We start from the raw sequence: 46,937 nt of genomic DNA, 5'->3' as shown, positions 1-46,937 counted from the left end.
TGGGATATATCGCAATGCTATTGGCAATGCGAATGCTTACATCATTAGCCTAAATGGGAGCAGTACTACCACGCTCAAAGTGCAAACGATTACAGGCGTTCCTGACCGTTGCTATGGTAAGACGACTTTGGACTGTGTGGGTTATGGAGCGAATGAGAAGGAACACGAGTTTATTTATGTCCCAATAAAAGGTCCCGATGGTAGGGTTTGGTTCAGTAATAATTTAGGTGCAGAATATGCAAAAGTAGGTTCGCCTTGGTTTACCCCAGCTTATCAGGCGGGGGCTTTGCTTTATTTGCATACCACTTCCGCAACGCCTCTTTCTAACCCAACTGCCGACCAGATTAAAAAAGACTGGCGTGCGTATGGTTCGTTGTTCCAATGGCAGCGTAACCCAGACGGGCACGAACTCATAAATTGGTCTAATACTACAAGTAGTACGCCTAAATATGGCACCACCACTACTTTATCCAACTCTTGGACGAACCCTAATACGAATGTATTTATAATTGGTAATGCTAGTTCAAGTTATTATTCGTGGGTAAATGGTTTGTTGGATAGTTCAGGACCTTATAATTTATGGCAGTCAGGACAATCTAATAATCCTTGTCCTGTGGGTTATCATGTGCCTACTCACACCGAGCAGATGGCTTTGCATAATGCGATTTTAGGTTATGATACAGGTACTTCATCTACAAGTTCTAATAATATGTGGAATGAAACTGGACTCCGCCTGTCTGCTAGTGGTTACCGCAGCGCCACCATTGCCATGCTCAGCGGTCAGAGCACCAACAGCTCCTTGTGGAGCAGCGAGCTAAGCAGTAGTAACAACTACTACTCGTGGCACCTATGGTTCGTTAGTGGCAATAGCAATGCCGCGAGCGGCAGCACTCGTGCGAACAGCTATAATGTTCGATGTATTAAGGATTAACTAGGTGTTCTCGGCGGTTTCACCTCTTAAATATCTGCTGTCTATAAGCCCTAAACCTTACCTCTCCCCCATTGCACAACAAAATGCAGTGGAGGATTTTTGTTTTATTACTCTAGATAAATAATATTTAAAAAAGGTTTTTATACTTTTGTCGCCTAAAAAAAATAATATATAATGAAAAAAACATTTCTAATGGCGTTGGCTGTTGTGGGTGCGGTAGCATCAGCACAAGAAACGGTGTCAGATAGTACCAAACATTGGTCTATTGTGGGGCAAAATACGCTTATGCTTAACCAAGCAGCTTTTTCTAACTGGGTAGGTGGTGGAGCCAATAATGTGGGTTGGCTAGCAGGTACTAACTACAATATGACCTATGAAAATGGTAAAAATCTTTGGGAGAACATAGTGGTATTAGGCTATGGGCAAAATAATACTAAAGGTACAGGGAGCAGAAAGACTCAAGATATCATTAACCTTTCTTCTAACTACGGCAGAAAAATTTCTCACAATTGGTATGCGTCTGGCGGAGTTAGCCTGCAAACTCAATTTGCTCCCGGCTATGAGAATGGTAATGACCCTTCTGCCAAAAAAATATCTAATTTTATGGCTCCTGGCTATCTAATGGCTGGTGCAGGTTTTACTTATAGACCTCACGAAGACCTTACAATTACCTTAAGACCTGCTAATGCAAGATGGACTTTGGTGCTAGATAAAGACTTACAAAAAGCTGGAAATTTTGGTTTAAAAAATGATGGGGATTCTTCTTTATTTCAATTTGGTTTTTTGGGGACGGCTATTTATAAGGTACAACTGATGGAGAATATATCACTCGTTAATACAGCCTCTGTATTGTCCGATTATCTTAATCACCCCGAAAGATTGGTGTTGGGCTACAATGGGGTGCTTAATATGAAGATTAACAAGTATGTTTCTTCTGTAATTACTCTTGATTTATTATACGACCATAACCAAATCAGAAAAACCCAATTAAAACAAACTCTAGGTGTAGGGTTTGCCTATAAAATAAATAAAGGAATTAAAAAATCTGATATTAAAGAACATAGAAATTGGAGATAGTTATTACATTATACAAAAAAAAGGATGTATTAATTTAATACATCCTTTTTTGTAATAAAAATAGTAGTATATCTATTTTACTAATTTCATTTCTTGTATTAAGTTTTTAGCACCTGCGTACTTGTCTATCACCCAAAGTACAAATCTTACATCTACATTTATAGTTTTCTGTAATTTAGGTTCAAATACGATGTCCCCACTTAGAGCTTCGCTATTTCCATCAAAGGCAATACCTATTAAATGTCCATTAGCATCTATCACTGGAGAACCAGAATTTCCTCCTGTAATATCATTATCGGATAAAAAGTTTACAGGCATATATCCAGCCTTATCTGCATAGATACCATAGTCTTTGTTTTTGTATAGTTTTAATACTCTTTGTGGTAAATCAAATTCCTCATCTCCCTTTTTATACTTAGCGATAAGACCTTCCATATTAGTGTAGTAGTTACTAGTAACGCCGTGATAAAGTCTATCTGAACGGAACGGAAGTGTATCTACTTTACCATAAGTTAAACGCATCGTAGAGTTAGCATCTGGGTAATATTTTTTCTCTGGAAGAGCTTTTCTAAGACCGTCTAAGAATAGTCTAGTATTCTTATCAAAAGCCTCCTCTACTTTTACATAAGTTTCTGCTTGAAGTCTTTGGTCTGTAACATAAGCATTAGCCCATTGGTAGAGTTTATCTCCATCAATTTTAAGTCTATCTGGGTTGTTAAGGAATTGAGTGGCAGATTGCTTATTAGCAAATATAGAAGCATAAGCTAGATTAGCAAGTTCAGAAGCATTAGCATCAGCTAAAGTTTTAGCTTGAGCCTCTTTTTTCACTCTTACTTGATATAGGCTTACGAGCTTACTAAGCATCTCTCCTTCTAGCTGAACATTAAAATGCTCGTAGTAACTATTTATTGCTTTTTCAAGCTCTGGTTTCATTTTGTCTTGTCCAGCTTTGTCTTGATCTGCATAAGTTTTAAATAAGCTTCCTAAGCGGTAAGCTACTCCTATATACTTTGCATTTCTTTGTAAAATAGCATTATAGTTTTTCTCTACATTTCTGTCAGATACTTGGTTATAGTAAGCCTTTATTTCATTGAGTACATTACCATAAGTAGCATCATTTTCTGGCTGTACTGCCCATTGTAGATATTTGTTTTCTAAATTTTGCTTTTCTCCGATAGTGCCATTTTTATTAACAGCTTCTATAGTCCCAGCTCTGTTTTTCCAATAGTTAGCCACAGAAGCGTATTGAGAAGCATAGCCTAGTCTTGTAGCATCATCTTTATCCATATATTTTTTCATAACGTCCATAGCGGCTTTGGAGCCATCTACCCACGCTGGATAATCTTTATTCACAAGTTGAGAAATACCGTAAGAAGTTAAATATCTATTAGTTCTCCCTGGGTAACCCATTATCATCGCAAAATCTCCTGGCTTTACTCCTTTTAAAGAAATAGGAAGAAAATGTTTTGGCTTAAGAGGAACATTATTCACGTTGTATTCAGATGGATTTCCGTTTTTGTCTGCATACACACGGAAGATACTAAAATCTGCTGTATGTCTAGGCCACTCCCAGTTATCAGTATCACCACCATATTTACCCAAAGATGCAGGAGGTGTACCTACCAAACGAACATCGGTATAATCTCTGTACACGAAGTAATAGAACTCGTTACCATTAAAGAAATCCTTAACAACAACGGTATATTTACCATTTTCAGAGTTTTCTTTTTTGATAGCTTCGTATTCAGCTTTTATGATAGCTTCTCTTTCAGAAGCAGTCATATTATTATTAAGCTTAGAGTTAATGCGTTCTGTGGCATCACCCATTCTTTCTAAGAATCTCACATAAAGCCCTTTAGCATTAAGCTCTTCAGACTTTTTCATTGCCCAAAAACCATTGGTTAAGTGGTCTTTTTTAGGTGTAGAAAGTGCTGCTATAGCACCATATCCACAGTGGTGATTGGTAAAAATCATACCTTCTGGAGATACAATTTCACCTGTACAAAAACCGCCAAAACTTACAATAGCATCTTTAAGGCTGGAGTTATTAACAGAGTAAATTTCTTCGGGTGTTAAACGAAGCCCTTGCTTCTGCATATCCACACCATTTAATCTTTTAACTAGCATCAGAAGCCACATACCTTCGTCTGCTTTCGCTTGTAGGAAACTCAACAAAAATGTGAGTCCAAGAAACAATCTTTTCATGTTAGATTTATAATTTTAAATATTTAAAAAGTTCAATGGGCTAAATTAAGCATTTCAAAATAAAACAACAAATTGAGGAACTATGGTCATCAATTTAGTTTTAAACTTTTAAAATATGCTTTAAGCACCTCTTCCGAAGAAGCATTTTTAGTATAAATTTCCAATATTTTAGGTTTACTATCTGGAGAGAAGAAATGAGGCAAACTCCGTTCTACAGTTACTAAGTCTTCTGCTCTGAAATACGAAAACCCAAAATGCTTGGCAATAGTTTCGGCATTTTTAGAGTGTTTAGTAGCTATAAACTCGTCTATTGCATTGGTAGTATCAGGCCCTGGTATGATACGGAAAATATTGCCTTCTCCATTATTGAGTATGATAATCCTAGTGTAAGGCGGGATATACGGATTCCAAAGTCCATTGATGTCATAGAAAAAACTAATATCTCCTGTGATAAGGAGCGTAGGTTTTTCGTTAGCAATAGCAAAGCCCATAGCCGTAGAAGTGCAACCATCTATACCGCTTGTACCTCTGTTACAATAGATTGTATTTTGGTATTGGAAATCAAATAGCTGAGCATACCTTATAGCTGAACTATTAGAAATGTGGATATTATACTCCTTTGGTGTGTTTTGGGTAATAATTTCAAAGCATTTAAAATCGGAAAACGGTGCTAAAGAAACGTATTCTTCATGCTTAGCATCTAGTTTATTTTTAAGGCTATCCCAAAGGTTAAAATAGGCTCTTGGCTCTAAATTGATACCTTGTATAAGCTTTTTAAAGAAAACATCAGCTTTGGTTTTAATTTTTCTATTAAGCACAAAATAGGTATCTGGGTGCCAGTGTTCATCTATATGCCAATGGTTTTTGATTTGAGATTTTCTAAGAAAATGTTTTATCTTTTTAGAAACTACATTTTGTCCAATAGTAATAAGCAAATCTGGAGCGTAGTTTGGAAAATCTTTCTCCTCTAAATTAAAAATATAACGGTCTATATGACCGAAAAACTTCTCGTTATGAAGGTTAGAATTAACCTCCGTTAAAACCACTGCTGTATGATTTTTAACTAACTGAGAAAGATAGGTTTCTAATTCTGGATTTTTATCCAAAGTACCCGTAAGAATCATTATTTTTTTTGAGGTGTTCCATTCTGCTACTAAAGTGCTGTCTAACTCAAAATTATTGTTTTTGCTTTCTTTTTCTACGGTAGGCATTACAGGAATTTCGGATACCAAATTGTACAAAGGTTCCTCTAAAGGAATGTTGATATGCACAGGACCTTGCTTCTCTAAGCAAAGTTCTATAGCTGTTTTAATGGTTTTAAAATTGTGTTCATCGGCTTCTTCGTGGCTATCTTCCAAAAGTTGAAAATCACCATAAGAATGCTGCTGAAAAATCTGATTTTGTCTAATGGTTTGTCCATCAAAAATATCAGTATAATCAGAAGGTCTATCGGCGGTTAGCAATAATAAAGGAACATTTTGATAAAAAGCTTCTACCACTGCAGGGTAATAATTAGCCACCGCAGAACCACTGGTACAAGACAAAGCCACAGGCTTCTTCTGACTCTTTGCCATACCTAATGCTACAAATCCTGCACTTCTTTCATCCACTATGCTATAGGCATTAAATTCTTCAAACTCTGTAAAATGTATCGCCATTGGAGCATTTCTAGAGCCAGGAGAAATTACAATGTTACTAATGCCATATTGAGATAGCAAATGTGCTAAAATTTGTATACTGCGTTTAGAGGTATATTGCTTCATATAAAATCTTAAAAAACTTTATGCAAAGGTAAGGTATTTTTGAGGTAAGGAAGAATGTAGTGCCATGTAAATATTATATTTATAATATTTTTTTTAACTTTATCAAAAAATTTAATCAAATGAAAAAACTAAGTTTGTTATTAGGAAGTGTTTTAGCTCTAACCTCTTGTGTTACAAGCAAAACCTACACCATACAATCTAAAAGTAATACCAATACAAAAGGTACAGCTACTTTTACCCAAAAAGCTAAAACAGTTACTTTGAATATAGATGTTCATAATCTAACGCCTGGTAAACACGCCATTCATATTCACGAGTTTGGAGATTGTTCAGCTAAAGATGGTTCTACTGCTGGTGGGCACTGGAATCCTACGGGGCATCATCACGGAAAATGGGAAGCTGAACATTTCCACAGAGGAGATATAGGAAATCTCAATGCTGATAAAAACGGATATGCGAAGCTTACATTTAGCACAGACAAATGGTGTTTGGGGTGTAAAGACGAAACTAAAAATCTCTACAATAAGACTATCATCATCCACGCTGGAGAAGATGATTACCGTACTCAACCCACAGGTAATGCAGGTGGAAGGGTAGGCTGTGTAGAGATAAAGGAATAATTAGAATACAATATTTTTAGGCGAAGTGATGACAAGGGGTGCTTCGCCTTTTATTTATAGCAGATAATGTTTACAGACGAATACTTTATGCGAATAGCCTTTCAGGAGGCTTTAAATGCGTTTGAAAAAGACGAAGTACCTGTGGGCTGTGTAATTGTACACAATGAGAGAGTAATTGCCAGAGGATACAATCTTACAGAAACTCTAAATGATGTTACTGCTCATGCAGAGATGCAGTCCATAACTTCTGCGGCTAACGCTCTAGGAGGCAAATACCTTAAAGACTGTACTATGTATGTTACATTAGAACCTTGTACTATGTGTGCAGGAGCTTTATTTTGGTCTCAGATTTCTAGAGTGGTTATAGGCGCTAGAGACGAGCATAGAGGCTTTCTAAAGCAAAATATCAACCTTCATCCTAAAACCCAAATTTCCATTGGAACTATGGAAGATGATTGCCGCAATCTAGTAAAAGAGTTTTTTAAATCTAAAAGGTGAGAAATTAGTGTACAAGTTCTTTCAAAAGGGCTATTATATCATCTTTTTCTTTTATTCTAGCTTCGTAAGATTCTATCAACTTTTGGGTAGCTTCCTTATTTTCTATATGTAAATTTTGAACATACCCGTTACCATAAGAGCCTTCATAGTTATTTTGAGTTTGAATGCTCAATCTGTTTTCGTTGAAGAACTCTGTAATATCCGTTTCTAATATTTCTGCTATTTTGGATAATCTTTCCACAGTTACCTTAGTATTTTCATTTTCTAATCTCGCATAAGACGCTTGACTTATGTTGAGTTCTTGTGCTACATACTCTTGAGAAAACCCTTTTCTCTCTCTCAACCTTCTTATATTAACTCCTATTTTATTCATATTATGTATTTTTATATCCAAAAAGCGTATACAAATATACAATTTTAAAAATTTCAGCCAAATATTTTTTTTGACCTTTGTAGAAAACAATTTCTAAAGCAATGTTATGAAAACTAAACATTTATCCTTTTTATTATTTCCTTTGGTAGTATCTTCTTGCAGTTCATGGGTAAGAATAGGAGATTTAACATCTGTAAGTAACAGAAATATAGATGACAGCAAAACTTATGTACTATTAAGTAGAGAGGTTGAGAGTATTGCCGATTCTGGCTCAGACGCATTGGAACAAGCAGTAGATAATCTCACTAGAAAATATGAGGGAGAATTTTTAAGAAACGCTAAAATCTTCGTAAAAGATGATGGTAAAAAAGTGAAAGTGATTGGAGATGTTTGGGGAATTCAAAATACAAATGTTTTAGTAAATGTTTCTGCTAAGTCTGAGGTTAATCTGGAGCTAGGCGACACAGTGGCTTTTAAATTGAAAGGAAAAATAATTGAAGGAAAAATAATAGGCATTAGCACCAACCATTGCATTGTAGAGTATAATGGAGGTAAAAAAATAGAGTTGGCTTATGATAAAGTTACAAAAACAAGTAAATAGTAATAAAATGAGTAGATATTTATTATTAGTATGTTCTGTATTGTGGTTAGTTTCTTGTACTAGGACAGAGAATGTATTGGAAGAGTCCTCATCTTCATCAAAGACAGAAATAAAAACTTCCACAGCTGTAAAAATAAATGTGATTAACAGTAATAACGAACCTCAAAGTGGCATTGTAGTTATGATGTTTAAATCAAAAGTTAAAGCCGATGCTCTTCTACCTACAGTTGAAAAGGAGGTTGTTTCAGATACAAATGGTATTGCAAATTTTGATTTATCCTCTTATATACAAGAAGATACAGAGCAAATTTATTATTTTGAAGCATTTAGAAAACAGGGAAACAAATATCTGTGGGTAAGCACTACTCACCCTGAATTTAAAATCAAGAAAAATACTATAAAAACCACAGCAATTATTATTAAACAATAATTTCGAGGAATAAATTTTGAATTTATTTTCTGATAAAAAGAAAAATGTTAGACTGTTTTATAGTCTAACATTTTTCATATTGCAGAGCGACATTCTTATTTTATTCCTCCTCTGGAACAAAATCTAAACTTATAGAGTTCATACAATAGCGTATGCCTGTGGGCGGAGGACCATCATTAAATACGTGTCCTAAATGAGCTTCGCATCTTTTGCATAAAACTTCGGTACGCTCCATACCGTGAGAAGAATCTCTTTTGTAGATAACCCCTTCTTTGTTCACTTCAAAGAAACTTGGCCAGCCGCAGGAGGAGGCAAACTTATAGTCTGACTTAAACAAATGGTTGCCACAAGCTGCACAATAGTAGTTTCCCTTTTTATCAAAGTCGTTATATATACCTGTAAAAGGTCTTTCTGTTGCAGCTTCTCTAGCAATAGAATAAAGCTCTGGCGAAAGTACCTTATGCCATTCTTCATTGGACAACTTTACTGGAGTAGAGTCTGTACGAGAATAGTAAGGATTATGCTTTATAGATTGTGGCTTTTCCATATTAGAGTTTTTGGTAAACATTGTAGTAAAGAAAAAATCCCTACTAATGAGATAATTATTGATTTCATCATCACAAAAGTAGAGATTTTTAGTAATATATCACATCTTTATAAGCCAAACTTCTGCATAAGGTAAGTATTGACTTGCTGGACTTCCTCATCGCTTAGCTGTCGGTCGTAGATGAGCACTTCTCCGATTTCACCTTGCCAAACCCGCTTGGTGTCGTTGCGGTCTTTGGAGACTTTACTCACTTTGGCGGCGGGTTTTCCATTCGCCACCCTAAGGGTATAAAGGGTGAGTTGGGAGGTATTGAAATTGGTAGAGAAGTAGCTGGCTGGCTGGTTGTTAATCATGGTAAGTCCATCATCAAGTGGAAAAAACAATTCACTATCTCTCATAAAGGAAGAAGATAATATGGGACCTAATCTTCCGCCACTATGAAAATCGGTGGCATCGCTTCCCAAAATAAAGCTAAAGTTGCTTTTGGTATCCGCATGGAGCTTGGAAACCACAAAAAAGGTTTTGCCTTCATAGGTGGTGTTAAGCTGAATATGCGCATCGCTATAATTTGGTTTTATGTTGATTATCTTTTGGTTATTGTTCCCCGAAGTTTTGATTTCAAAAGCGGCGGGATTGATGATATCATAAGCCGATTTTGCAGCATAGTCCAATACGACTTTATTGTTAAGGTCTGCTCCGTCGGCATTTATGCGGGCAATGAGCCCTGGTATGGAAGACGGAAGGTCTTGGACCTCGGTATTCAAGGCATACTTGGTCATAAGATAATCGTTCACTTGTGCCATTTCCTCATCGGTAAGGGATTTATCGAAAACAATCACCTCGGCGACTTCGCCTCTCCAAGTACGGTCGGAAAATCCTCGGTCTTTGGAAATGTATCTTACCCTTGCTCCGGTTTTGCCATCGGCCACACGCATAGCGTACACGGAGAGCTTATCCGTATAAAAATTGGTGTTGAAAAAATTTCGGTTAATCCCGTTGATTTGGGTTCTTCCGTTATTAGCAGAATTGAACCGCTGTCTGTCGGACATATAGGCTGAACTAAAGATGCTGCCCAATCGTCCATTGCTATGAAAATCGGCGCTTCCATTATCCCCTAATAGGAAGTTGAAAGCATTATTGGCATTCGGGTTGAGCTTGGAAACCACAAAAAAGGTTTTGCCCTCATAGGTTTTCCCTAAATCGATATAGCTGTTATTGGCTTTAAAACTTAGTACCGGCTTTCCGTTGTGGAGGTCAGGTGTTTTTTCCAAACTCATTCCGGCGGTATTGACGAGGCTATACACTTCGCCCGTTATCCGGTCGGTTACGGTTTGGTTTTGCATATTGGTTCTATCGGCATCTACCCATACGGATATATTGCCAATAAGCTCCTTCATCACATTTGGAGCATCACAAGCACAGTAAGGGTACACCGTGAAAAAATCGGGGAAGGTCTGGGTATAGTTTTGCCCTTCGCTATCGGTTAAAGTTAGTTTTACGCCAAACTTTCCGTATTTATTATAGACCACGGAAGGCTTATCGGTTTCGGCATTGTTTACCTGTGCTGCTCCGGGGAATTCCCACTGGCGGCTCACAATCGTTTTACCGTAATACAGTGAAATATTATTTGGTTCAAAAACAAAATCTTTAACCACGGTGGTTTTCTTCGGCGATTCGATGTTGATTTTAACCACGTTCATTTTAGCTAAAACATCATCAGGGAGTTTTCTGGTCCAAATCCCGCTTCCGCTGGTCGCCATAAAAAACTCGCCCGTACGGTATTGGATTTTGGGTTCCAAGATGTTGAGGTTAAAAGGCAAATCCTCACTGTATTCTTTCCAAGTACCATCAATATAATAATGCACTTTGGACTGGTTATTTCCGAAAAGAAAAATCACATCGGTTCCCCTTACATTTAGGATATGCTTGTAATTACGGTTAGTATTGGGGTTATCAATATTTTGAAAGGTGCTTCCGCCATCATTACTCACTTTTAAAACATTGTTTCCTGTAGTGTAGGTTCTCAACACATAAATGGTTTTGGGGTCGTTATCCACAATCGCCAAACTCATATTATTGGCAAAAGGCGTTGTTTTTTCTTCCCAATTTTTTCCTCCGTCGGTAGAAGCATACAACTTGTTATTCACTATTAAATACTGATACAAAGGATTAGAGAAAGACACCATATACTGCTGTGGGGCAGTGTCTTTCGAGGTAGTCATTTCCTTTAACAGATACACTTTATTATCCTTATAATTGTAAACTTGTAAGTTGAATTTACCCAAAACCTTTTCTTCTTTGGTCTGCGTAAAATAATACATATTCCCGTTGTGATCTCTTTGGGTATAGTAAGGGAGCCCTCTTCCCGCATAGGGTTCCGAAGGGATTGGGTCTAACTTATACGCTGGAGAGTAAGAGGTATTAACTTCGGGCGAAGCAATGATGCCCGAGAAATCCGAAAAGAAGAAATGCCTTTCGTCATTACCCGGAAGAACATACCCCGTAGAACTTTCGCCACCGCCTAAGTGCTTGAATACGCCTTTGCCGTAGGTAGACACATGATAGCTGTCGCCGTTGTGGTACATACCGCCTCCCATATTGGTATTATACTCTCCAAGGTCAAAGCCCCAATAGTCGCCTCCCAGTCCGAAAGTTCGGACTTCGTCCATTGTTTCAAAGAAATCGTTGGAGTAGTTGATGCCTCCATCGGTAGTGAGCCAAGTATCCACGCTACCATCGGCGTTGGTCTGCTGATAAAAGGTCTGCATATCGGGGTGCAACGACTTAGGTCCCCAATAGCCTCCGAAATATTTAAACGTTTGCCCACCATCTCTCGAAATATAGGCATTAAGCCCTCCCACGATAATGGTATTGGCATTAGTTGGTGAGGCAATGATGGCACAGTTGTAAAACCCTTGCGTGTAGCTTCCCGTAGGCTGGAAAGGGAAAGTGGCTAAGTTGATATTGTTGGAGTTGTTGTAGCCTCTTGTTCCTGCTCCGGGACCGTTAGGGTTAGGGAGCGTCCAATTTTCCCCTGCATCATTGCTTCGGTACACGCCCCAATACCCATTATCTCTTGAGGTTTGGTTGGCAATAATGTACGCATACACCACTTGGTCATCAGCGGGGGTTATGGCAAGTCTTGCACCCCAAACATTAGCCATTTTTGTAGCAGGTTCGTACCAACCTTTTCCTTCGGTGCCTTTTTTCACCCAAGTTTCTCCGCCGTCGGTGGACTTGTAGAAATACATAAAATTGGTGGCAGCATCATAGGCTACGGCATAAAACTCATTATCGGAGTTAGGGCGTTTAACAATATCCGTAACACAAAGCGGAAGTTTTACTTCGTACTGGTAGCTTACCGACGAGCCGCTTCCCGTTTGTTTTAGTTTTACAATCCCTCGGTTGGTTGCCATTAGGACATTGTCATTTATGGCGTTACCATCGGTAGCAACACTAATGATTTTAGACACATTATTCCCTATGCCTGCATATCGGGTTAGAGTATTAAAGTTGGTAAGAATAGTCCAAGTAACGCCGCCGTCCCGTGAGATATAGAGCCCGTGAGCCCCTCCTACAAAAATGACCTTCTCGTCCGAAGCCGAAAAACTTAGGGCACTAACCTCCTTAATATCGTAGCCTTTGGTGGCTAAGTGCCACATTTTGCCCTTGTTGTGAGAAATATAGACCGTGCCACTTTCTACCGCACACACAGTATGGTTAGGATTGGTGGGCGATTGGGCAAAGGCTCTTACATTGGCTTGGCTGACCACATTGTTCTGCCCCGTATTAGAAAGCAACTGAACGGGACCATAGTAGTGCCACCCCGAAAAAGTGGCGTGGTAAGGCGTTTCGGGGCTGTCATAAATAGAAGAGGAAGCCTCGCCCGAAGCTATGCCTAAACTCCTTAAAACCCTTTTTAGAAAAGGTGTTTTGGGTCTTTGGGAAAAAGTTTGGTTACGCTCTTGGGCGGAGGGATAGTCTATATAGCCCTCTTCGTTGATGTAGGGTTGTATTTCTCTTCGCCATTCGAGGTATTTTTTTTCGTATTCGCTGCGGAACTCTTTTTTGATGGGGCTGTTTTCTTGTCGTGCATTAGACAGCCAAGGCGACTTTTCCGCTCTGTTCGGGTTAGACGCCTTCATCTTCTTAATCTCTTCCAAAGTTGCCGCATCAAAGTCTAAAGAGGTATTTGCTCTGTAAATATCGTATAGAGAATCTACAACAAACACATTAGGTCTGTTCTTCTGCATTTCTTTATAGAAAGCAGGGACATCACCTGTCTGTGCTTTTAGTGTACCTACCAAAAGCAGAAAAAGGGCAAATAAGTATCTTAACATTGTTTTTATCTTTTATTTGTACTGAACTAATAGGCTTACGGGCGTATCGCTACCACCCACTTCATAAGTAAAATTAAAATTGCAACAAGTATTATAGGTGGCTATAATCTCGGCTTTATAACTTCCAGCAGGGAGTTGTTTTATGGCTAATAACTGCATATTGCCGTAGTAGTCTGTAATACCATCGGATAAGAAGGTATTAGAGGCTTTGTCAATAATTTCCGAAGTGCTGTCCGCAGTGTTGGTAAGTTTCAGTATAAATAGTGGGGCAAAAGCCGAGCTTCTCCCTTTGAAATTTACGGTGGCACTAAACTGAACATTTGTTTGGGCGTTTAGCGTGAACTCAACGGCGGTGTTGGGAATAAGGCTCTCGCTGGAGTTTTGGTTTACCGTAATGGCACTGGCACTTCGGGTATCTGTAAAGTAAGCGTGGTTTTGAGCCGCAGGGCTGGCTGATGTGCCTCCTTGGCTTATCGGAACCCAAGACGCACCGTCCCAAAAGAGAAAGTTGTTTTCGGTGGTATTAAAAATAAGTTGCCCTTTTTCGTTGCCTTTTTCTGGATTTTTGGACACTCCAGGGATTAGAATACCAGCTGAAGAGTCTGGATTATCAGAATCTTTGGGAACAATATGTAGAGTGGCTCTAGGGTCATTGGTGTTAATGCCCACTTGAGAATAGGCTGATAGGGAAACCGATGATAAAAGAATGGAAAATAAGGTTTGTTTCATACTATTTATAATTGCAAAAGTGCAAAGTTACAACAAATAGGATTAACCCGTTTAGTAGAAAGAAATTGACCCTTGATGCAACAAAAAAAATATTAAACACTTGCATACTTCCGCAAAAGGTGATATGTTTGCCCCAGTTTATGACACACGATACCAGCTACATACAAACAAGTGAAAAAAAGTTGCAAAATTATTTGGCTATCTCAAATAATTTTGTAAACACACACACAGAAGAGTAGTTGCGTGCGTACGCGTATTATACCACTTTTTATCTAAATTTTTATCATCAATCATAAATAATTTTCCTCTAGCTTCCGTTAGGGGCATTTGGCGTTTGGTATACGCTAAGTTTTGTTTTCATAAATACCTGCTAGAAGTCCGTCTTTTTCATAAGTTAAATTGGTTGTTTGGGTTTAGGGCTTCTAGCGTGCAGAGAGGATACCCTATTCTCTCTGTCTTAGCCTTCCTCCTTGTTTTGTGTGTGTTTAGAGGAGGGAGGCGTTTTCTTATTAGTTCAAGAGTTCAAGGTTTAAAGTTCAAATATTCAAGGTTGAATAAGCGTACCTATCCCTTAAACCTTAAACATAGAACCTTGAACAGCTTCAGCTCTTTAAACTTTTTTACAACTTCACCATTAGCAATTTTACAATTTCACAACCAACAACTAGCAATTAACAACTTCACAATTTCACAACTTAACATCTATAAACTTTAACATTATGAAAAAAACTTTGTTATGTGCGGTGTTTCTGCCTTTGGTGCTGAACGCCCAAGATTACAGCGGCAGAGTGGGCATCAATACCAAAGAGCCCCAAGCCACCTTAGATATTTCTAAGAAAGAACTCAATACGCTCCCAAGTGGGCACACGCAGGGCGTATTGTTTCCAGAGTTTAGCACTACCGAGCGTTCCACCTTTACCAACCCTAAAAAAGGCACGATGATTTACAATACCGACAAAGAGTGTATTGAGATTTATAGAGGCATTTCGGGCGGCGTACGCCAATGGTCTTGTTTGCCCGATGTAGGGAGTAGCAAAGCCCAAAGCGTGGCGGTAACAGCCGCAGGTTTTGAGGGGGCTTATATTGGGGGAGTTCCCTTCAATAACAACAGCCAAAAGGTTAAATTTAAGTTAGAGAACAACTCGTTCAATAGTGTTAATTCTTCGTTTGCCAATGCGGTAAGCATTCAGAATGGCAGTGCCAGTATTAGCATTACGGGTTGTACTTGGACGCTACTGCCTTCGGGTACTGGGGGCGGTAATTGCTCAGAAAGTAATACCATCAATTTAGCTTCGGGGCAGGTGGCATTATTAACTTACACAATGGGTGGCACGCCCGAAACAGGCACTTTGACGGCTAACTTTAGCAAACTCGGAGCGCAAGCCGACCAATCCACCACCGTTGGCTTAGGCTCTGCCACCATCACCAGCCCTAAGACGGGGTATGTGGTGTCTTTAACTTACAACGGCTCCAATATACAAGGTAAAATCAACAATGGCACTAATAAGCTCACCGTTAAAATACCTTATACTTCAGGTATAGGCTCTTACCAAGCGGTGCAATCGGCAGTAATTCCTGCCGCTCCCGGAGAGGGTGGAGATAACAATGGGCTAAGCCTCTCAATCCCCGCTGGCAATTTCGGCGTAAGTGGCGACCTATCCGCTACTATTGTGGTAGATGGAGATGGAGAATATTTGGTAAAAAAGTTAGCACCAGGGCAAGAATACATTATTGCTACTATTCCTTACACGCTTAATGGTAATAATTACGAAGTGGTGCTTAAAGGTATTGGGGGTGTTCCAGATAAGAAGTTTAATGTCCTAACCAACGGAAAATTAGAGCATCAGTTTGTTTATATTCCTATAACGGGGAGTGATGGTAGAACTTGGCTCAATAATAACCTTGGGGCGGACTATGCTAACCTCAATTCTCCTGTTTTTAACCCTTTACAGCAAGCCACTAGTATAAAAGATAAAAACGCTTATGGTTCTTACTTCCAGTGGGGGCGTGATGCTGATGGGCACGAGCTGGTAACTTATCCAACGGCAACCACAGGAAATAGAGTGTATCCTAATATTCCGTTGTATGATGAGGTCCAGTTGTGGACTTATACTAATAATCCTTGCCCTGATGGTTATCGTATGCCTACCACAACCGAATGGAATGCATATAGGGCTTTACTTCCTTCACCAGCCAATGCCCCTGTTTGGTTTAACGACCCATTAAAACTGACAGTTACTGGTATGGCAGACTACCCTGGGGGATGGATGCAAACTCCAGGTAACTATGAATTGTGGGGTAGGTATGGCTCATCAACTGTGAGAGAGAATAAGTTTTGGCAATCTTTGACTATATTTTACCAAACCTCATATGCTGACTATGATGTGGCGAGTACTTATTATTTAAAGTACCCACGAACAATCCGCTACGTTAAGGATTAGCCAATCTTATAAATTAGACTTTATTATAAAAAATGTTCAACCTTTAAAAATAAATATGTTATGAATACTTTAAAAGCGTGGTTGCGTCCCAACCTATTAACGAAAGATGACCCTAACGATTTTGTAGCCGTGCCTCTTCTAGGCGGTAGCCTCGGCATTACAGAAATCATAGAAGCCCTCAAAAAAGAGGGTATGGAGATACAAACCGAAACAGCAGTGGATATTATCACTCGTTTTAATCGCAAAGCCTCGGAGTTGGTACTCAACGGGTATAGTGTAAATACAGGGCTGGTGTATATGCGTCCTGCCATTAAAGGCGTATTTTACGACAAGACTTGGGATAAAGAGAAACACTCCGTATATGTAAATGTGAACCAAGGCACCGACCTAAGAAAAGCCGCCAACGATACCAAAATAGAAATCCTCGGCGAACAATCTAGCCCAATGAGTGTGTTCAGCATCACCGATAAAGCTACTGGTAAAGCAGATGGCACGCTTACCAAAGGTAAGAATGCGGAAATCAAAGGCACTTATATTAAAATAGACGGCGACAACCCTAAGAACGGCATCGTCTTTAAAAACTTAGACACTCAAAATGAGGTTAAGTTGGCTAAAGATAGTATCGTAATCAACGAGCCATCAAGGTTACTCATACTGGTTCCTACAGATTTAGAAGCGGGTAACTATGAGCTAAGCCTCACCACGCAGTACAGCAACAGTAAAAGTTTACTGAAAGAACCCCGCACCGAAACGCTAAGCACACCTATTACTATTGTGTAGTGTGTTTTTAGCACTTCTAATAAAGACTGTCCTTCCTTATTATTAAGGAAGGGCAGTCGCTTTATAAGGGGAAGGGACCTCACTGCCTAAGGCGAAGACGCTTCTCTCGGTAAGGTGAAGTTGGTTCCCTCGTATGAGGGAACCAACTTCGCCTTCTAATAAAGTAGAAAAATAATCTTTCAAAGTATGGGGTTGCAATGGGGGCTAAATATAAGTCGCCCTCTGCTCGTACGAGCAGAGGGCGACTGTAGCTTCGGGCAGAGAGGCTCTGCCTTACCGAGCAGAGGGGTTCTGCTGGGATATTTATTTAATAACCAATTTACCTCTTTGTATATAGCTGTAAGTAGAATATTGGAAAAGGTAAACGCCTTTCGGTAATCCGTGCGTTGGAACCGTAATTTCCTTAGAAGCGTTGGTCTCTATTTCTACTGTTTTCACCAAAGTACCGTTGGCATTATAAATCTTGAATTGGGCTTTCTCTCTCGGTTCGCCTAATTTAACGCGAAGCTCCTCACCTTGGTTCAATAAGGTAGGATACACTGTGATTTTCTTAGGGTTGCTTGCTTCTTGCGTTTCGTTAGTACCAAGAACCCCATTGTTTACCACAATCATTTTTTTAATCGTTTTGCTATCCGTCCCTTGAGGTGTAGTTACTTTTAAGGTAACGTCGTACTCGCCGTTGTATTTGAAAATCACTTTAGGGTTTCTGGCATTTTTATCACTCACATAATGAGGTTGAGGATTAAACGACCACTCCCAAGTAGCTCCATTTTGGTTCACAATGGAATAAGATTCAAACTCTACCGTCATATCGGCATTAGGCAATCTTGCTTCACTGATGTTGGTGGCTAATGGTTGCGCAATAGGTTTAAATTTATCCCTGTATAGAGGGATTTCCCATATCCCATGATTAGTAGCTGCTCTTAGTTTTCCTTCTTTAAAGAAAGGTACTAAGCGGGTAAGCCTTGCTGCAGGAGGTAAACCATTGGAATAATCAATCCATTCCGTCATAGTGTCATCTTTATAGTAAACATAAGAGCCATTTTCGGTACCTAAATAGACTCCATTGTGTTCATCACCTGCCAATACTATCCATCGGAAGGCTATATTTTTCATTGTAGAATTGTTTTCTAAAACATTCTGCCAAGTTTTTCCTCCGTCTGTGCTGCATATTACTCCACCGGACTTGAAAGGTTGGGTTAGCCATATTTTATTCTCATCTTTAGGATCTACGGCAATGATAGGAATAGGACCACCCCATTCATCTGGAATTTTAAGTTCTTCCCAAGTTTTTCCGTTATTAACCGATTTGTAGATAAAATACCACCCACAAGCGTAAATCACATTAGGGTTGGAACGGGCAAATTCTACATTAGAAATTTGATCTTTGGCATCAAATAATAAGTTGAAAGTCTGCCCTTCGTCAGGGGTTTCCCAAATTTGCATAGTAGGACCACCTGATCTTTCTTTTGGGTGATACAAAATTCTTTGAGCATAACGAGGATCCGTTCCGAAGAAACCATTAGATTTTAGCGTTTCGTAAGGCTGTTTGTTAAAAACAGAAATAAAAGGAGGACTGGTTACATTACCATCAATCCTATCAGGCATAATGAACATTCCGGCATCAGAAAAATACACTTTTTTAGGGTTGCTTAGCATGACATAGCCCGTAGCTTGTTCTACGCCGCCTACATAGACGGCTTTGCCTTCCCCATAGCTTTTCATCATTACTGCATCGCCGTTGTGCCATCTTCCGCCCGCCATCACATCTTCGTTCCAGCCTTGTCCAAACCCATAATAATCGCTGGCATAGATGCCTTTAACGCGATTTTCTCCCGTGATTTTGCCATTCTCTTTTTTGAAAAAATTAGGGGAGTATTTAATGCCTCCATCGTTGGCAATCCAAACTTCATCACCCGCAATAGCGATGTCCTGCATATCGGGGTGTATAGAAAAGTTTCCATTGCAGTAACCTCCTATGGTATTATCCCAATAACCGCCAGAACCTCCTTCTAATGAACGGTAGGCACTACAAAGTCCAAAAATCACGTGTTCAGGGTTATTTCCCGAAACGCCTATCATCATATCATAATACCCCTGTCCGCCGTTTTTGCCATCTATTGCATAGCAAAAGGTGTTTTGGCGTTCATTTACATTACTGGTTATAGTGGTTTTGTCGGTCCAATTGAGTCCGCTGTCTTTACTCTGCAGGATATGAGGCTGTCCATACGCATAACCCGATTTTTCTACATTCACCAAGGCATAGAGGTAGCTTTCCCCGTTTGGGGCATCGCTTACAGCCAAACGACCTATTCTGGCGGAAGGTATTACGGTTACTTCTTTCTTAAAGGTTTTTCCACCATCGTAGGAGATGTGGAGGGTGGAAAGCCAACTGAAATTTTTTCGTCCGAGTAGATAGACTACTTTAGAGTCTTTAGGTTTTAACTCATGGTCGTAGAAGATACCATTTATTACTTTACGGAAAGTAGAACCTCCGTTTTCCGAAATGTAAAAACCATCTTTTTGTCTGTTTATGTTACTGCCACCAAATTTATGTTGTTCTCCTGTAGCTACGGTTACTGTTCTACTATCATCGCTTACTCTTATACTATTTACAGTAGTTGTAATATTACTAATTCTTTTGAAAGAATTTCCACCATCTTTACTCACAAATAGTCCTGAGGTAGAGCCTACCCATACCGTATTAGCGTTGTTGGGATCTATTCTGATAGCGGTTATATTCTCACCAAAGTTGTAATCGGGGGCACAGGCCGTCCAATTTTGCCCCTTATCTGTGGTTTTGAATACCGCTCCGGTTTCTGCTCCCGAGTATAATATGTTAGCGTCTTTTTTAAAGACATCTATCCTAAATACATTGGCGTGAGAGTCATAAGATTCTACATAATAATTCCCGTTTGGATCGGGGTTTGGTGTGTTTCTGGAGGTTGTAAACGGTCCTATATTACGCCATTTTTTTGTATTTGCAGAAGTAGAATTAGCTCCCAATAGGGCTAAACCTTGCTGGTTTTTAGCCATTAGCTGGTTGCTTCTTTGGTTTTGCTGGTCTAATCGGGCAAAATAATCTTTTTTGGTAGGAAGCACAATTTCTCCATTGCCATTTACAAAAGGTCTGTATGCTTTTTGCCATCTTCGGTAGAAGTTTACGGCTGGTTTTTTCTCTGGGGTTTTTCTTCTGGCATCGGGGTCGCTCTCTAACCACTCGCCAAACTTTTTCTCCATTTCGAAGAAATTTACCCCACTTGGGTTATCTACAATGAGTTTCAACCACGCAGGGTCGTCCTTACCTACCGAGAAGCTTTCTGGAGTGTAAGGATCGTAGAATTCTTGCTGTTGCCCCATCAGTAATGAGGCATAAAAACAGGTTAATAATAATACTTTTTTGTACATATAATTATATTATAGGGTTTAATATTAATTCCAAAAATACCAATGTTCACCATTGAAGATAGCCAAAGATTTACTCCTTCCGTCGTAGGCAATCGTGCCCGCTTCGGGGCTTGCCAAATCGGTAGTTACATCGTTGATATAAGGTAGTAGTAAAGCAGTACTTTTACTGTCTAATTTCAAAACCGCAGGGTCGTCAGAGGAAGAATTTTCTGTAGTACGCCTAATGATCACTCCTTCTATTCCCGTATTTTCTGTTCCTGTATAGGTAGAAACAACTGCTGGATTAGGAGCTGCAGTTGTAAGGGGGACATTTGCTGTAGCAGATTTATACATCACTTTTTGGTTTTGTAAATCAAACCATAAAGCACCTTGTTGAGCCAAAGAATGGTCTGATAATGTTGGCAGTATAATGCCTTTAGCAGAGCCATTAGTTTCTTTCATATCGTTGAACTCCAAAATAGAGCTTGTACTTCTTAAAGTGCTTTTGTCTATCGCCACTTGTGCAATAGACCAATGATTTAACAAAATAGATACAATGCCGGTAAATACTATCTTCATATCATCATTTTTTATTCGTTACAACCTTGGGTAATACATTCCCATTTCATTATGTAAGGATTGTATGGAATTCCACTTGGTTTTAAGATTTGAAGGCAAAAAGTATAACAATACAAAGACTCGCCATTAGAAAATAGTTCTTGTAATGCATTCTTTGCAAGTTTTTTGCAAAGTTAATAATTTTATTAAAGATTCATTTTAAAGGTAAAGTGTGGTAATAATTACATATTTATAAAAGAGTTTTTACTTTTTGTGTATTGTATAGTTTGTATTGGTAATTTAATAATAAATATTAAATATTGTTATTAAATGATAAAAGTAAAAATAAATGCGTTTTTTTGCTAAAAATCTTATGCCTATTTTTGGGGCGGATAAAGCGAGTTTATGGCAGATATTATTAGACTTTTACCAGATTATGTAGCCAACCAAATTGCAGCGGGTGAGGTGGTGCAAAGACCAGCTTCTGTAGTAAAGGAGCTGATAGAGAATGCTATAGATGCTAAGGCAACTAAAGTAGAACTCATCATAAGAGAAGCTGGCAAAAACTTGATACAAGTAGTAGATAATGGTGTGGGAATGTCCGAAACTGACGCAAGAATGGCTTTTGAACGCCACGCCACTTCTAAAATCTACGCTACCGAAGATATTTTTAAGATTGCTACTAAGGGTTTTAGAGGCGAAGCCTTAGCCTCTATTGCAGCGGTGGCACAGGTAGAGCTGAAAACTAAAAAAGAAGAAGATATTGTAGGTACTAATATCTATATAGAGGGTGGAGAGTTGCAATTTCAGGAGGCTATACAAACTTCGGAAGGGTCTAACTTTGCGGTTAAAAACTTATTTTACAATGTACCTGCTAGGCGTAAATTTTTAAAATCTAACAATATAGAGTTTAGACACATTATAGATGAGTTCCACAGAGTGGCATTGGCTCATGAGGATATAGAATTTTCGCTTTATCATAATGATGAGGAAATTTTCAAACTCAGAAAAGCAAGTCTTCTACAAAGAATTGTAGATATATTCGGTAGGAAACTTCAGCCTTTACTTATTCCTATAAAAGAAGATTTAGATTGGGTAAAACTTAATGGTTATGTTGCAAAACCAGAAGGAGCTAAGAAATCGAGAGGAGAACAATTTTTCTTTGTTAATGGTCGATTTTTTAGAAGTGCTTATCTCAACAAGGCAGTTCAGGAGGCGTTTGATGGGCTGCTTCAGCAGGGCTACAATCCGTCGTTTTTCTTATATCTAGAAATAGACCCAGAGAAAATAGATGTAAACATACATCCACAAAAAACCGAAATTAAATTTGAGGACGAAGCTCTTATTTTCGCTCTTATTCGCTCCACGATAAAGAAATCTTTAGGTGTTTATAATGTATCCCCTAGTTTAGATTTTGATAAAGATGAAAGCCAAAGTCAGCTTTTAGGTTTGCAAAGTCATTATCCTAAAGCCACGCCGTCTATTAGTAATAGTAGCTACAAAGCACCGTCTATACAGGTAGATAGAGATTATAATCCGTTTCAGCAAGAGCGTGTAAAACCTTCTGAAAGCATTGCTCTTACAGAGCTTTATAGCCAAAATATTACCACAGCAGAACCTTCTAAAATCAATTTATTTGAAGATGAAGACTTTGATGAGGATTTAATGAGATTACCTAATGGTTATTGGCTCTATAACCGAGGCGAAGATACGCTTATGCTAGATTTGGGAAGAATGCATTCTGTAGTTGTTAGCGAGCGAAGAAAACAGAAAAAAGAGACAGGTGTAGGTCAAAAATTACTTTTTTCTATAGAGTATCTGCTCAACGAAATGGAGAAAAATAAATACCGTTCCATAAAGAAATATTTGCCACAATTAGGCTTTGAAATGGAACTTGGGGACGACAATGTTTTGAGAATAAACGCTGTACCTAACGGATTGAAGGAAAAGCAAGTCAATGAGTTTTTGGAGAAACTATTTGAAGTGCTGGACTATAAAACTGAGGACGAGTTTATGGCTTACTATGAAAATCAATGGACTAAGATTAACGCTAAGTCTCGCTTTGATTTCTTCTATAAAACCGAAGTAGAGCAGATGATAAAAGACTTCTCAGATTTAGGCTTTCCTGAATACACGCCATCAGGAAAAAAATGTTACATTGCCCTGCCATTGGAAGACTTGAAGAATAAAATTAAAAATTGATAAAACTAAAAAATGATGTTTCAGAATATACCACCAATCACTAGAAACCTTATCATCATCAATGTGGTTGTATTTATACTAGGTTACTTTTTACCCGCAGGGATAGAGAATTTCTTACCAGCTTATTTCCCTTTGTCGCCTAACTTTAGGTCTTGGCAAATCATTACGCATATGTTTATGCACGGAGGGTTTACGCATCTTTTGTTTAATATGATAGGTTTGTGGAGTTTCGGTTCTGTTTTGGAAAGGGCTTTAGGCGAGAAGAAATACCTTATACTTTACTTTTTTAGTGGGTTGGGAGCGTTCATTCTATTTAATGTTTGGAACTATTATCACTTCTATCAGCTTACCAGCAGTCTGCATCAGCAAGGTGTAGATTTAGCCTCGGTATTTAGAGGAGCTAATCTTAACAATCCTTCTTTAAACATAAGAGCTATTTTCGGAAGAAGTGATGAGGTATCACAATTACAACAATTTTTAATAACACCAATGGTAGGTGCTTCTGGAGCTATATTTGGTGTGTTAGCGGCTTTCGCAGTGGCTTACCCTAATGCAGGGATTATGATTTTGTTTATACCATTCCCAATAAAGGCTAAAATACTATTTCCAATCATTATAGCAGGGTCTATTTATTTAGGGTTTACCCAAATGGCGGGAGATAATGTGGCACATTTTGCCCATTTAGGCGGAGCATTAGTAGGATATATTCTTATAAAAATGTGGAGTAGAAACCGTTTCAGAATACAGTAATAGCCCCGATAAATGATGAAAATTCTTAGAATAATTGTATTTATTATACATTTAGGGCTTTTGGCATTGCTCTATTTGTGTATGATGAATGCCTACATTCCGCCAAGAATATTTGCAGAACTTAATTTTTTGTCTTTAGCCTTCCCTATTTTAGTTTTGGGCTATTGTCTGTTATGTTTGTTTTGGATTTTGAGTTGGAAAAAGAGAGGTTTATTTTTTCTATTGGCTTTAGCATTGCTTTTAACGCCTATCAGGAGATGGGTTAACTATTCCACAGAAAATAAAAACGCTTTTGATTTCAAGGTGGTTAGTTTTAATATTAAAGCCGCAGAAGCTGGTACCGCTAATATAGACTATCATCTAGAATCTTTCTCTCCTGATATTATTCTAATACAAGAGAAAGGAGATTTTAAAGAAGAGATAGAAAGTATGCCTTACAGAAAAGAAATAGACATTTTGGAGTTCTACTCTAAAACACCTATAATAGAATCTGGGAGAATTCTAATTGATGCAGATAATGGCTATGCGGGTTATATAGACACCGAAATTAAAGGCAAACGGATAAGATTTATAAATGTTTATTTAAAGCCTTTTGAGTTAAATAAAGATATGGTAAAACCAAGCACGAATCTTACTGTTTCCGAAGAAAAAGCCAAAAGTTTAATAGCACGATTTTTACCTGTCTTTAAAGCTCACCAAACTCAAGTAGAGCAGATAAGACACGCAGTAGAAAAATCGCCTTATCCTGTGGTTTTAGGGGGTGATTTTAATGCCGTTCCTAATTCTTATGAGTATTATTATCTAAGCCAAAATATGACGGACAGCTTCTTAGAAGTAGGCAAAGGCTTAGGAACTACTTTTCACGATTATAAATTTCCGATAAGGATAGATTATCTCTTTTCAACTAAAGAAATAAAACCCATTTCTCTGAAAACGGATAGAAGCAGACAACTGTCCGACCACTACCCTATCATTGGAGAATTTAGTTACTAAAATATTTTTGATAAGAAGAATAACCACCAATTCTACTAAATCTCAGCGGTATTCGTTGGGATTTTTTTCTATATTTGCTACCGAAAAATAGATAGTTATGGAAAATATGATTTTGCACGCTCATAGAGGGTTTGCTTATTTAGTTTTAGTAGCGGCAGCAGTATTTGTGGTGGCACTTTTGGTGGCTATGTTTGGCTATTCTGGTAAAGTATCCAAGTTACTTAGAAAGTCCAGCTTATTTACAATGATTTTGTTTCACACGCAGTTTCTTATAGGTTTGGGAATGTTGTTTTTTAAATCCCAGTTTTTGTTCTACCTTAAAGAAATAGGTATGGGAGGCATTATGAAAGATGCCGTTTTAAGGTTTTCTTATGTAGAACACCCTGTAACGATGTTGGTAGCGGCTGTACTGATGACGATAGTAAACAAGAAAATTAAAACTTCTGAAACCCTTAACTTTGGTATTGTTATTATGGGGCTGTTAGCGGTAGTTTTATTCTTATTGAGGTTCCCTTTTGATAGACTTTTGGGGTAAAAAGTTAGGTTTAAAAATAATTAAATCAACGCTCTAAAAAATCAACAATTACGGTGTTTTAGAGCGTTGGTGCTAAAATAAACAAAGAATAAATTAGATATGAAAATAGCAGTAGTAGGTGCTACAGGTATGGTGGGACAAGTGATGCTTAAAGTGTTGGAAGAAAGAGATTTTCCTGTAACGGAGCTTATCCCCGTAGCGTCTGAAAAATCAGTTGGAAAAAAGATAAAATTTAAAGGAGCAGAATATCCTATAGTGTCTATGGAAGATGCCGTAGCGAAACAACCTGCCATTGCGATATTTTCCGCAGGTGGTGGCACTTCTTTGGAGTGGGCGCCTAAGTTTGCAGAAGTAGGCTCTTTTGTGGTGGATAACTCTTCAGCGTGGCGAATGGACCCTACTAAAAAATTGGTAGTTCCAGAAATAAATGCAGAGGTTTTAACCAAAGACGATAAGATTATTGCCAACCCAAACTGTTCCACAATTCAGTTGGTGATGGTGCTTAATCCGTTGCATAAAAAGTACAAAATAAAGAGAGTGGTGGTATCTACCTATCAGTCGGTTACAGGGACAGGTAAGGCGGCGGTTGACCAGCTTAATGATGAAATTAGAACTTCTGTAGAAGGTGGAGAAGCATCAGTTCCGAAGGTTTACCCTTATGAAATATTCAAAAATGCTTTGCCACACTGCGATGTGTTTTCAGACGAAGGCTACACCAAAGAAGAGCTTAAACTGATGCGTGAGCCTAAGAAAATTATGGGAGATGATAGCTTTAACCTCACGGCTACAGCGGTAAGAGTGCCTGTGCAAGGCGGACACTCCGAAAGCGTAAACATAGAGTTTGAAAACGATTTTGATTTAGATGAGGTAAAACAAATACTAGCCAACACTAGCGGCGTAACGCTTCAGGACGATTTGAGCCAAAATCTGTATCCTATGGCAAGATACTCCGAAGGTAAAGATGATGTTTTTGTGGGTAGATTAAGAAGAGATAGCTCTCAACCTAACACGCTTAACTGTTGGATTGTAGCAGATAACCTAAGAAAAGGAGCGGCTACCAACGCGGTACAAATTGCAGAATATTTGGTAAAACATCAGTTGGTTTAGATGATAAATACAAAGTGATAAAAAAATCTTTTAGCGGTTTGCTAAAAGATTTTTTTTATGCTGATTGGCTATAAGATTAAAGCCGATAAACTTACAATAGAGTTACTAAATATTTAAAAATGTTCTAAAAACTTGCATACTTCCGCAAAAGGTGATATGTTTGTCCCAGTTTTATGACACGCAATACCAGCTACATACAAAAAAGTGAAAAAAACTTACACAAAAATTTGGTAGTTCCAAATAATTGTGTAAACACACAGAAGAGCTACACGCGTACGCGTATTATACCACTTTTTATCTAGATTTTTATCATCGATCATAAATAATGTTCCGCCAATCTTCATTGGGGGCATTTGGCGTTTGGCATACGCTAAGTTTTGTTTTCATAAATATCTGCTAGAAGTCCGTCTTTTTCATAAGTTAAATTGGTTGTTTGGGTTTAGGGCTTCTAGCGTACAGGAGGAGCGTTCTGTTCTTTCTGTTTTAGCCTTTCCTCTCGTTTTGTGTGTGTTTAGAGGGGAAAGGCGTTTTCTTATTGGTTCAAGAGTTCAAGGTTTAAAGTTCAAATATTCAAGGGGTAAGGGTTCAAGAGTTCAAAGTTTAAAGTTCAAATATTCAAGGTTGAATAAGCGTACATATCCCTTAAACCTTAAACATAGAACCTTGAACAGCTTCAGCTCCTTGAACTTTAAACTTTTTTACAACTTCGCAACTTCACAATTTCACAACTTAACATCTATAAACTTTAACATTATGAAAAAAACTTTGTTATGTGCGATGTTTCTGCCCTTAGTGCTGAACGCCCAAGATTACAACGGCAGAGTGGGCATCAATACTAAAGAACCACAAGCCACTTTAGATATTTCTAAGAAAGAACTAAATACGCTCCCAAGTGGGCACACGCAGGGCGTATTGTTTCCAGAGTTTAGCACTACCGAGCGTTCTACCTTTACCAGCCCTAAAAAAGGCACGATGATTTACAATACCGACAAAAGCTGTGTGGAGATTTATCAAGGCGTGGTTTCGGGGGTTCACCAGTGGACTTGTATGCCGGGGAGCAACCAAACCCAGTCGGTAGCGGTAAAGGCAGCAGGCTTTGAAGGCTCTTATGTGGGTGGCGTGGCGTTTACCAGTGCCAATAAAGCCAAATTTAAGTTAGAAAACAACTCGTTTGGGAATATCAGTTCGGCGTTTCACGATGCGATTACGGTGCATAATGGCTCGGCTAGTATTTCGGCTGGCAACTGCCAATGGCAAAAACTTCCAACAGGTGGTGTAGCCCCTTGTACTTCGGGCAGCCTCATTAGTCTTAACTCTGGGGAGTCTGCTATGTTGTGGTACACACTCTCTGGCACACCCGAAACAGGCACTTTGCAAGCCAATTTTAATAAACTCGGAGCCCAAGCCGACCAATCTACTATGGTAGGTAATGGTTCTGCCACTCCAAAATCTCCCGTTACGGAATATGTGGTTTCTTTGACTTACAATAGTTCAAATGTTCAGGGGAAAATCAATAATGGGGCTAACCAAGTTTCTATAAAAATACCTTATACCAATGGGCAAGGTTCGTATGATGCCATCAGCGTTACCCAGCCGACTGCTTTGGGAGAGGGAGGAGATATCAATAGTCTTACGCTTAACATTCCTGCTGGGAATTTTGGTGTTACAGGTACTTTGGTGGCTACGCTTACGGTTGGTGGGACTGATACAGAATATTTGGTAAAGAAAATGGCACCGGGAGCGGAGTATACCATTGCTACATTTACCTATCAAATCAATGGTACAGTTCCTACACATACGGTGGTTCTCAAAGGGATTGGTGGGGTTCCCGACCGTTGTTTCGGTAAGACCACGCAGCAATGTTTGTCAGATATGGGTAGCCCTTCGCCTTGGGCATCTACCGAAATGGAGCATCAGTTCATTTATATCCCCATTACAGGTCCAGATGGTAGAACTTGGCTCAACAACAACCTTGGAGCGAATTATGCTAATGTAAATTCTTCGGTATTCAACCCAACCCAACAAGCCACCTCAAAAACCGACCATAATGCTTATGGTTCATTGTTCCAGTGGCAGAGAAAGCCTGATGGGCACGAGTTGATTACTTGGACAAGCTCAACAAATGGTACACCTAAATATACAGGTTCAGGTTCAGTGTCTTCTTCTTGGGCAAATGCAGGTACGAACAATTTTATACCGTATAATTCATCAGATTATTCGTGGGTAACCCCTTTTGTTAATCAGCAAACTTCAAGTCATCAGTTGTGGCGTGCCAATGGAGCGAATAATCCTTGTCCTGTGGGTTATCATGTGCCTACTCTCACGGAGTGGCAAGCGTTGCATACGGCAATTACAGGTGCTACGGGAACAAATTCCAGTGGTAATTCAAATATGTGGAACGAGACAAACCTCCGTCTGCCGGCGTCTGGGCACCGTTGGAGCGGTAGTGGGTCGTTCAGCAGTCAGAGCAGCCTCGGCAGCTTCTGGAGCAGCGAGGTGGGCAATAGCTCGCGCTCTTGGGGTCTGTGGTTCAAGAGCAATAATAGCAGTGCGGGCCGCAACGACAGCCGAGCTGGCGGGTTCAGCGTGAGGTGCATTAAGGATAACTAAGTGAGAGAAGAAAAGTAACTCTATAATATAAATAAACTAAAGTATAACCTTAAAATAAATGTATTATGTCAATTAAATTTAAAGTAGTAGAAAGAGGTCAGCCGGGTGTAAGCGGCGGCGGTAACAAAAAGTGGTATGCCAGTGCAGCCACAGACGGCGAGGTAGGTATAGACGAGCTCGTAAAACAAATCGAGAAGTTTTCTGCCCTCAGTGAGGCAGATATTAAAGGCGTTATCATCGCTTTAGAGAATGTGATACAAAATGCTTTGTCGGATAGCAAAATTGTGCGTTTGGAGAAGTTGGGGACACTGTATCCTACTCTAAGCAGCGGCGGAGCGGCAACCGAGAAAGACTTTACCCAAAGCCTTATTAAATCGGTAGGCGTAAACTATCGCCCCGGTAAACGCATCTTAGATAGCATGAAGGCGGCAGGCTTTGAAAAAGTGAAGTAAATCGCCCTATCTATGCACCTTAAAAAACTACCGCAGGTTTCTTTAGAAACCTGCGGTAGTTTTGTATAAAACCTGCTGTGGTTTTGGGTAAAACCTGCGGTAGTTTTTAGTGAAACCTGCGCAGGTTTTTTAGCCTACCTAGCTTATCTTTGGAAAGCCTTTATTCATAGGAGGTACAGAACTTCGTTAGGTTTGTTTCAAAACAAAAGAAGGGCGATAAATATATACGCTTGTCCTTTTGTCTTGAAACAAAAGGACCAAAAGTTCAAGACTAGGAAACTACGGCTAAAAATGTGTTGCCCATTCTAAAAGCCCTAGAACTCACGCCAAGGCTAAGCCCGACGCTTGTTCAAACAATAGGTCTTTTTTAACGAATGGACGCCCCATTTTCTTAACGCCTCCGTTTCCTTAGGTCGGAGGGGACAGTCGTTACATAGTATATTTGTCTTCGTCCTTTTGTCTTGAAACAAAAGTACCAAAAGTTCAAGAGCAAAGGTTAGGTTTACCTACGGCACGGCACTTCCCCCTGCTGTTTGGAAGCTATCGCTCCCAATGCCGCTACGGGGTCATTCCCTAAACTTACCTTTGCTCGGCAGAGCGTTGATAATGGCTAAGTGGTGATAATTAAAGGTGGTTTTAAAATGGTCTTTGGTGATAGTATGCTTGTCCTTTTGGCTTGACCCAAACCTAACGAAGTGGTTCGGCGGAGCCAAAAGGACCAAAAAGTCAAGACTAGAAAACTACGGCTAAAAATGTGTCGTCCATTCTAAAAGCCCTAGAACTCACGCCAAGGCTAAAGCCCGACGCTTGTTCAAACAATAGGGCTTTTTTAACGAATGGACGCCCCATTTTCTTAACGCCTCCGTTTCCTTAGGTCGGAGAGTGCAGCGGTTATTATATGTGGTAGAGTACATTTGACCTCTAAGCCCGACGGCGTTAAGAACCTCGTTACCTTTTACCCAAGAACTCGCTAGGTTTTTATATAAACCAAGTGAGTTTTTAGAAATAGGTCTAAAAATAATACGCTAAATTCCACGCAAAGCCCATATTAAATTTGCCAGAGCTTCGCCCAAATCCAGGGACAACCATAGGGAAAACGCCGTCTTGTTTTGTGGTATAAAGTAAGTATTTGGGCTGTGCATTAACATCTATAAAGAAGTTAGAATTAAAAAGCCTTACCCTTCCGCCCACGGTAGCCTCTACCCAATAAGAGGATTGCCGAGAAGTGGGCAAACTAGTCGTAAAAACTTGCCCTAGAGAGCCTTTGGTAGGAATGGCAAGGTAGGTTTGTTGATAAAAAGCAGTAGCGAGTTTACCTCCTGCATAGAATCCATTGCGACGGTCTTCGGCATCGGTTACCATCATATAGAAGGCTCCTAGCTTACCAAAAATCCCCGAAGTAGTCGCATTATAAGCATTTTTGTCATAAATGTTTTGGGCATAACCACCTTCTACAATCCCATTAAGTTTACCTTTAATTTCGCTTGAAACAAAAAACTGAATGTTCTTTTGCTTAGAAAATACCGAAAGCCCTGCCCCTAAAACATTGACGCCCACTATAGCGTTAGGCTGATATTTCCATTTTGTTTTTAGGCTGTCTTTGTCTTGGGCGGATAGGCTTAGGAAAAAAACACTAAAAAATAAGATAAAGGTGGGTTTTATTTTCATCGTGGACATTCTTTTCGTTGAGTTCTATATTTTTAACAGGGGTGTCATTCTCCAAAACAGCCGAAAGGTCGTTGTAGAGCCTTCGCATACCACAAGCAGGAGAAACATATTCCGAAACAGGTGTGTAAAGCACCCTTACTTTAGAGGGCGTTCCTTTGGTACTGGTACTAATGTAGAGGTCTGTAAAGTTGGTATCATCTACCCTCAATGGCACGAGTACCGAATCTGGTTTTAGGGCAGAAACCACGGTTTTAATGTTCTCCTCCCCTGTCAGTTTTACTCCAATAATAAGGGTGTCTGGCTGGTAGAGTTTGTTGGAACTGTCTTTAAATTTAAGTTTCATTCTAGGAGAGCTTAGTCCACTTTCACAAATATCGTCATCGCTTCCACAAGAGGCGAGGGAAAGTAGCATTCCTAAAACAAAAATGAGGTTGAGTAGTTTCATTTTAAATCTTCTTTAATAGGGCAATATTTTCTATGTGATGCGTCTGTGGGAACATATCCACAGGGAGGATTTTCTCCACACGATAATGTTCTTTCATTAAGGCTAAATCTCTTGCTTGTGTAGCAGAGTTGCAACTTACATAGACTATTTTTTCTGGGGCTAGTTTTAGGATTTGTTCCACTACTTTTTGGTGCATTCCATCTCTAGGAGGGTCGGTAATTAAGACATCTGCTTTAGGGTGTTGAGCTAAAAATTCATCAGTAAAAATATCTTTCATATCCCCACAGTAGAAGGTGCAGTTGTCTAGACCGTTGTGTTTAGCGTGTTCCTTGGCGGCAGCTATGGCTTCTGGTACAGACTCAATCCCAATCACTTGCTTGGCTTTTCTCGCTACAAACTGGGCAATAGTCCCTGTGCCTGTATAGAGGTCGTACACCACTTCGTCCCCTTTTAAATCGGCAAACTCTAGCGTCTTTTGGTAAAGAGCTAAGGCTTGTTGGTAATTGGTTTGAAAGAAAGATTTAGGACCTATTTTAAATTGCAAATCTTCCATTTCTTCGATTAAAAACCCATCGCCGTAGTAGGTTTCTACTTCTAGGTCGTAGATGGAGTCGTTAGGTTTAGGGTTGATGGCATACACCAAAGTTTTGATTTGAGGGAAAGCGTTGAGGAGATATTCAAATAAGGCTTCTCGGTCTTCCTTTTGTTCTTTGTAGAATTGGAACAGCACCATCCACTCGCCTTTGGAGTTTTGTCTTAGCATTAGTGTTCTTAAAAAACCTTCTTGATTTTTAACATCAAAAAACTCTAGCTGGTGAGCATCGGCATAATTTTTTACAGCAAGTCTTATTTCGTTAGAAGGGGTTTCTTGTAGGAAACATTCTTTTAAGTCCAAAATTTTACTCCACATACCAGGAATATGGAAGCCTAGAGCATTTTTATTGTCAATATCAACTCCATTAAGTATCTCTTCGGAAGTCAGCCATCTCGCATTAGAGAAAGAAAATTCCATTTTGTTTCTGTAGAAATACTCTTGTGGAGAGCCTAAAATCGGTAAAGCCTCAAAATCGGTTAATCCCCCAATTCGTTTAAGATTGTTAAGAACTTCGGACTGCTTAAATTCTAGTTGTTTTTCGTAAGATAGGTTTTGCCATTTGCAACCACCACATACTCCAAAGTGTTTGCATTGAGCCTCTACCCTATCTTGAGAAAATTCTATAATCTCTATAGCCTCAGCTTCGTAATATTGCTTTTTAGATTTTTTTACTCTAGCGTTTACCGTATCACCTGGGACTGCTCCCGAAACCAACACCGTTTTGCCTTCGGTGGTTTTCCCCACAGCAACGCCTTTAGCTCCCGCTGATACTAACTTTAGGTTTTCTATAATGATGTTTTTATGCTTTCTCCCCATAATTCTAAAACTAATTGATGCAAAAATAAGGTTTTAAAATAGACTTCTAAAAAGAAAATCAAAAAAGGCATATAGTAATCAATGTAGCTAAGGATAATTAAGCTAAAGACTTATAAATTTGAAAAATTATGTAAGTTTGCATTCAATTTATTCTTTTTTAACATTATGGTAAAGTCTAGAGCAAGAGAAACAACGGAGGCTATTGAGAGGTTGTTTGTGAGTATGAGGCACTTATTTTACAGAGGTTTTTTCAAGCCAGGAGGCGTGTCAGGAGAAAGCCTTAGAGATTTGTTGATGGTGATACAGCCCGAAATTTATGGTTCTATGTCTTCGCCCAAAAAGGTGGAGCTAGACGGGTTACTCTATGTGCTAGACCGTTTGCCAGAAGGGATAGAAGAATGTGCTTTTATACATTTAACTTCAGATGAGGGTTTCCACAAGGCGAGTTTTCAGCCTATCGTTCCTAAAAAGAGAAGGCGAAACTGCTACAGGATAGATGCTCATCAGATGAATATTGAGGTGCTTCTAGGAAGGTCGGAAATTTACGATATACTCACCCACTTAACTTTCTTCTACATAGAGGCAGATAAAATAAGAAACATCGGCTTTGATTTAGAAAACGGTGGTACACCTCGCCGTATTTGGAAAGCGATAGAAGAGGTTGCCAAAGGCGAAAAGAAATTTACACGAAAAGAAAAAGAAGTCGCTTTGATACAGCTTTCTGCCTTTTTGGGAAGAACTTTTGAGGAAACTTTAGATGCTTACGAAAAGTTTGGTGATGAGAAAAATCCAGACCGATTATTCAAAATCATTTATAATATGGGTGAGGTAAGTTTGGCTGATTGGCGACAAGAACGAGCGAGAGAAATCTTCTTTAGTGCAATACTTCAGGAGCGTGTGGGGCATCATTTCTTTGGCGAAAAATGGGCAAACAAGGTTAAGGAAGTTTTGGTAAATAACAACTTACACAAAAGACCTTTGCATATCATCAGTGCCAATATGCACAGTGTTAAAAATATGCTTTACGCCAATGATGCTCTTAATATCAAAAATAAAGGTAGTGTAGATTATTCTCTATACGAAAATATTAGTAACGATGCCAATCTAAGAAAAAAAGTTTCGGACTATGCCTTATCAAAAGGGCTTATCTATATAGACGACCAAAGTGGAAGTAATATAGATGTTCAAATTATAGATTTAAAGAAATTTTCTTCGGAGAATACGCCTTTTCAAGGAAAAGCTATCGGTAAAGAAGATGTGATTTTGGTGTTTGATTATGCCTTTGGCGAACAAGCCTTTGAAGTTATGGACGAGCTTTTAAAACCTTTTAAAGTAGGAGAAGAAATGTGTTTTATGCCAGTTCGTTCCATTTCTATTATGGGTAAAGCAGGGATTTTGGAAGGCAAAAAAGGAGATATTATGATACCTACCTCTCATATTTTTGAAGGAACAGCAGACAATTACCCTTTTGAAAATGCGTTAAGCCTCTCCGATTTTCAAGATGATGAACTAAAGGCATTTCAAGGGTCTATGATTACGGTATTAGGGACTTCGCTGCAAAATAAGGATATTCTTTCATTCTTTATGACGACCTCTTGGAAAGCCATAGGTCTTGAGATGGAAGGAGCTCATTATCAAAAAGCCATACAAGTAGCTTCTAAAATAAGAAATCACATCAGTCCAGATTTGTTTGTGTGTTATGCTTACTATGCTTCGGATAACCCTTTAGAAACAGGGAGTACCCTTTCTTCGGGAGGATTGGGGCTTACAGGTGTTAAGCCTACCTACCTTATCACATTGAGGATTTTAGAAAAAATATTGAATTAAGGCATTTAGTATCGTTTCATTAAAGATTGAGAATTTAATTTTTAATGCCATATATAATAAATATTTACTATTTTTGTTGAAAATATTGAAAAACCTCTGTTGGTTTGAGTTGGTTTAAGAACATCGTCGGTAAAATTTTTAATACAGAAGAGGAAGCAGAGAAGCCTAATATCATAAAATTAGGTGATAAGCTTAGTTCTGCAGATTTAGATTATAAATTTGCCCAGTTGTTTACACATTCTGGAGGAATTTTCAATTACTGTGCAGACGAGGCAGAAGCTCTTAAAACGCTCAATCAAATCGTTAAGTTAGAAGGTATGTCTTCTATCTTCTGTTGTGATGAAAACCTTAGAGATTTCTTAAATGTGATAGGGGTGTCTTCTACGGAAAGATTAGAACTTTTTAACGATGCCGCTTTTATCACTTGTGAATATCTTATCGCTTATGATGGCAAAATTATGCTTTCTCACAATAATATCTTACACTATAACTCTTCTAGACTTCCAGAGAAAATTGTGATTATAGCAACAGTTTCTCAGATAGTAACCAATCTCAACGAAGCGATGATGAAAGTGAAACGGAGAAAGAGTACTCTTAAAAATCTGACTTCAATAAGTGGAGGACAATCACATTTAGATGACCCTCAAAAAAAGAATACCAAACTTTTTCTTCTTTTGCTAGAAGATTAAATTAACTAAATCAACTCTGTTTTGGATAAAAATTTATTACTCCGTATAATATTTGGTGGTGTTTATGCACTGGTGATAATTGCTTGTACAACGCCTTATGGAGCTATTACTATCAATAATTTATTAGGTAATTATGTGGTAGGGGCAGAACAACTCTATTTTGGACTAATTACATTTCTGTTGTTTGTAGGCGTATGGGAATGCGTGAGAATGATGAAATTTGATAATACCTTTTGGAAATGGTTGGTTTTCCCAGCTGTACTTCTTGTGTATTACCGCTTTAGTATGAAGTATTTCTATAATGGTTTTTATGCTAACATTACACTATCAGAAATATTAGGATTATCATTATTACCTATTGCGGCATTAACATTGTTCCGTTATCCTAAAGAACTTTATTACGAAAATGGCAAACTCATCTTTGCTGTTATTTATACCGTGATACCTTTTTCTTTTGCATTGGGTCTACCTACTTTTATTAAAGGTTTACCAGAATCCTTTTCTATGGAAGTATTTTGGATGTTTGTTCTTATTTGGAGCAGTGATTCCTTTGCGTATGTTTTTGGAAGATTATTTGGAAAACATAAAATGGCTCCTAAAATAAGCCCTAAGAAAACTTGGGAAGGCTTTATTGGTGGAGTATTATCTACAATGTTGTTAGGTTTTTTTATAGAGCAAAACTATACGGAACTTAGAGGTAATTGGATATTAGTAGGAGTGCTGGTATCTGTATTTGCACCTATGGGAGATTTGCTAGAAAGCCAATTAAAACGAACTTTTGGAGTTAAAGATAGTGGAAATATCATTCCCGGTCATGGAGGAATTTTAGATAGGCTGGACAGCTTTATGGTATGTGCTCCAGTATTATATTTATATTTTGCGATAGAAAAGTTATTTTAATAATAAACTGATAATAATGAAATTACACAAAGAATCTAAAGGAACATTACTTGTGGTAGGAAGTGTGGTGGCTATAGTAAGCGGCTTGTCCATTTATTTTTTGAAAGGGTGGGCACTGGTTATTATACTTCCTCTTTTGGTGCTTTTAGGATTGGTTTTATGGTTTTTTAGAGTGCCTAATAGAACTATTTTGGAACATAGAGAAAATGTAATAGCACCTGTGGACGGCAAAGTAGTAATGATAAAAGAAGTAGAAGAAAATGAATTCTTAAAAGAGAAGTGCATTCAAGTATCTATCTTTATGTCGCCACTTAATGTTCATATTTGCCGTTATCCTGTGAGTGGAGAGGTAGTTTACAAAAAATATCACCCAGGTAAATATCTAGTAGCGTGGCACGAAAAATCTTCTACTGAAAACGAAAGAACTACGGTTGCCGTTAAAACTCTTTTAGGGGCTAATATTGTATTCCGTCAGATTGCAGGTTATGTTGCAAGGAGAATTGTATTCTACTGTAATGAAGGAGATGTAGCCAAAGCAGGGCACGAGTTTGGATTTATTAAATTTGGTTCTCGTATGGATGTGTTTTTACCACTAGATACAGAGATACTTTGCAAAATAGGAGATAAAACTAAGGGAGGCTTAGATGTAATCGCTAAACTGAAAAGCTAATGTTAGAAAAACTAACCAAATTAAAAGAAGTTTTTAGCCTTCTTTCTCAGCAAGAAACATTTGATAATGTTAAAGAAAACATAGCTGCAAATATTCCATTTAAAGGGACTAATCTGTGGATTTTAATTTTTGCCATATTTATAGCTTGTCTGGGGCTTAATATGAACTCTACTGCGGTGATTATAGGAGCAATGCTTATATCTCCACTTATGGGACCTATTATGGGGATTGGTTTTTCCGTTGGGATTAACGACCCTTGGATGCTTAAAACAGCCATTAAAAACTATGCCTTCGCTTCTGGAGTTGGCTTGGTAGCTTCTATGATTTATTTTTTAGTTTCTCCTATTAGCGATGCCTATTCAGAAATATTGGCGAGAACTTCTCCTAATATCTACGATGTACTTATCGCTTTTTTCGGAGGTTTAGCAGGAATTGTGGCTACTTATAGTAAACTGAAAGGTAATGTAATACCAGGAGTAGCTATTGCTACAGCACTTATGCCTCCTTTGTGTACGGCTGGATATGGGTTGGCAACATTGCAATTTTCGTATTTTTTTGGAGCTTTATATTTATATCTTATCAATACGGTTTATATAGCGTTAGCAACCTTTATTGTACTCAAGGTGGTAGATTTTCCCCGTTATCATTTCAAAGATGAGAGGATAGAGAAACGCTCTAGGAAAATTATGTGGTTTTTAGTCGTTCTTACTTTGATACCAAGTACTTACTTCGGCTATGTGATGGTGAATAAAAATAAATTTGAACGAAATGCCTCTCGTTTTATCAGCGGTGAAGCTGTATTTCAAAACAATTTTCTTTTAAGTAAGAAAATTAGTTATGAGAATGGTGAAATAGAACTTACTTATGGCGGAGAAAAGTTAAGCGAAGAGAGTATGAAAGCGCTTAAAAAAAAGGCTAATAATTATGATTTAGAGGGCGTGAAATTAGTCATAAAACAAGGGTTTAATTTTGTGCCATCGGTTAATGGGCAGAATAATATTGTTCCAGCTAATGATTCGGAACAACAGCTCAAGAAGTTTTTAGTGATGAGGAGTGATAGTATCAATGCTCATAAAAAAGAAACTGAACAAATATTTAAAGAACTTAAGGTTCAAAGTAATAATATAAAAAAGTTTGCATTCAGCACTGTGGATGAGGTTACAGACTCTTCTATAATTAAGAAGAATGTAATGCTTATAACTGTAGGAGAATCTATTAGAGAGGCAGAGAAGACCAAAATAAATGAATGGCTTAAAGTAAGAGTTAATAATCCAAAATTAGAGGTTATTTATAACATTAAATAGTTTTAACGCTTCTTTAAGATTGGCTTAACTTCAAAAAGATTTATATTTGCACATTGTTTAACTTGAAAGCAATAAATTATGAAAAAAATAATTATAGGATTGTTAGGTATTTTTACAATTTCCACATTGTCTTTTGCTCAAAGGTACGAAATTGGTATTTACGGTGGATTGAGTAATTTGATAGGAAATGTAGGTAATACTAACTATTTATTTCCTAGCATTTCAACTTTTAATGGTATTTATGGACCATCAATCAATTTAGGAGGGTTTTATAAGATAAATTTTAATCCTCATCAAGGAGTTAGGCTTAACTTATCTTACTCTAGTACCACATTTAAAGACCCTTTATCAAAGGAAGAATACCGTAGAAAAAGGGAAAACATAGGTAATAACGCAACATTCTCTTTAGAGTCTGTTTTTGAGTATCAATTTTTACCAATAAACAGTGAACAAAAAGAATCCATGTTTAGTCCATACATTTTTGGAGGTGTGGGAGCTATGTTTTATTCAAAGATTTATACGACATTAGATTTCTCTAAACATAGGTTAGTTGATGCAACAGGAGCTTTCAAGCTACCTGCAGTTGCTAGCTATCCTAATGAGGAACGAACCCTTAGTGATAGATTGACAATGTCTGTTCCATTTGGGATTGGTTTGAAATATAAGTTTAACTATAATTGGTCTTTGTTTGGGGAAATAACTTTTCGTCCCACTTTTGCAGATAATATAGACTACGGTAATATGCAAGAAAATCAAGTAAAGATTTTTTATAATGAAGATGAAATAAAGGCGATAAGAGGAGGAGTCGGGCTTTCAGAAGATGAAATAAATACTATTATAAGAACTTATGTAGAGTCAAAAAAAGTAGGAAATCTAAATTCTAAAAACTGGGTAAATTCAGTTGCTTTAGGTGTATCCTATTCTTTTGGGCGTCCACCATGTTATTGTGATTAAGAAAATGTCAGAAATAAAAAACAAAATTGATAAAAACAAATTGCCTCAACACATCGCTATCATAATGGATGGTAATGGACGGTGGGCTAAATCCAAGGGGCAAGAAAGAACCTTTGGACATAAGAATGCTATTGAAGCAGTAAGAAATGCCATCAATGCTTGTAATGAGATAGGTGTGCCTTATCTTACACTATATACCTTTTCTACGGAAAATTGGGGACGACCGTCTGATGAGGTAGATACACTTATGAATTTGTTATCAGAAACTTTATTGGTGGAGGCAGAAGATATATTTAACAAAGGGCTAAGAATGCATGTTATAGGCGATGTAGAAAGATTACCTTCGTTAGTTAAAGACCAGTTGTTAAATGTAGTAGATTTAACTAAAAATAATACCAAAGGAAATTTAGTTTTAGCTCTAAGTTATGGTTCTAGGCATGAGATTTTAACAGCAGTGAAAAAAATAGCCACCGAAGTTAAAAATGGAGAACTTTCAGTAGAGGCGATTTCAGAAAAAACCATAAGTCAAAACTTGTTTACCAAAGATATTCCAGATGTAGACTTACTGCTTAGAACGAGTGGAGAAGTAAGGATTAGCAACTTCCTTTTATGGCAAATAGCTTATGCAGAACTACAGTTTTTAGATGTTCTGTGGCCAGATTTTTCTAAAGACGATTTTTTCCAATGTATCGTGGATTATCAAAATAAAGAAAGGCGATATGGCAAAACTAGCGAGCAAGTAGCTCCTTAAAAATTTAATTGAAAAAAGAATAGATTTTATATAATGAGATATAAATTTTTACCAGTCCTTTTATTTGCAGCATCAGCTCATTTATTCGGACAAGAGGTGCCTAAAACAAATCTTCAACAAGGGGTACAAAGTGAAAGTACAACTCCAGTAGAGGACTTACAAGGGAACTATATTCTGAAAGATATAGTGGTAGACGGCATCAAAAAATATAGTGCAGATCAAGTTTTGAGGTTTACAGGGCTTAGAAAAGGAGAGCAGATAGAAGTACCTGGACAAAAAATTAGTGAGGCTATAAAAAAACTTTGGAACTCTAAGTATTTTTCCGAAGTTGAGGTCTATGTACAAAGTGTGGACGGACAAAATATTGTGCTTAGATTTTTACTAGAAGATTTAAAAGAACTAGGAGAAGTAAAAGTGGTAGGGGTAGACAAGAAAGTAAGTAAATCTAAAGCCGAAAAAATTATAAAGGATAATGATTTAAAACCAGGAGTAAAAATCACTGATGATTTAATAAATTCGGTAAAGCATAATATTGCTAAACAACAGATAGATAAAGGTTTCTCTGATGCTAGGGTGAGTATAAAAAATACCACAAATCCTAAAGATTCTAATATGATGGATTGGACGATAGAGGTACAGAGAGGAAAGCGTATAAAAATAGATCGTATTACGTTTGAAGGAAACGAGAATATTTCATCTAGAAAGCTTAGAAAAAAAGCATTTAAAGAAACTAAACAAAAAAGATTTTTATTAGGAATATTAAAGTCTTCTAAGTTTGTTAAAGAAAAATACGAAGAAGATAAAAAAAACTTAGTAAATTATTACAACTCGTTAGGTTATCGTGATGCGGTAATTGTTTCCGATTCGGTTTGGAGAAATAAAAATAATAATTATGAAATCAATGTAAAAATCGACGAAGGTAAAAAATACTATATCGGAGACATCAATTTCATTGGAAATACAGCTTATAGTACAGAGTTTTTACAGAAAGTATTAGGGTATAAAAAAGGAGATATTTATGACGCCGTAGGATTTAATAAAAAAGTGGGTGAAGATGGTGGTAAAGAAGATGATTCGGACATTAAATCTTTATACCTTAACAACGGTTATCTTTTCTCTCAAGTAACACCTGTAGAAAAAGCTGTAAAAGGAGATTCTATAGACTTAGAAATAAGAATTAAGGAGGGCGAAAAAGCCTCTTGGGACAGAGTAACGTGGAGTGGTAATACGACTACACACGATCATGTAATACTTCGTTCTTTGCAGACACGACCTGGTAATTTATTTTCCAAAAGAGATATTAAGGGAACCTATTTTGACTTAGCAGGAATGCAATTTTTTGACCCTCAACAAATTAAGTATGACATCAAACCCAATCCACAAAATAATACTGTAGATGTTGCTTGGAGTTTGGTAGAAAAGGGTTCTTCACAAGTACAATTACAGGCAGGTTATGGAGGTAACTCTTTTATAGGAACATTAGGGCTAACGTTCAATAACTTTTCTCTCAGAAATTTCTTGAGAGGTAAAGATTTTAAACCTGTACCTCAAGGAGATGGGCAAGTATTATCATTACAAGCACAGGCGGGGCAATTCTTCCAAAATTATAGCTTTGCTTTTACGGAACCTTGGTTATTTGGTAGCCGTCCAACTGCTTTATCTATAAGTTTAAATAACTCCATAGTAAAATATGCAGACTTTACAGGAGGTAGTCAAAGGTTAAATATATTCTCTGCAAATGTGGGATTAACAAGAAGACTATTATGGCCAGATTATAATTTCTCCCTTTATACAGGAGTTTCTTATCAGGGGTATAATTTCAATAACTTCCCATTCCAGTTCGGAACAGAGCAAGTAAGTAATGGCTCCGCAAACAACTTTGCGTTTAATGTTTCACTTAGTAGAAATTCAGCAGGATTTGACCCTCATTTCCCTACGCAAGGGTCTAATATAGAAGCTTCTGTAAAGTTTACTCCACCGTATTCTTTATTTTCGAATAAAGATTATACTACTATGTCCACTGCGGCAAAATACAATTGGCTAGAGTTTTATAAAGTAAAGCTGAGAGCTGAAACTTATAATACGGTTGTTGGTAAACTAGTATTACGTTCTACTGCGGAAATGGGCTTTATGGACGGATACAATAGGCAATTAGGAGCTCCACCTTTCGAGAGATTCTATTTAGGAGGTGTAGGGCTTTTTGCAGGAAGGTTTGACGGTAGAGAACTTATACCATTGCGTGGTTATCAGAATGCATCTATGACGGGTGGGTTAACAGAAGATGTTACGCCAACAGGTGGAGGTACGTTATATAACCGTTTTGCAGTAGAATTAAGATATCCAATCTCAATGAACCAAACGGCTAAAATCTATGCACTTACTTTTGCGGAAGGAGGTAACACTTGGAATAGCTTTTCAACCTATAATCCGTTCCAGTTGAAGCGTTCTGTAGGCGTTGGTATTAGAGTATTTATGGGAGCTTTTGGTTTAATTGGATTCGACTTTGCTTACGGATTCGACAAAACTATAGGAGGCATACAACCTTCGGGCTGGAATACCCACTTCTTAATGAACCAACCATTATAATCCAAATATTGAAAGATGATAAGTTTTTTTAAGAAACTCGTGTTTGTTCTCAGTCTGTTGTTTTTAAGCTTTGGTATTAAAGCTCAGAAGATAGGAGTTGTAGATACGCGATATATTTTGGAGAAGTTTCCTCAATACAAAGAGGCAGAAAAAAGATTGGAAATACAAGTGCAAACTTGGCAGACAGAAGTTAGCCAAATGCAGACCAATTACGAAGCTAAGAAAGCATCATTTGAAAATGAGAAAGTACTCCTCGTAGGAGAGCAACTAAAAACAAGGGAAAAAGAAGTCTTAGATTTAGAAAAAGAACTTAAAGAACTTATCTCTAAAAGATTTGGAACAGATGGAGAAGTTAATAAATTGAGAACATCTTTAACTAAGCCTTTTCAAGATAGAATATGGAATGCCATAAAGCAAGTTAGTGATAAAAATGGTTTAGGCATAGTTCTTGATAAGGGTAACGACGCGAATATACTATTTACTGATAAAAAGTACGATTATACCGATAAAGTATTGGATATTTTACTTAAAAATCAAAAAAAATAAGTATAATTGCAGGAAGAAATCAAAAAAACTAAAAAAATTAAACTTTATTTATTATTATGAAAAAATTAAGCGTATTATTTGCAGCGGTAATGATGTTTGTATCTATGAGTATTGCAAAAGCACAGAAGGTAGCTACAGTAGATGTAGAAGCTATTTTGAGTATGATGCCTGAAAAGAAAAAAGCAGACGAACAATTATTAAGTGTATTTAAGGCAAAACAAGCAGAAATTCAAAAGCAAGCACAAACTTGGCAAGAGGAGGTAGCAGCTTACCAAAAAGTAGCAGCTACAATGACTGAAGCTCAGAGAATTGCTAAGGAAGGAGAATTGCAGAAGAAACAACAGAATATTCAGCAAATGTCAGAGGCTGCTCAGAAAGATTATACAGAGAAGCAACAAGCAGCTTACGCTCCTATAGATAAGAAATTTATGGAAGCCACAGAAAAAGCAGCTAAAGCTAACGGGTGGGATTTTATTTTCGATTCTAACACGATGGGGTTAATCTACAAAGGAGGCGCTGATGCTACTGCAGCTGTTAAAAAAGAATTAGGACTTTAATCAAGTTGAAAATATCTATAAAGCCACTCTTTTTGAGTGGTTTTTTTATTTAAAAATTATAATATGGGAGAATTAAAAGATTTTGAGAGTATAGTTAAAATTCGTTTTGCTGATTGCGACCCAATAGGGCATCTCAATAATGTAAAATATTTGGAGTATATGCTCAATGCAAGAGAAGATCATGTGGAAGATAACTACGGATTTACCTATCAAGAATATGCACAAAAAACAGGCTGTACTTGGATTGCTATAGAAAACCAAATAGCCTATCTAAAAGAAGTAAAAGCCAATACTAAAGTTAAAATTACAAGTAAAACCATAATGATGGATAAGAGGACGGCTTTGGTGGAAATTTTAATGAAAGCTCTAGATTCTGATTTGGTTTATGCTGTGTTATGGGTAAAGGTTATTCATTTTAATCTTAAAACAAGAAAATCACAAGAACACACTCCAGAAATTACGGAACAGTTTGGTGAGTTTTTGATAGAAATATCGGAAAAAACATTCCAAGAAAGAGTTGATAACTTGAGAAAAATAAATAAATTTGTGAGGATATAGTGTAAATATTAAGATAAGATATGAGTAAAATTTTAGTTACAGGGGCTGGTGGACAACTAGGTAATTGTTTCAAAAAGTTAGAGCAAAACTATCCACAATATAACTTTGTATTTAAAACTTCAAAAGAGTTGGATATAACAGATGAAGGAGCTGTTTTAGATATTTTTAATGAGGAAAAACCATCAGTTTGTATCAATGCTGTGGCATACACCGCTGTAGATTTGGCGGAGCAGGAGCAAGAAAAAGCCTATAACATTAACGCTAATGGCGTGGAAAATCTAGCAAAAGCTTGTCAAGAAAATCAAACATTATTGATACACATCAGCACCGATTATGTTTTTGACGGAGACACAAATTTGCCATATTCAGAAGATGATTTTGCCAATCCTCTTGGCGTTTATGGGAAGTCTAAACTTAGAGGGGAAGAATTGGCTTTAGAGAATAATCCTAATACAATAGTCATTCGTACTTCTTGGCTTTACTCTGAGTTTAATAAAAACTTTGTAAAAACAATGCTTCACCTTTTTTCTCAAAAAGATGAATTAAATATAGTAAACGACCAATTCGGTCAGCCAACCAATGCAAATGATTTGGCAGAAGCTGTAATGAAAATCATAGAAACACCTTCAAAGAAAATGGGTATCTATCATTTCTCTAACTATTCAGAGACCACTTGGTACGAGTTTGCTACAAAAATTAAAGAATTCTCAAAAAGTAATATTAAACTAAACCCTATTCCAACAGAAGCCTATCCTACTCCAGCTAAGAGACCACATAGAAGTACCTTTGCTTTAGATAAAATAGAAAAAGATTATCAGATAGAAATAAAGTATTGGCAACCTAGTTTAGAGTCTTGCATAGAAATCCTTAAAGAAAATGAATAAATTTGTTTTAGCCCTTAGCCTATGTCTATCAATTGTTGGGTTTTCTCAACGATACGACTTAGTAGAAATTAAAGATAAAGTAGAAAATACAGACAAGTCATTTCACAGACTTATTAAAGAAGACACAGAAAAAGCTCGTTATATAGGTAAATTAGAAGTTGCTAATGCGTCTGTAGATGATAGGATTAATTATGTAGCAATATACAATAAGGCTAAATTTATAGGAGCTAATGCTTATCAAATTATATTTCCCGAAACTATAGATGGTCTAGAAAATAAAAGATACTATACAGTGTTACTGTATTTTATAGATGTGGAAAATATAACAAAAAACTACAATGAAGTCTATCTATTCAACATAGGAGATAAAGCTCGGAAATTAAAAGTGGGAGATAAAAGATTAACTCTTTTACCAAAATCTTATTACAAAATAAATTTAACAGAACACCCAATAGATATTTCTGTAGGAGGTTTTCTTGGTTCTAGGATTAAACTTCCATCTAAAACAGGAATCAATAATTCATTATACTTTAATGTATCCAAAACTTCACTTAAGGGAAAAGAAGGTTTTCTCAATCTAAAGACAGGAGATTTAGAAAGATTAGATGAAAATTACGCTAATTATCTATTAAATTTCTACATATCCTATTAGGGAGTAAAATTTTTCAATTTGTATATCAGTCGATTATATAGAATAGGTAAAAAAAGGGTATAAAATATTTGGAGAATAAGTTAATGAATATGTATTTTTGCATCCTCGATACGAGAGAGTAGGAGTGAGATTGAGAGGCTTAAATGCTTATGTAGTAATAAACCTAAGGATAAAGAGGTGCGTTACGAGGGGTATTTAGCGATGTTGAGAAAAATATTTAAAAATTTTTTCAAAAACATTTGGTCAATTAAAAAAAACTTTTTACTTTTGCACTCGCAAATCGGAACTGGGAAAATCAGTGGTAGATTTAGCGAGAAGAACAGAGAACATTGAAAGAAAATATAACAACCAAGTAAGGAAAAAACCAAAGCGTAACAAAACTTTGAGTGGGACAGGAAAAACATACAATGGAGAGTTTGATCCTGGCTCAGGATGAACGCTAGCGGGAGGCCTAACACATGCAAGCCGAGCGGTAGAGTGTCTTCGGATACTTGAGAGCGGCGTACGGGTGCGGAACACGTGTGCAACCTGCCTTTATCAGAGGGATAGCCTTTCGAAAGGAAGATTAATACCTCATAATATACTGATTGGCATCAATTAGTATTG

The 46,937-nt window shown here is 37.7% G+C and carries 38 protein-coding genes, 1 rRNA gene and 1 pseudogene; 29 read left to right on the top strand and 11 right to left on the bottom strand.

Annotated elements, in window-relative coordinates:
* Together D1003_RS10225 and D1003_RS10220 are read left to right on the top strand one after the other, a co-directional pair.
* Positions 1–931, top strand: a pseudogene (locus D1003_RS10225) (FISUMP domain-containing protein); the annotation flags it as partial.
* Between the two features lie 174 nt (positions 932–1,105).
* Positions 1,106–2,008, top strand: a complete 903-nt coding sequence (locus tag D1003_RS10220) for a DUF3078 domain-containing protein (RefSeq protein ID WP_153936907.1) — start codon at positions 1,106–1,108, stop codon at positions 2,006–2,008.
* Positions 2,009–2,080: 72 nt separating this feature from the next.
* Here the strand turns inward: D1003_RS10220 and D1003_RS10215 are convergent, their stop codons facing one another.
* Entirely contained in the window at positions 2,081–4,213 is a 2,133-nt protein-coding gene (locus tag D1003_RS10215; protein ID WP_153936906.1) for a S46 family peptidase, read from the bottom strand.
* A gap of 89 nt (positions 4,214–4,302) precedes the next feature.
* Positions 4,303–5,976, bottom strand: coding sequence for a 2-succinyl-5-enolpyruvyl-6-hydroxy-3-cyclohexene-1-carboxylic-acid synthase (gene menD / locus D1003_RS10210; RefSeq protein WP_153936905.1), 1,674 nt, complete (start codon positions 5,974–5,976; stop codon positions 4,303–4,305).
* A gap of 119 nt (positions 5,977–6,095) precedes the next feature.
* Between menD and D1003_RS10205 the strand changes: the two genes are divergently transcribed.
* Positions 6,096–6,596, top strand: coding sequence for a superoxide dismutase family protein (locus D1003_RS10205; RefSeq protein WP_153936904.1), 501 nt, complete (start codon positions 6,096–6,098; stop codon positions 6,594–6,596).
* 66 nt (positions 6,597–6,662) lie between these two features.
* On the top strand, positions 6,663–7,094 hold the full coding sequence (locus D1003_RS10200) for a nucleoside deaminase (protein ID WP_153936903.1): 432 nt from the start codon (positions 6,663–6,665) through the stop codon (positions 7,092–7,094).
* Between the two features lie 4 nt (positions 7,095–7,098).
* Here D1003_RS10200 and D1003_RS10195 read toward each other — a convergent pair whose 3' ends face one another.
* A complete protein-coding gene (locus tag D1003_RS10195; protein WP_052910993.1) occupies positions 7,099–7,467 on the bottom strand; it encodes a helix-turn-helix domain-containing protein in 369 nt (122 codons plus the stop codon).
* Between the two features lie 106 nt (positions 7,468–7,573).
* On the opposite strand from D1003_RS10195, the gene D1003_RS10190 reads away from it, so the two are divergent.
* Together D1003_RS10190 and D1003_RS10185 are read left to right on the top strand one after the other, a co-directional pair.
* Positions 7,574–8,068, top strand: coding sequence for a hypothetical protein (locus D1003_RS10190; RefSeq protein WP_153936902.1), 495 nt, complete (start codon positions 7,574–7,576; stop codon positions 8,066–8,068).
* A 7-nt stretch (positions 8,069–8,075) separates the two neighbouring features.
* Positions 8,076–8,498, top strand: a complete 423-nt coding sequence (locus D1003_RS10185) for a hypothetical protein (RefSeq protein WP_260393395.1) — start codon at positions 8,076–8,078, stop codon at positions 8,496–8,498.
* 100 nt (positions 8,499–8,598) lie between these two features.
* Here D1003_RS10185 and msrB read toward each other — a convergent pair whose 3' ends face one another.
* The 3 genes from msrB to D1003_RS10170 all read right to left on the bottom strand — a co-directional run bounded on the left by msrB (position 8,599) and on the right by D1003_RS10170 (position 14,114).
* The gene (msrB, locus tag D1003_RS10180; RefSeq protein WP_014411298.1) at positions 8,599–9,045 is read right to left on the bottom strand and encodes a peptide-methionine (R)-S-oxide reductase MsrB; all 447 of its coding nucleotides are present in this window, start codon (positions 9,043–9,045) and stop codon (positions 8,599–8,601) included.
* Positions 9,046–9,152: 107 nt separating this feature from the next.
* Positions 9,153–13,385 (bottom strand): sialidase family protein, encoded by a 4,233-nt coding sequence (locus tag D1003_RS10175; RefSeq protein ID WP_153936900.1) that lies wholly within the window; start codon positions 13,383–13,385, stop codon positions 9,153–9,155.
* Between the two features lie 12 nt (positions 13,386–13,397).
* Entirely contained in the window at positions 13,398–14,114 is a 717-nt protein-coding gene (locus tag D1003_RS10170) for a hypothetical protein (protein ID WP_153936899.1), read from the bottom strand.
* A gap of 719 nt (positions 14,115–14,833) precedes the next feature.
* Here D1003_RS10170 and D1003_RS10165 point away from each other — a divergent pair.
* Together D1003_RS10165 and D1003_RS10160 are read left to right on the top strand one after the other, a co-directional pair.
* Positions 14,834–16,555 (top strand): hypothetical protein, encoded by a 1,722-nt coding sequence (locus tag D1003_RS10165; protein WP_153936898.1) that lies wholly within the window; start codon positions 14,834–14,836, stop codon positions 16,553–16,555.
* A 60-nt stretch (positions 16,556–16,615) separates the two neighbouring features.
* Complete coding sequence (locus tag D1003_RS10160; RefSeq protein WP_153936897.1) at positions 16,616–17,335, top strand: DNA-binding domain-containing protein; 720 nt, start codon at positions 16,616–16,618, stop codon at positions 17,333–17,335.
* Between the two features lie 303 nt (positions 17,336–17,638).
* On the opposite strand, the gene D1003_RS10155 is transcribed toward D1003_RS10160, so the two are convergent.
* Both D1003_RS10155 and D1003_RS10150 read right to left on the bottom strand, forming a co-directional pair.
* The gene (locus D1003_RS10155; protein ID WP_153936896.1) at positions 17,639–20,743 is read right to left on the bottom strand and encodes a T9SS type A sorting domain-containing protein; all 3,105 of its coding nucleotides are present in this window, start codon (positions 20,741–20,743) and stop codon (positions 17,639–17,641) included.
* 24 nt (positions 20,744–20,767) lie between these two features.
* Positions 20,768–21,301, bottom strand: coding sequence for a hypothetical protein (locus D1003_RS10150; RefSeq protein WP_153936895.1), 534 nt, complete (start codon positions 21,299–21,301; stop codon positions 20,768–20,770).
* A gap of 384 nt (positions 21,302–21,685) precedes the next feature.
* Here D1003_RS10150 and mutL point away from each other — a divergent pair, with 384 nt between their 5' ends.
* The 7 genes from mutL (at position 21,686) to D1003_RS10115 (ending at position 29,929) form a co-directional block, all read left to right on the top strand.
* Positions 21,686–23,482 carry a DNA mismatch repair endonuclease MutL gene (gene mutL, locus D1003_RS10145; RefSeq protein WP_153936894.1) on the top strand — a complete coding sequence of 599 codons (1,797 nt, stop codon included), beginning with the start codon at positions 21,686–21,688 and terminating at the stop codon, positions 23,480–23,482.
* Between the two features lie 15 nt (positions 23,483–23,497).
* Positions 23,498–24,232 carry a rhomboid family intramembrane serine protease gene (locus tag D1003_RS10140; protein WP_153936908.1) on the top strand — a complete coding sequence of 245 codons (735 nt, stop codon included), beginning with the start codon at positions 23,498–23,500 and terminating at the stop codon, positions 24,230–24,232.
* Between the two features lie 12 nt (positions 24,233–24,244).
* A complete protein-coding gene (locus D1003_RS10135; RefSeq protein ID WP_153936893.1) occupies positions 24,245–25,225 on the top strand; it encodes an endonuclease/exonuclease/phosphatase family protein in 981 nt (326 codons plus the stop codon).
* Between the two features lie 97 nt (positions 25,226–25,322).
* Positions 25,323–25,760 carry a hypothetical protein gene (locus D1003_RS10130; RefSeq protein WP_153936892.1) on the top strand — a complete coding sequence of 146 codons (438 nt, stop codon included), beginning with the start codon at positions 25,323–25,325 and terminating at the stop codon, positions 25,758–25,760.
* A 99-nt stretch (positions 25,761–25,859) separates the two neighbouring features.
* Positions 25,860–26,867 (top strand): aspartate-semialdehyde dehydrogenase, encoded by a 1,008-nt coding sequence (gene asd, locus D1003_RS10125; RefSeq protein ID WP_064968488.1) that lies wholly within the window; start codon positions 25,860–25,862, stop codon positions 26,865–26,867.
* Positions 26,868–27,620: 753 nt separating this feature from the next.
* The gene (locus D1003_RS10120) at positions 27,621–29,477 is read left to right on the top strand and encodes an FISUMP domain-containing protein (protein ID WP_153936891.1); all 1,857 of its coding nucleotides are present in this window, start codon (positions 27,621–27,623) and stop codon (positions 29,475–29,477) included.
* Positions 29,478–29,542: 65 nt separating this feature from the next.
* Complete coding sequence (locus D1003_RS10115) at positions 29,543–29,929, top strand: HU family DNA-binding protein (protein WP_153935743.1); 387 nt, start codon at positions 29,543–29,545, stop codon at positions 29,927–29,929.
* A 1,011-nt stretch (positions 29,930–30,940) separates the two neighbouring features.
* On the opposite strand, the gene D1003_RS10110 is transcribed toward D1003_RS10115, so the two are convergent.
* The 3 genes from D1003_RS10110 to rlmD are packed head-to-tail and all read right to left on the bottom strand — an operon-like array spanning position 30,941 to position 33,453.
* Positions 30,941–31,597, bottom strand: coding sequence for a DUF6048 family protein (locus tag D1003_RS10110; protein WP_153936890.1), 657 nt, complete (start codon positions 31,595–31,597; stop codon positions 30,941–30,943).
* A complete protein-coding gene (locus D1003_RS10105; RefSeq protein ID WP_153936889.1) occupies positions 31,563–32,042 on the bottom strand; it encodes a DUF6452 family protein in 480 nt (159 codons plus the stop codon). The genes D1003_RS10110 and D1003_RS10105 overlap by 35 nt, the downstream gene beginning before the upstream one ends.
* A 1-nt stretch (position 32,043) precedes the next feature.
* A complete protein-coding gene (rlmD, locus tag D1003_RS10100; protein WP_153936888.1) occupies positions 32,044–33,453 on the bottom strand; it encodes a 23S rRNA (uracil(1939)-C(5))-methyltransferase RlmD in 1,410 nt (469 codons plus the stop codon).
* A gap of 165 nt (positions 33,454–33,618) precedes the next feature.
* On the opposite strand from rlmD, the gene D1003_RS10095 reads away from it, so the two are divergent.
* The 14 genes from D1003_RS10095 to D1003_RS10030 form a co-directional block, all read left to right on the top strand.
* Positions 33,619–35,280, top strand: a complete 1,662-nt coding sequence (locus tag D1003_RS10095) for a DUF6909 family protein (protein ID WP_153936887.1) — start codon at positions 33,619–33,621, stop codon at positions 35,278–35,280.
* A 104-nt stretch (positions 35,281–35,384) separates the two neighbouring features.
* On the top strand, positions 35,385–35,969 hold the full coding sequence (locus D1003_RS10090; RefSeq protein WP_004917587.1) for an LUD domain-containing protein: 585 nt from the start codon (positions 35,385–35,387) through the stop codon (positions 35,967–35,969).
* 21 nt (positions 35,970–35,990) lie between these two features.
* Positions 35,991–36,869, top strand: a complete 879-nt coding sequence (locus D1003_RS10085; RefSeq protein ID WP_153936886.1) for a phosphatidate cytidylyltransferase — start codon at positions 35,991–35,993, stop codon at positions 36,867–36,869.
* A gap of 16 nt (positions 36,870–36,885) precedes the next feature.
* The gene (locus D1003_RS10080) at positions 36,886–37,539 is read left to right on the top strand and encodes a phosphatidylserine decarboxylase family protein (RefSeq protein WP_153936885.1); all 654 of its coding nucleotides are present in this window, start codon (positions 36,886–36,888) and stop codon (positions 37,537–37,539) included.
* The gene (locus D1003_RS10075; RefSeq protein ID WP_153936884.1) at positions 37,539–38,843 is read left to right on the top strand and encodes a TIGR00341 family protein; all 1,305 of its coding nucleotides are present in this window, start codon (positions 37,539–37,541) and stop codon (positions 38,841–38,843) included. The genes D1003_RS10080 and D1003_RS10075 overlap by 1 nt, the downstream gene beginning before the upstream one ends.
* 78 nt (positions 38,844–38,921) lie before the next feature.
* The gene (locus tag D1003_RS10070; RefSeq protein WP_153936883.1) at positions 38,922–39,797 is read left to right on the top strand and encodes a DUF6089 family protein; all 876 of its coding nucleotides are present in this window, start codon (positions 38,922–38,924) and stop codon (positions 39,795–39,797) included.
* Between the two features lie 4 nt (positions 39,798–39,801).
* Positions 39,802–40,548 (top strand): isoprenyl transferase, encoded by a 747-nt coding sequence (locus D1003_RS10065; protein ID WP_153936882.1) that lies wholly within the window; start codon positions 39,802–39,804, stop codon positions 40,546–40,548.
* A 33-nt stretch (positions 40,549–40,581) separates the two neighbouring features.
* Positions 40,582–43,134 (top strand): outer membrane protein assembly factor, encoded by a 2,553-nt coding sequence (locus tag D1003_RS10060; RefSeq protein ID WP_153936881.1) that lies wholly within the window; start codon positions 40,582–40,584, stop codon positions 43,132–43,134.
* 15 nt (positions 43,135–43,149) lie between these two features.
* Positions 43,150–43,680 (top strand): OmpH family outer membrane protein, encoded by a 531-nt coding sequence (locus D1003_RS10055; RefSeq protein ID WP_153936880.1) that lies wholly within the window; start codon positions 43,150–43,152, stop codon positions 43,678–43,680.
* Between the two features lie 56 nt (positions 43,681–43,736).
* Positions 43,737–44,237 carry an OmpH family outer membrane protein gene (locus tag D1003_RS10050; RefSeq protein WP_153936879.1) on the top strand — a complete coding sequence of 167 codons (501 nt, stop codon included), beginning with the start codon at positions 43,737–43,739 and terminating at the stop codon, positions 44,235–44,237.
* 63 nt (positions 44,238–44,300) lie between these two features.
* Positions 44,301–44,795: a thioesterase family protein gene (locus D1003_RS10045; protein WP_153936878.1), complete on the top strand. Its 495-nt coding sequence runs from the start codon at positions 44,301–44,303 to the stop codon at positions 44,793–44,795.
* Between the two features lie 20 nt (positions 44,796–44,815).
* Entirely contained in the window at positions 44,816–45,679 is an 864-nt protein-coding gene (gene rfbD, locus D1003_RS10040; RefSeq protein WP_153936877.1) for a dTDP-4-dehydrorhamnose reductase, read from the top strand.
* Complete coding sequence (locus tag D1003_RS10035; RefSeq protein ID WP_153936876.1) at positions 45,672–46,331, top strand: hypothetical protein; 660 nt, start codon at positions 45,672–45,674, stop codon at positions 46,329–46,331. The genes rfbD and D1003_RS10035 overlap by 8 nt, the downstream gene beginning before the upstream one ends.
* 404 nt (positions 46,332–46,735) lie before the next feature.
* Positions 46,736–46,937: ribosomal RNA gene (locus tag D1003_RS10030) — 16S ribosomal RNA — on the top strand; the annotation flags it as partial.

The sequence above is a fragment of the Riemerella anatipestifer genome, from assembly GCF_009663465.1.
GTDB lineage: Bacteria > Bacteroidota > Bacteroidia > Flavobacteriales > Weeksellaceae > Riemerella > Riemerella anatipestifer_C.
This window is presented reverse-complemented; position numbering and strand designations above follow the sequence as displayed.

Bases quoted from the DNA above. Each gene is read 5' to 3' on its own strand.
- D1003_RS10220 (WP_153936907.1), top strand. From the start codon at position 1,106: ATGAAAAAAACATTTCTAATGGCGTTGGCTGTTGTGGGTGCGGTAGCA.
- D1003_RS10215 (WP_153936906.1), bottom strand. From the start codon at position 4,213: ATGAAAAGATTGTTTCTTGGACTCACATTTTTGTTGAGTTTCCTACAA.
- menD (WP_153936905.1), bottom strand. From the start codon at position 5,976: ATGAAGCAATATACCTCTAAACGCAGTATACAAATTTTAGCACATTTG.
- D1003_RS10205 (WP_153936904.1), top strand. From the start codon at position 6,096: ATGAAAAAACTAAGTTTGTTATTAGGAAGTGTTTTAGCTCTAACCTCT.
- D1003_RS10200 (WP_153936903.1), top strand. From the start codon at position 6,663: ATGTTTACAGACGAATACTTTATGCGAATAGCCTTTCAGGAGGCTTTA.
- D1003_RS10195 (WP_052910993.1), bottom strand. From the start codon at position 7,467: ATGAATAAAATAGGAGTTAATATAAGAAGGTTGAGAGAGAGAAAAGGG.
- D1003_RS10190 (WP_153936902.1), top strand. From the start codon at position 7,574: ATGAAAACTAAACATTTATCCTTTTTATTATTTCCTTTGGTAGTATCT.
- D1003_RS10185 (WP_260393395.1), top strand. From the start codon at position 8,076: ATGAGTAGATATTTATTATTAGTATGTTCTGTATTGTGGTTAGTTTCT.
- msrB (WP_014411298.1), bottom strand. From the start codon at position 9,045: ATGGAAAAGCCACAATCTATAAAGCATAATCCTTACTATTCTCGTACA.
- D1003_RS10175 (WP_153936900.1), bottom strand. From the start codon at position 13,385: ATGTTAAGATACTTATTTGCCCTTTTTCTGCTTTTGGTAGGTACACTA.
- D1003_RS10170 (WP_153936899.1), bottom strand. From the start codon at position 14,114: ATGAAACAAACCTTATTTTCCATTCTTTTATCATCGGTTTCCCTATCA.
- D1003_RS10165 (WP_153936898.1), top strand. From the start codon at position 14,834: ATGAAAAAAACTTTGTTATGTGCGGTGTTTCTGCCTTTGGTGCTGAAC.
- D1003_RS10160 (WP_153936897.1), top strand. From the start codon at position 16,616: ATGAATACTTTAAAAGCGTGGTTGCGTCCCAACCTATTAACGAAAGAT.
- D1003_RS10155 (WP_153936896.1), bottom strand. From the start codon at position 20,743: ATGTACAAAAAAGTATTATTATTAACCTGTTTTTATGCCTCATTACTG.
- D1003_RS10150 (WP_153936895.1), bottom strand. From the start codon at position 21,301: ATGAAGATAGTATTTACCGGCATTGTATCTATTTTGTTAAATCATTGG.
- mutL (WP_153936894.1), top strand. From the start codon at position 21,686: ATGGCAGATATTATTAGACTTTTACCAGATTATGTAGCCAACCAAATT.
- D1003_RS10140 (WP_153936908.1), top strand. From the start codon at position 23,498: ATGTTTCAGAATATACCACCAATCACTAGAAACCTTATCATCATCAAT.
- D1003_RS10135 (WP_153936893.1), top strand. From the start codon at position 24,245: ATGATGAAAATTCTTAGAATAATTGTATTTATTATACATTTAGGGCTT.
- D1003_RS10130 (WP_153936892.1), top strand. From the start codon at position 25,323: ATGGAAAATATGATTTTGCACGCTCATAGAGGGTTTGCTTATTTAGTT.
- asd (WP_064968488.1), top strand. From the start codon at position 25,860: ATGAAAATAGCAGTAGTAGGTGCTACAGGTATGGTGGGACAAGTGATG.
- D1003_RS10120 (WP_153936891.1), top strand. From the start codon at position 27,621: ATGAAAAAAACTTTGTTATGTGCGATGTTTCTGCCCTTAGTGCTGAAC.
- D1003_RS10115 (WP_153935743.1), top strand. From the start codon at position 29,543: ATGTCAATTAAATTTAAAGTAGTAGAAAGAGGTCAGCCGGGTGTAAGC.
- D1003_RS10110 (WP_153936890.1), bottom strand. From the start codon at position 31,597: ATGAAAATAAAACCCACCTTTATCTTATTTTTTAGTGTTTTTTTCCTA.
- D1003_RS10105 (WP_153936889.1), bottom strand. From the start codon at position 32,042: ATGAAACTACTCAACCTCATTTTTGTTTTAGGAATGCTACTTTCCCTC.
- rlmD (WP_153936888.1), bottom strand. From the start codon at position 33,453: ATGGGGAGAAAGCATAAAAACATCATTATAGAAAACCTAAAGTTAGTA.
- D1003_RS10095 (WP_153936887.1), top strand. From the start codon at position 33,619: ATGGTAAAGTCTAGAGCAAGAGAAACAACGGAGGCTATTGAGAGGTTG.
- D1003_RS10080 (WP_153936885.1), top strand. From the start codon at position 36,886: ATGAAATTACACAAAGAATCTAAAGGAACATTACTTGTGGTAGGAAGT.
- D1003_RS10075 (WP_153936884.1), top strand. From the start codon at position 37,539: ATGTTAGAAAAACTAACCAAATTAAAAGAAGTTTTTAGCCTTCTTTCT.
- D1003_RS10070 (WP_153936883.1), top strand. From the start codon at position 38,922: ATGAAAAAAATAATTATAGGATTGTTAGGTATTTTTACAATTTCCACA.
- D1003_RS10065 (WP_153936882.1), top strand. From the start codon at position 39,802: ATGTCAGAAATAAAAAACAAAATTGATAAAAACAAATTGCCTCAACAC.
- D1003_RS10060 (WP_153936881.1), top strand. From the start codon at position 40,582: ATGAGATATAAATTTTTACCAGTCCTTTTATTTGCAGCATCAGCTCAT.
- D1003_RS10055 (WP_153936880.1), top strand. From the start codon at position 43,150: ATGATAAGTTTTTTTAAGAAACTCGTGTTTGTTCTCAGTCTGTTGTTT.
- D1003_RS10050 (WP_153936879.1), top strand. From the start codon at position 43,737: ATGAAAAAATTAAGCGTATTATTTGCAGCGGTAATGATGTTTGTATCT.
- D1003_RS10045 (WP_153936878.1), top strand. From the start codon at position 44,301: ATGGGAGAATTAAAAGATTTTGAGAGTATAGTTAAAATTCGTTTTGCT.
- rfbD (WP_153936877.1), top strand. From the start codon at position 44,816: ATGAGTAAAATTTTAGTTACAGGGGCTGGTGGACAACTAGGTAATTGT.
- D1003_RS10035 (WP_153936876.1), top strand. From the start codon at position 45,672: ATGAATAAATTTGTTTTAGCCCTTAGCCTATGTCTATCAATTGTTGGG.